Annotated in this window: 56 protein-coding genes, 3 tRNA genes and 1 pseudogene (1 of these 60 cut by a window edge); 25 read left to right on the top strand and 35 right to left on the bottom strand. The window is 67.9% G+C overall.

The window, feature by feature from the left end:
* The 4 genes in view from eccB to ACXMYJ_RS17370 are tightly spaced (at most 17 nt apart) and all read right to left on the bottom strand, a layout consistent with a single transcriptional unit that may run on beyond the window.
* On the bottom strand, positions 1 to 606 hold the 5' end (the start) of the coding sequence (gene eccB / locus ACXMYJ_RS17385) for a type VII secretion protein EccB (RefSeq protein ID WP_460357954.1). Its footprint begins 867 nt before the window's first position; the window shows 606 of its 1,473 coding nt (coding positions 1-606); the start codon lies at positions 604 to 606; the stop codon falls past the left edge of the window.
* 3 nt (positions 607 to 609) lie between these two features.
* The gene (gene eccA / locus ACXMYJ_RS17380) at positions 610 to 2,334 is read right to left on the bottom strand and encodes a type VII secretion AAA-ATPase EccA (protein WP_460357951.1); all 1,725 of its coding nucleotides are present in this window, start codon (positions 2,332 to 2,334) and stop codon (positions 610 to 612) included.
* Entirely contained in the window at positions 2,331 to 2,852 is a 522-nt protein-coding gene (locus tag ACXMYJ_RS17375) for a hypothetical protein (protein WP_460357948.1), read from the bottom strand. The genes eccA and ACXMYJ_RS17375 overlap by 4 nt, the downstream gene beginning before the upstream one ends.
* A gap of 17 nt (positions 2,853 to 2,869) precedes the next feature.
* Positions 2,870 to 3,721 carry an ESX secretion-associated protein EspG gene (locus ACXMYJ_RS17370; protein WP_460357945.1) on the bottom strand — a complete coding sequence of 284 codons (852 nt, stop codon included), beginning with the start codon at positions 3,719 to 3,721 and terminating at the stop codon, positions 2,870 to 2,872.
* 425 nt (positions 3,722 to 4,146) lie between these two features.
* Between ACXMYJ_RS17370 and ACXMYJ_RS17365 the strand changes: the two genes are divergently transcribed.
* Complete coding sequence (locus ACXMYJ_RS17365; RefSeq protein ID WP_460357943.1) at positions 4,147 to 5,337, top strand: MinD/ParA family ATP-binding protein; 1,191 nt, start codon at positions 4,147 to 4,149, stop codon at positions 5,335 to 5,337.
* Here the strand turns inward: ACXMYJ_RS17365 and ACXMYJ_RS17360 are convergent.
* Entirely contained in the window at positions 5,321 to 6,067 is a 747-nt protein-coding gene (locus tag ACXMYJ_RS17360) for a transcriptional regulator (RefSeq protein WP_460357940.1), read from the bottom strand. The two genes, ACXMYJ_RS17365 and ACXMYJ_RS17360, sit on opposite strands and share 17 nt — an antisense overlap.
* Positions 6,068 to 6,396: 329 nt before the next feature.
* Between ACXMYJ_RS17360 and ACXMYJ_RS17355 the strand changes: the two genes are divergently transcribed.
* Entirely contained in the window at positions 6,397 to 6,690 is a 294-nt protein-coding gene (locus ACXMYJ_RS17355; RefSeq protein ID WP_260756203.1) for a WhiB family transcriptional regulator, read from the top strand.
* A 188-nt stretch (positions 6,691 to 6,878) separates the two neighbouring features.
* On the opposite strand, the gene ACXMYJ_RS17350 is transcribed toward ACXMYJ_RS17355, so the two are convergent.
* Both ACXMYJ_RS17350 and ACXMYJ_RS17345 read right to left on the bottom strand, forming a co-directional pair.
* Positions 6,879 to 8,453: an acyl-CoA carboxylase subunit beta gene (locus tag ACXMYJ_RS17350; protein ID WP_460357937.1), complete on the bottom strand. Its 1,575-nt coding sequence runs from the start codon at positions 8,451 to 8,453 to the stop codon at positions 6,879 to 6,881.
* The gene (locus ACXMYJ_RS17345) at positions 8,446 to 8,733 is read right to left on the bottom strand and encodes a DivIVA domain-containing protein (protein WP_460357934.1); all 288 of its coding nucleotides are present in this window, start codon (positions 8,731 to 8,733) and stop codon (positions 8,446 to 8,448) included. The genes ACXMYJ_RS17350 and ACXMYJ_RS17345 overlap by 8 nt, the downstream gene beginning before the upstream one ends.
* Before the next feature lie 83 nt (positions 8,734 to 8,816).
* Here ACXMYJ_RS17345 and ACXMYJ_RS17340 point away from each other — a divergent pair, with 83 nt between their 5' ends.
* From ACXMYJ_RS17340 to ACXMYJ_RS17325, 4 genes are all read left to right on the top strand, one after another.
* Positions 8,817 to 9,260 carry an EVE domain-containing protein gene (locus ACXMYJ_RS17340; protein WP_460357931.1) on the top strand — a complete coding sequence of 148 codons (444 nt, stop codon included), beginning with the start codon at positions 8,817 to 8,819 and terminating at the stop codon, positions 9,258 to 9,260.
* Positions 9,257 to 10,222 carry a pirin family protein gene (locus tag ACXMYJ_RS17335; RefSeq protein ID WP_460357928.1) on the top strand — a complete coding sequence of 322 codons (966 nt, stop codon included), beginning with the start codon at positions 9,257 to 9,259 and terminating at the stop codon, positions 10,220 to 10,222. Before ACXMYJ_RS17340 ends, ACXMYJ_RS17335 begins: the two co-directional genes overlap by 4 nt.
* 8 nt (positions 10,223 to 10,230) lie before the next feature.
* Entirely contained in the window at positions 10,231 to 10,563 is a 333-nt protein-coding gene (locus ACXMYJ_RS17330; RefSeq protein WP_460357924.1) for a GNAT family N-acetyltransferase, read from the top strand.
* Positions 10,564 to 10,624: 61 nt separating this feature from the next.
* Complete coding sequence (locus ACXMYJ_RS17325; RefSeq protein WP_460357921.1) at positions 10,625 to 11,434, top strand: acyl-CoA thioesterase domain-containing protein; 810 nt, start codon at positions 10,625 to 10,627, stop codon at positions 11,432 to 11,434.
* Between the two features lie 12 nt (positions 11,435 to 11,446).
* Here the strand turns inward: ACXMYJ_RS17325 and ACXMYJ_RS17320 are convergent, their stop codons facing one another.
* Complete coding sequence (locus ACXMYJ_RS17320; protein WP_443187999.1) at positions 11,447 to 11,947, bottom strand: pyridoxamine 5'-phosphate oxidase family protein; 501 nt, start codon at positions 11,945 to 11,947, stop codon at positions 11,447 to 11,449.
* A 97-nt stretch (positions 11,948 to 12,044) separates the two neighbouring features.
* On the opposite strand from ACXMYJ_RS17320, the gene ACXMYJ_RS17315 reads away from it, so the two are divergent.
* A complete protein-coding gene (locus ACXMYJ_RS17315) occupies positions 12,045 to 12,263 on the top strand; it encodes a DUF3072 domain-containing protein (protein WP_460357918.1) in 219 nt (72 codons plus the stop codon).
* Between the two features lie 35 nt (positions 12,264 to 12,298).
* Here the strand turns inward: ACXMYJ_RS17315 and ACXMYJ_RS17310 are convergent, their stop codons facing one another.
* Positions 12,299 to 13,153 (bottom strand): SDR family NAD(P)-dependent oxidoreductase, encoded by an 855-nt coding sequence (locus ACXMYJ_RS17310; RefSeq protein WP_460357915.1) that lies wholly within the window; start codon positions 13,151 to 13,153, stop codon positions 12,299 to 12,301.
* Positions 13,154 to 13,361: 208 nt separating this feature from the next.
* Between ACXMYJ_RS17310 and ACXMYJ_RS17305 the strand changes: the two genes are divergently transcribed.
* Positions 13,362 to 13,973 (top strand): TetR/AcrR family transcriptional regulator, encoded by a 612-nt coding sequence (locus ACXMYJ_RS17305; protein WP_460357912.1) that lies wholly within the window; start codon positions 13,362 to 13,364, stop codon positions 13,971 to 13,973.
* 65 nt (positions 13,974 to 14,038) lie between these two features.
* Here ACXMYJ_RS17305 and ACXMYJ_RS17300 read toward each other — a convergent pair whose 3' ends face one another.
* Complete coding sequence (locus ACXMYJ_RS17300) at positions 14,039 to 15,142, bottom strand: hypothetical protein (RefSeq protein ID WP_460357910.1); 1,104 nt, start codon at positions 15,140 to 15,142, stop codon at positions 14,039 to 14,041.
* A 447-nt stretch (positions 15,143 to 15,589) separates the two neighbouring features.
* Here ACXMYJ_RS17300 and ACXMYJ_RS17295 point away from each other — a divergent pair, with 447 nt between their 5' ends.
* Entirely contained in the window at positions 15,590 to 16,009 is a 420-nt protein-coding gene (locus ACXMYJ_RS17295) for a ChaB family protein (RefSeq protein ID WP_443188004.1), read from the top strand.
* Here ACXMYJ_RS17295 and ACXMYJ_RS17290 read toward each other — a convergent pair.
* A complete protein-coding gene (locus ACXMYJ_RS17290; protein WP_098002373.1) occupies positions 16,006 to 16,275 on the bottom strand; it encodes a YdeI/OmpD-associated family protein in 270 nt (89 codons plus the stop codon). The genes ACXMYJ_RS17295 and ACXMYJ_RS17290 overlap by 4 nt on opposite strands.
* 70 nt (positions 16,276 to 16,345) lie before the next feature.
* On the opposite strand from ACXMYJ_RS17290, the gene ACXMYJ_RS17285 reads away from it, so the two are divergent.
* Together ACXMYJ_RS17285 and ACXMYJ_RS17280 are read left to right on the top strand one after the other, a co-directional pair.
* Positions 16,346 to 18,229, top strand: coding sequence for an alpha/beta hydrolase (locus ACXMYJ_RS17285; RefSeq protein ID WP_460357906.1), 1,884 nt, complete (start codon positions 16,346 to 16,348; stop codon positions 18,227 to 18,229).
* Positions 18,230 to 18,296: 67 nt separating this feature from the next.
* Positions 18,297 to 18,761, top strand: a complete 465-nt coding sequence (locus tag ACXMYJ_RS17280) for a hypothetical protein (protein ID WP_443188006.1) — start codon at positions 18,297 to 18,299, stop codon at positions 18,759 to 18,761.
* Positions 18,762 to 18,773: 12 nt separating this feature from the next.
* Here ACXMYJ_RS17280 and ACXMYJ_RS17275 read toward each other — a convergent pair whose 3' ends face one another.
* From ACXMYJ_RS17275 to ACXMYJ_RS17260, 4 genes are read right to left on the bottom strand one after another with little or no spacing between them, the layout of a single operon-like run.
* A complete protein-coding gene (locus tag ACXMYJ_RS17275) occupies positions 18,774 to 19,052 on the bottom strand; it encodes a cytochrome C oxidase subunit IV family protein (protein WP_443188021.1) in 279 nt (92 codons plus the stop codon).
* 5 nt (positions 19,053 to 19,057) lie between these two features.
* Positions 19,058 to 19,666, bottom strand: coding sequence for a cytochrome c oxidase subunit 3 (locus ACXMYJ_RS17270; RefSeq protein ID WP_443188007.1), 609 nt, complete (start codon positions 19,664 to 19,666; stop codon positions 19,058 to 19,060).
* Entirely contained in the window at positions 19,663 to 20,415 is a 753-nt protein-coding gene (locus ACXMYJ_RS17265; protein WP_260756184.1) for a hypothetical protein, read from the bottom strand. The genes ACXMYJ_RS17270 and ACXMYJ_RS17265 overlap by 4 nt, the downstream gene beginning before the upstream one ends.
* On the bottom strand, positions 20,412 to 21,149 hold the full coding sequence (locus ACXMYJ_RS17260) for a hypothetical protein (protein ID WP_443188008.1): 738 nt from the start codon (positions 21,147 to 21,149) through the stop codon (positions 20,412 to 20,414). Before ACXMYJ_RS17260 ends, ACXMYJ_RS17265 begins: the two co-directional genes overlap by 4 nt.
* 240 nt (positions 21,150 to 21,389) lie before the next feature.
* Between ACXMYJ_RS17260 and ACXMYJ_RS17255 the strand changes: the two genes are divergently transcribed.
* On the top strand, positions 21,390 to 22,013 hold the full coding sequence (locus ACXMYJ_RS17255) for a TetR/AcrR family transcriptional regulator (protein WP_460357901.1): 624 nt from the start codon (positions 21,390 to 21,392) through the stop codon (positions 22,011 to 22,013).
* Here ACXMYJ_RS17255 and ACXMYJ_RS17250 read toward each other — a convergent pair.
* From ACXMYJ_RS17250 to ACXMYJ_RS17230, 5 genes are read right to left on the bottom strand one after another with little or no spacing between them, the layout of a single operon-like run.
* The gene (locus tag ACXMYJ_RS17250) at positions 21,988 to 22,851 is read right to left on the bottom strand and encodes a polysaccharide deacetylase family protein (protein WP_460357898.1); all 864 of its coding nucleotides are present in this window, start codon (positions 22,849 to 22,851) and stop codon (positions 21,988 to 21,990) included. The genes ACXMYJ_RS17255 and ACXMYJ_RS17250 overlap by 26 nt on opposite strands.
* The gene (speB, locus tag ACXMYJ_RS17245; RefSeq protein ID WP_460357895.1) at positions 22,851 to 23,816 is read right to left on the bottom strand and encodes an agmatinase; all 966 of its coding nucleotides are present in this window, start codon (positions 23,814 to 23,816) and stop codon (positions 22,851 to 22,853) included. The genes ACXMYJ_RS17250 and speB overlap by 1 nt, the downstream gene beginning before the upstream one ends.
* Positions 23,817 to 23,834: 18 nt before the next feature.
* Positions 23,835 to 24,599: an SDR family NAD(P)-dependent oxidoreductase gene (locus ACXMYJ_RS17240; protein ID WP_460357892.1), complete on the bottom strand. Its 765-nt coding sequence runs from the start codon at positions 24,597 to 24,599 to the stop codon at positions 23,835 to 23,837.
* Complete coding sequence (locus ACXMYJ_RS17235; protein WP_460357889.1) at positions 24,596 to 25,288, bottom strand: SDR family NAD(P)-dependent oxidoreductase; 693 nt, start codon at positions 25,286 to 25,288, stop codon at positions 24,596 to 24,598. The genes ACXMYJ_RS17240 and ACXMYJ_RS17235 overlap by 4 nt, the downstream gene beginning before the upstream one ends.
* Entirely contained in the window at positions 25,281 to 26,735 is a 1,455-nt protein-coding gene (locus ACXMYJ_RS17230) for an APC family permease (RefSeq protein WP_443188014.1), read from the bottom strand. The genes ACXMYJ_RS17235 and ACXMYJ_RS17230 overlap by 8 nt, the downstream gene beginning before the upstream one ends.
* Before the next feature lie 141 nt (positions 26,736 to 26,876).
* Here ACXMYJ_RS17230 and ACXMYJ_RS17225 point away from each other — a divergent pair, with 141 nt between their 5' ends.
* Positions 26,877 to 28,268 (top strand): PucR family transcriptional regulator, encoded by a 1,392-nt coding sequence (locus tag ACXMYJ_RS17225; protein WP_460357886.1) that lies wholly within the window; start codon positions 26,877 to 26,879, stop codon positions 28,266 to 28,268.
* A gap of 3 nt (positions 28,269 to 28,271) precedes the next feature.
* Here ACXMYJ_RS17225 and ACXMYJ_RS17220 read toward each other — a convergent pair whose 3' ends face one another.
* Genes ACXMYJ_RS17220 through ACXMYJ_RS17210 form a run of 3 tightly spaced genes read right to left on the bottom strand, consistent with a single transcriptional unit; the run spans position 28,272 to position 30,834 of the window.
* The gene (locus tag ACXMYJ_RS17220) at positions 28,272 to 29,585 is read right to left on the bottom strand and encodes an HNH endonuclease signature motif containing protein (protein WP_460357882.1); all 1,314 of its coding nucleotides are present in this window, start codon (positions 29,583 to 29,585) and stop codon (positions 28,272 to 28,274) included.
* Positions 29,586 to 29,644: 59 nt separating this feature from the next.
* Entirely contained in the window at positions 29,645 to 30,484 is an 840-nt protein-coding gene (locus ACXMYJ_RS17215) for an SDR family NAD(P)-dependent oxidoreductase (protein WP_460357879.1), read from the bottom strand.
* The gene (locus ACXMYJ_RS17210; protein ID WP_460357877.1) at positions 30,481 to 30,834 is read right to left on the bottom strand and encodes a nuclear transport factor 2 family protein; all 354 of its coding nucleotides are present in this window, start codon (positions 30,832 to 30,834) and stop codon (positions 30,481 to 30,483) included. Before ACXMYJ_RS17210 ends, ACXMYJ_RS17215 begins: the two co-directional genes overlap by 4 nt.
* Positions 30,835 to 30,972: 138 nt before the next feature.
* Here ACXMYJ_RS17210 and ACXMYJ_RS17205 point away from each other — a divergent pair, with 138 nt between their 5' ends.
* A complete protein-coding gene (locus tag ACXMYJ_RS17205; protein ID WP_460357978.1) occupies positions 30,973 to 31,803 on the top strand; it encodes a MerR family transcriptional regulator in 831 nt (276 codons plus the stop codon).
* Between the two features lie 71 nt (positions 31,804 to 31,874).
* Here ACXMYJ_RS17205 and ACXMYJ_RS17200 read toward each other — a convergent pair whose 3' ends face one another.
* The gene (locus ACXMYJ_RS17200) at positions 31,875 to 32,441 is read right to left on the bottom strand and encodes a dihydrofolate reductase family protein (protein ID WP_460357874.1); all 567 of its coding nucleotides are present in this window, start codon (positions 32,439 to 32,441) and stop codon (positions 31,875 to 31,877) included.
* A 464-nt stretch (positions 32,442 to 32,905) separates the two neighbouring features.
* Positions 32,906 to 32,991, bottom strand: a tRNA-Leu gene (locus ACXMYJ_RS17195).
* A gap of 248 nt (positions 32,992 to 33,239) precedes the next feature.
* On the opposite strand from ACXMYJ_RS17195, the gene ACXMYJ_RS17190 reads away from it, so the two are divergent.
* From ACXMYJ_RS17190 to pknB, 7 genes are all read left to right on the top strand, one after another.
* Entirely contained in the window at positions 33,240 to 34,658 is a 1,419-nt protein-coding gene (locus ACXMYJ_RS17190; protein ID WP_460357871.1) for a DUF3662 and FHA domain-containing protein, read from the top strand.
* A 99-nt stretch (positions 34,659 to 34,757) separates the two neighbouring features.
* Positions 34,758 to 35,225, top strand: coding sequence for an FHA domain-containing protein FhaB/FipA (locus tag ACXMYJ_RS17185; protein WP_260756145.1), 468 nt, complete (start codon positions 34,758 to 34,760; stop codon positions 35,223 to 35,225).
* Positions 35,222 to 36,784 carry a PP2C family protein-serine/threonine phosphatase gene (locus ACXMYJ_RS17180; RefSeq protein ID WP_460357868.1) on the top strand — a complete coding sequence of 521 codons (1,563 nt, stop codon included), beginning with the start codon at positions 35,222 to 35,224 and terminating at the stop codon, positions 36,782 to 36,784. Before ACXMYJ_RS17185 ends, ACXMYJ_RS17180 begins: the two co-directional genes overlap by 4 nt.
* Positions 36,781 to 38,193, top strand: coding sequence for an FtsW/RodA/SpoVE family cell cycle protein (locus ACXMYJ_RS17175; protein ID WP_260756143.1), 1,413 nt, complete (start codon positions 36,781 to 36,783; stop codon positions 38,191 to 38,193). The genes ACXMYJ_RS17180 and ACXMYJ_RS17175 overlap by 4 nt, the downstream gene beginning before the upstream one ends.
* Entirely contained in the window at positions 38,190 to 39,665 is a 1,476-nt protein-coding gene (gene pbpA / locus ACXMYJ_RS17170; RefSeq protein WP_260756142.1) for a D,D-transpeptidase PbpA, read from the top strand. The genes ACXMYJ_RS17175 and pbpA overlap by 4 nt, the downstream gene beginning before the upstream one ends.
* Before the next feature lie 103 nt (positions 39,666 to 39,768).
* Positions 39,769 to 41,064 carry a protein kinase domain-containing protein gene (locus ACXMYJ_RS17165; RefSeq protein WP_260756141.1) on the top strand — a complete coding sequence of 432 codons (1,296 nt, stop codon included), beginning with the start codon at positions 39,769 to 39,771 and terminating at the stop codon, positions 41,062 to 41,064.
* Positions 41,061 to 42,938: a Stk1 family PASTA domain-containing Ser/Thr kinase gene (gene pknB, locus ACXMYJ_RS17160; RefSeq protein ID WP_460357864.1), complete on the top strand. Its 1,878-nt coding sequence runs from the start codon at positions 41,061 to 41,063 to the stop codon at positions 42,936 to 42,938. The genes ACXMYJ_RS17165 and pknB overlap by 4 nt, the downstream gene beginning before the upstream one ends.
* On the opposite strand, the gene ACXMYJ_RS17155 is transcribed toward pknB, so the two are convergent.
* The 3 genes from ACXMYJ_RS17155 to ACXMYJ_RS17145 form a co-directional block, all read right to left on the bottom strand.
* Positions 42,916 to 43,620 (bottom strand): aminodeoxychorismate/anthranilate synthase component II, encoded by a 705-nt coding sequence (locus ACXMYJ_RS17155; RefSeq protein ID WP_460357862.1) that lies wholly within the window; start codon positions 43,618 to 43,620, stop codon positions 42,916 to 42,918. The two genes, pknB and ACXMYJ_RS17155, sit on opposite strands and share 23 nt — an antisense overlap.
* A gap of 34 nt (positions 43,621 to 43,654) precedes the next feature.
* Complete coding sequence (locus ACXMYJ_RS17150) at positions 43,655 to 44,812, bottom strand: PE-PPE domain-containing protein (protein WP_460357860.1); 1,158 nt, start codon at positions 44,810 to 44,812, stop codon at positions 43,655 to 43,657.
* 241 nt (positions 44,813 to 45,053) lie between these two features.
* A complete protein-coding gene (locus ACXMYJ_RS17145) occupies positions 45,054 to 45,815 on the bottom strand; it encodes a DUF881 domain-containing protein (RefSeq protein WP_443189277.1) in 762 nt (253 codons plus the stop codon).
* 122 nt (positions 45,816 to 45,937) lie between these two features.
* Here ACXMYJ_RS17145 and crgA point away from each other — a divergent pair, with 122 nt between their 5' ends.
* On the top strand, positions 45,938 to 46,219 hold the full coding sequence (gene crgA / locus ACXMYJ_RS17140) for a cell division protein CrgA (RefSeq protein ID WP_260756136.1): 282 nt from the start codon (positions 45,938 to 45,940) through the stop codon (positions 46,217 to 46,219).
* 156 nt (positions 46,220 to 46,375) lie between these two features.
* Positions 46,376 to 46,810: a PH domain-containing protein gene (locus ACXMYJ_RS17135; protein ID WP_443189278.1), complete on the top strand. Its 435-nt coding sequence runs from the start codon at positions 46,376 to 46,378 to the stop codon at positions 46,808 to 46,810.
* Here ACXMYJ_RS17135 and ACXMYJ_RS17130 read toward each other — a convergent pair.
* On the bottom strand, positions 46,807 to 47,334 hold the full coding sequence (locus tag ACXMYJ_RS17130; RefSeq protein WP_260756134.1) for a peptidylprolyl isomerase: 528 nt from the start codon (positions 47,332 to 47,334) through the stop codon (positions 46,807 to 46,809). The genes ACXMYJ_RS17135 and ACXMYJ_RS17130 overlap by 4 nt on opposite strands.
* 106 nt (positions 47,335 to 47,440) lie before the next feature.
* Between ACXMYJ_RS17130 and cwsA the strand changes: the two genes are divergently transcribed.
* Together cwsA and ACXMYJ_RS17120 are read left to right on the top strand one after the other, a co-directional pair.
* The gene (gene cwsA / locus ACXMYJ_RS17125) at positions 47,441 to 47,875 is read left to right on the top strand and encodes a cell wall synthesis protein CwsA (protein ID WP_443189279.1); all 435 of its coding nucleotides are present in this window, start codon (positions 47,441 to 47,443) and stop codon (positions 47,873 to 47,875) included.
* A 9-nt stretch (positions 47,876 to 47,884) separates the two neighbouring features.
* Positions 47,885 to 49,249, top strand: coding sequence for an L-serine ammonia-lyase (locus tag ACXMYJ_RS17120; protein ID WP_460357854.1), 1,365 nt, complete (start codon positions 47,885 to 47,887; stop codon positions 49,247 to 49,249).
* 27 nt (positions 49,250 to 49,276) lie between these two features.
* Here ACXMYJ_RS17120 and ACXMYJ_RS17115 read toward each other — a convergent pair.
* From ACXMYJ_RS17115 to ACXMYJ_RS17090, 6 genes and pseudogenes are all read right to left on the bottom strand, one after another.
* Positions 49,277 to 49,349: transfer RNA gene (locus tag ACXMYJ_RS17115), tRNA-Ala, on the bottom strand.
* Positions 49,350 to 49,356: 7 nt separating this feature from the next.
* Positions 49,357 to 49,479: a hypothetical protein gene (locus tag ACXMYJ_RS17110; RefSeq protein WP_443189232.1), complete on the bottom strand. Its 123-nt coding sequence runs from the start codon at positions 49,477 to 49,479 to the stop codon at positions 49,357 to 49,359.
* 17 nt (positions 49,480 to 49,496) lie between these two features.
* A tRNA-Ile gene (locus ACXMYJ_RS17105) sits at positions 49,497 to 49,570 on the bottom strand.
* Between the two features lie 72 nt (positions 49,571 to 49,642).
* Positions 49,643 to 50,596, bottom strand: a complete 954-nt coding sequence (locus ACXMYJ_RS17100) for a DUF3566 domain-containing protein (RefSeq protein WP_460357852.1) — start codon at positions 50,594 to 50,596, stop codon at positions 49,643 to 49,645.
* Positions 50,597 to 54,385: an intein-containing DNA gyrase subunit A gene (gene gyrA, locus ACXMYJ_RS17095; RefSeq protein ID WP_460357849.1), complete on the bottom strand. Its 3,789-nt coding sequence runs from the start codon at positions 54,383 to 54,385 to the stop codon at positions 50,597 to 50,599.
* A gap of 46 nt (positions 54,386 to 54,431) precedes the next feature.
* Positions 54,432 to 54,694 (bottom strand): annotated as a pseudogene (locus tag ACXMYJ_RS17090) (DNA topoisomerase IV subunit B); the annotation flags it as partial.

The raw sequence follows: 54,694 nt of genomic DNA, 5'->3' as shown, positions 1-54,694 counted from the left end.
GGTGACCAGCCAGTCCTGATCTTTGAAGGAGACCAGCATGCCCTGCTCCGGACGCATCGCGGCGACGGACGCGTCCAGCGCCAGCGGGGTGATCAGCACCGAGGACTGCACCGCAGGCGCCACGCTGTCCGGTTTGATGACGGTGTCGCACAACGTCCACTGCGAATCCGGTGACGACGTGACCGGGGTGGCGTACGGCGCACCCGGGATGCCGACGGATTGTCCCTTGGGCATCTTGTCGAGTTCTTCGGACTTGACCGCGACCGGAGTCCGACCCTCGCCGAGGATGAGACGCGCCGAGGTCAGGTTGTAAACGGGGCGGAGCTGGCTGCTGTCGGGCAGCACGATGAAGAGCTGGTTGGTGGTGCGGTCTACGAGAAGCGTGTCACCGCCGCGCTTTCCGAGCGGTTTGAAGTATGCGAGCAGCACCGCGCCGACGCAGATCAGCACCGCGAGGACGATTCCGGCCGTCACCGCGCGGCTGTAGAACTGCAACGGATCGTCGAACATGCGCGTATCACGTCGCACGATCGCGTGCTCGACGCGGCGAAGCAGGAACCGCCAGCCGCTGACCTGCACCTTGGTGGTGAGCCGGAATCCCGCCATGACCTACTCGCTGATGTTCATTCGTCCGTGCACCGATGCGATCGCCGCCACCATGTCCTCGCCGTTGATCTCGCTGAGCTGTTCGACATCGAGGGCGTCGAAGTCCAGCGACCGGGCCAGCCGCATGTCCCGGGTCTGTTCGCCGGCCTCCACCAACTGGCGGGCGTACCGCCCATTGCCCGCCACGTCCAGTGCCGGCTTGCCGCTGGACGTGCTGCGGCTCAGCAGCGTCGCGGCTTCCAGCACGTGCTTGGCCGCCTCGTCGCTCAGGCTCGAATCATTGCCGGCGGCGATCACTCTGGCGATGTCGACGATCTCGTCGGGAGAGTACGAATCGAACTCGATCCGGGTGGAAAAGCGGGACCGCAGGCCCTCGTTGACCTCCAACAGCCGGTCGATGTCGTTGCCGTAGCCGGCGATGATCACCACCAGCCGGTCACGGTCGTTCTCCATCCGGGCCAACAGTGTGTCGAGCGCCTCCGTGCCGAACGGGTCGGTACGGCCGTCGCGTTCCTGCACCAGTGTGTAGGCCTCGTCGATGAAGAGCACCCCGCCCATCGCGCGGTCGATGGTGCGGGCGGTCTTCACCGCGGACTGGCCTTCGTACTCGGCGACGAAATCCTTCCGGGAGGTCTCTACCAGCTTGGGTTCGGCGATCACGCCGAGGCCGGCCAGGATGTTGGCCACCACGCGGGCGATCGTCGTCTTGCCGGTTCCGGGTGGTCCGGTGAAGATCATGTGCTTGGACGCCTGGGCCACCTTCATTCCGCGGGCGGCACGCACTTTCGCCATCTGCGTGGCCGCCCGGTATCGCTCGATCTGCTCCTTGACCCGGGTCAGGCCGATCTGGCGGTCGAGTTCGGCCTGCGCGTCGGCCAGCAGCTTCTCCCGCCCGGAGTTGTCGGCCACCACGCTGGACGGGTCCCACGGGTCCCGCCGCGAGGCGATCTGCTCGGCCGTGGTGGTGGGCAGCCGGTATGCCGGATCCCGCAGCGCCGCAGCCACTTCAGCGGACGGATGGGAGGCCTGCAGCCACTCGAGCAGGCGCACGGCGGCTTCCTCGTTGCCGAGCGCTCGATAGGCCATCGCGGAGTACCACGCGATCGCCTTGTTGCACGCCTGCCCGGCCGGGGCCGAATTGGCCTCCACCAGACGGCGTTCGGCTTCGGTGAACAGGCCGAGGTTGGCCGCGGCCACACCGTGGGCCACCAGCGCGGCTCCGGCGAGGAACTTGTCAGGCCATGCGGTGCCCGCGCTGCGCACCTCGTCGATCACGTCGGTCCAACGCTGCGCAGCACCATAGATGACCGCCTTGACCCACGCGATCAGATGCTCGCCGCCGGCGGCGGGCGCATCGTCGAGGGCTTCCATCGCATCGGCGTAGTTGCCCAGCGCCGCCTCACTGACCGCGAAGCCCAGCGTGATCGCCAACGGGGAATTGACCGGATAGGTGATGTCGCCGTACATGCCGCCGATCGGAACGCGGGCACCGAGACTGTTCATCGACAGCTCGGCGGTGCCCGCGAGTTGACCGAAGTTGTTGCGGGAGTACCACGCCCGGAACATCGTCACGCGGTCGGTGTCACCGCATCGGATCCGGCCTACCCACGCGTCGCATGCCGCCTCATCAGCGGTGGTGATCTCGGTGAACAACTCCAGTGACCGCGCCTGGGAGGTGGGCAGCAATCCCACCGCGGTCCCGAAGATGCCGGCCAGGTGTTCGGTCATTCGTCACCTGCGTAACGGGTCGTGAACAGTTCGGCGCGGGCCGCCTGTGCCTGTTCGGGAGTGGGCAGATCGAGGTCGCGGGTGAGGAAGTCGCGGGTGGCCACATTGTCGTGGCCCTGCTGCCTCATCCCGTCCAACATGAACGTGTACTGGGCGGACCTGGCGTCCTGGGTGGCCAGGCCGGCGATGACGACGATCTCGTCGGCGAGTACCGCTTCGGGGAGCTCCGCGGCCTTCGGCGACAGATCGACCTGGTGCACGCGACCGTCCATGTACGTCGTCACTGTCACGGTGCCCGGCGGATTGGTGACGGTGAAGGTCGGCATCGGGTCGGCGTCAACGGAGGGGTCGAGACCGAACGCGGACAGAGCATCGCCGGGCTCGTCATCGTCTGCCGCGTAGTCACCGAGAATCACACTGAGGTCGGTCTCGCCCTGCGACCGGGCGAGGCTGAAGTCCAGCGCCGCCAGATCGTCGTGCTCCCCGTCGTCGGGGTTCGCGGGCGGAGGGTTGGCCACCGTGTCTGTCGCCTTTCTCAATCCGAGTACGCGTTGTCGAGCGCGTCCATGTGGTCGAACCACGCCTGGGACGGAAGGAACTGCATCAGGCCGTCGAGGGCTCGCTGCAGGTTCTCCTGGGAGCCGGGGAGGAAGCTTCCGTACAGCTCGCGGCCGACCTGCCGGGGGATGGAGACGATCCGGCCGTGGCCGGAGTCCAGCACGCCGGCGCCCACCCCGGCCTCGGAGTAGGTCCCGCCGGGGTGACGTTCGGTGGCGGTGATCTCCACCCAGCTGTCGGGGTCGGCCGTCGCCTCGGCGTAGATCTTCGCCGACAGCGGCGGTTGCCCGTACCTGCCGATCTGCTCGGCGGTACGGGCTTCCACGAGCTTGGCCGCGATGCCCGTCAGTGGTTCGACGTTGGCAGGCTCGGCCTCACCGATCACGACGGTCACCATCGCGGCCAGACCGATCTGCGGCGCCACCCGCTGCAGCACGAGCATCTCGTCGTCGCGGGCGGCCACCACGTGGCGCTCGCCTTTCCGGCAGACCACGAAACGGACCATCTTGCCGCCGAGATCCCGGCGCCACCACCGGCAGTCCAGCGTGCGATCGGGACGGCTCAATGCGTCGACCATCGCGGCGACCTCCGGATGTGGATCGCCGTAGGCGGTCAGGATGCCCTGAGCGGTCAGGTCTCGGGTCACCTGATCCCACACGATCTTGCGCTGATCCTCGTAAGGGATGTTGGGCCGGATTCCCAGCGACAGCGGGAAGTCGACCAAGTGCAGCAGGTCGGCGATGACGAGCATCCCGTCGATCGTCACCTCGACACCCACCACATCGTCGTAGTGGGTGGGTTCGCCGTCTCCGAAGAACGGACTCGCCATCACCGGGGCAGACCGCGCCGGCGGACGGCGGATGCGTGGCCGACGGCGGTGCCGAATTTGCCCGCCGCGTGTTGACCGCCGAACTTAGCCATGGTCTGGTCCCCTTCCCATCGGCAGCGTACCAGCGGTGCAGGGCCCCCACGGACACTTTTTTGCTCGCCGCGGATGGACCCAGAGTTCACCCTGAACGGCCGTACAGCAATGGCTACCGATAGCGGGAACTGCACCATTGCCACTCCCGCTAACGTTCTCGGCCAGGGACACGAGGCCGTTCGGATGCACTTGCCGGAGGTCGGCACCGCCCCACGTACAGCCGCACCAGCCGGCGTCAGCCCCTCCCCATCGCAACGTCTATGAGTTTGCTGAAAATTGCGCACGGTTAGTCTGGTGCGGCGATGCCATAAACACCGAAGAGGAGGCGTGTGGTGACCGACCGCGATGATGTTCGGCGGGACCACCCGACCGATCCCGGCGACCCCACCGAACAGACCCGGATGATGCCGCCCCCGGTCCCGGCCCGGGCGGCGGATGCCCACCGCCAGCCCACCCCGCCTCGGCCCGCACCGCAGCGTCGAGCCGACGGTCGTCCGCCGCAGCGCCCGCAGGGCTGGGTACCGCAGCCGCCTCCTCCGCCTTATCCCCCACCCGCCGAGGAGCCCTGGACCGCGCCCCAGCCGACGACGTTCGCCGACTGGATCCGCCCCGACGAGCTGGTCCCCGCCCGTAAGACCGCCCCGGGGGGCGGGTGGCGCCGGGCTGTCTACAAGGCCAGTTTCGGACTGATCAACCTCGGCCCGTCACAGGAGGACAAACGCATCGCCGCACTCGAGGCCGTCATCCGGGGCCCGCTGCGCGGCAACTTCAAGATCGGCGTGATGGGCAAGGGCGGCGTCGGCAAGACCACCGTGTCCGCGGCCATCGGATCGGTCCTGGCCGAGCTGCGCCAGGACGTCCGCGTCGTCGCCATCGACGCGGACACCGCGTTCGGAAAGCTGGGCAGTCGGGTCGACCCGAAGGCGCAGGGGTCGTTCTGGGAGCTCGCCGGCGACCAGCACCTCGACACCTTCGCCGATGTCCGGAACCGGCTGGGCTGCAATGCCGCCGGGCTTTTCGTGCTCGCCGGTGAGGGCACCCCGGCACGCCGTCGGGTGCTCGATCCGGCGATCTACCGTGAAGCGGTCGCCCGCCTCGACCGTCACTTCACCATCTCGGTCATCGACTGCAGTTCCACGATGGATTCGCCGGTGACCCAGGAGGTGCTGCGCGACCTCGACGCGCTGGTCGTGGTGTCCTCGCCGTGGGTCGACGGCGCGGCCGCGGCCGGTCAGACCCTCGACTGGCTGGCCGCGCGCGGCATGACCACCCTGCTGCAGCGCACCGTGGTGCTGCTCAACGATTCCGACGGCCACGCCGACAAGCGCACCAGAAAGCTTCTGACGCAACAGTTCTCTTCACATGGCCAGCACGTCATCGAGGTGCCGTTCGACGGTCAGCTGCGGCCCGGCGGGGTGATCGACGGGACGAGTGAGATGTCGGCTCCGACCCGGAAGAAATTCGTCGAGGTGGCCGCCGCGCTGGCGGGGTTCTTTCCCGCGCAGGTCACGCGATCTGGCTGACCAGCGCCTCGATCGCGGCGATGTCGGTGGCCGAGAGGGCTTCGTCGGCCTCGGCCTGCTGGATCGTCTGCTCGGAAACGCCTGCCGCCTGCGCGGTTTCGGCGACCGTGAGGTTGGCCCCGCGCCGAGCCGCGTAGAGCCGCTGTCCGAGCGTGGCCAGCGGTGCACGGGCGGCCCGCAGCATCAGGTCGTCGTACAGGCCGCGGACCGTGCTGAGCGCCTTGATCAACGCCGGTGTCACGCGGCCGATGCGCGCGGCCCGGGCGGCCACCGCTTCGAGCTGCCGGAGATCGGCCAGGATCGCGCTGACCCGGGGCACGAACGTGCTGTCGTCCTCGGGCGGCAGTGACGCCACCGTCGCCCCGAACGCGTTGACGGCGGTGATCACCGCCTGGGCGATCAGCGACACCTCGTCACTGCCGGCCGGGGACCCCGGCCCCGCAGCACTCGGTGCGGCACCGGGCCGCACCGGCTCACCCCGCCGGATCGCGGCGATGGCGCCGGGTGGCCACTGCAGGATCTCCTCGAGCCGCGCCCGCGTCCGCTCCCGCGGCCAGCTGCGTCCCTTCTCGAACGCGATCAGCGCGCCGGCGTTGATGACGCCGTCGGCGGCGAGACTGCGCTGGCTGATGTTCAGTTCGCGCCGGCGGGCCGCGGCCGCCGCGCCGGCCCGGACCATGCCGGGGTCCAACGCACCGGTCGACTCCTCGACCGGCTCGGCGTTCGTCATCACCCGGGTCCCTCAGCTGTGTGGTCGGCGCACTCTCGTGGTGCGCGTCGTAGTGAGCAATGTAGTGGCGTACCGGGGCGCCGAACGCGCCGGGGCATGTCCAAACTACATCACTTCTTCGGTCTATACCGCATCAATGCAACAGATTTTCGCCCGTTCTCAAGACGCTCGCTGAGCGGCATTCCCGCTGGAAAACGAGGCTAAGTCGGCCGAAGGCACCGTGCTCCCGACAGGTAACTGCCGCACTAACTGTTGCACTGCTACGGTTTGGTCGGTTACGTTGTCCTCCATCGCGGCGACCCCGCCGCAGCGCACAGAGGAGCACAACGATGAACGCAAAGTCGTGGGACGACACGCCGGTCGGCGAGTGCACCAGGGACCCCGAGCGCTGGACCACCACCGCGGACGACGAGGCGAAGGCGATTTGCCGTTCCTGCCCGCGGCGCTGGCTGTGCGCCCGGGAGGCCTGCGAGTCGCCGCGCGCTGAAGGCCTGTGGGCGGGCATATACGTCCCGGAGGGCGGCCGTGGCCGGACCTTCGCGTTGCGCCAGCTCAAGTCGCTGGCCGAGCAGAACGGCTACCCCGTCGGAGAGCGCCGGGTCTATTACGCCGAAAGTGCGTGACGAGCGGCTCGTCCGCCGCCGGGCTCGGGGGGTCGGCGGCGGACGCGGCCCGGAATACATCCGGACGCCCGCCCGTTACACCATCCGACGGTGCCGGGCATGCCCCGGGCCCCATACACAATCGTCGCTTCGAGCGACCACTCGCCGAGAGGCGCAGGCGGCACCGTCACCGCCCACCTGGTTTCTCTTCACCAGGTGTCGATGAACCGGCTCCCCACAGGAGCCGGTTTTTTCGTGCCCATCTCCGCTGCGGCGAAGGTGGCGGCGATCACCGCGCGGGTCTCGGCCGGGTCGATCACATCGTCGATCTCGAACAGCATCGCGGCATTCAGCGCCTTGGCGTTCTCCTGCGCCGCCGCGGTGGCCACCCGGACGCGTTCCTCGCGCTCCCGCTCATCGTCGATCGCGTCGAGCTCCTTGCGCATCCCCAGCCGGACCGCGCCCTCCAGCCCCATCGGACCCAGGTGCGCGCCCGGCCACGCCACCGTCAGCACCGGCTCGTGCAGGCTGCCCCCGGCCATCGCCTGCGCGCCCAGCCCGTACCCGCGGCGCAGGATCACCGCGACCATCGGCACGCGAAGTGCGGCGCCCGCCACCAGCATCCGCGACGCGCGGCGCACCAGCGACTCCGCCTCGGCGGCCGGGCCCACCATGTAGCCCGGGCAGTCGATCAGCGACACCACCGGCAGCCCGAACCCGTCGCACAGCTGCAGGAACCGGGCGGCCTTGTCCGACGCGGCCGCGGTGATGGCGCCGGCGGTGAAGCGGGTGTCGTTGGCGATCACCCCGACCGGCCTGCCCTCGATGCGCGCCAGCGCGGTCACCATCTCGCGGGCGAACTTCGGCCGCAGGAACGTCACGGAGTCCTCGTCGGCGAGGGTCTCGATGACGGGTGCGACGTCGTAGGCGCGGCGGGCACGTTCGGGCACCGTGGTGCGCAACACGGTCTGGTCCGGCGCGGTCCACGCGTCGACCGGGCCCGAGAAGTAGCCGAGCAGCTTCTTGGTCTCCGCGACGGCGGCGGCTTCGTCGTCGACGACCACGTCGACGTTGCCGTTGGGTTCCTGCGTCGTCATCGGCCCGACCTCGTCGGGTGGCACGTCACCGAGGCCGCCACCGGCGATCATCGCCGGCCCACCCATGCCGAGCGAGGCGTCGCGGGTGGCGACGATCAGATCGGAAGCGCCTGCGATGACGGCGTTTCCGGCGAAACAGCGGCCGTTGACGATCGCGATGCGCGGCACGACGCCGGAGAGTTTGGCCCACAGCGCGAACGCGCGGGTGTCGAGTGCGGAGACCACGGGGTAGTCGGTGTCGCCGGGGCGGCCGCCGCCACCTTCGGCGAAGAACACCGTCGGCAGCTGCATGCGCTCGATCAGCTCGAACAGCCGGTCCTTCTTGCGGTGGCCGAGCGCGCCCTGGGTGCCGGCGAGCACGGTGTAGTCGTAGGACAGCACTGCGCAGGGACGCCCGTCGACGCGGGCGGTGCCGGCCACCAGTCCGTCGGCGGGGGTGCGGGCGACCAGCTCTTCGACGTCGCGGCGCATCCGCTGCGGCGCGATGGCAAACCGGCCGTACTCGACGAACGTGCCGGGGTCGACGAGATCGTCGACGTTCTCGCGGGCGGTGCGGCCACCGCGGGCGTGCCTGCGTTCCACGGCGTCCGGACGCGCCGCGTCCTCGGTGAGCGCGCGGCGGCGCCGCAGCTCGGCCAGGTCGCCACGGATCGCTTCCCGGTCAGACGTCGGGTCCGGGTCAGGCATCGAGTTCGGGTTGCGTATCGAGTTCGGCGATGGCAGTGGCGATCTCGGCGAGCAGGGCGTCCACCTGCTCCTCGTTGAAACCCCGCTTGCCGAACGGCGGCTTGTTGAAGCGCACGTTGCGCACATCCTCGGCGCTCAGATGCCCGCGCCCGTCCAGGCGGCGCGCGCACAACGCCAAAAAATCGGTGACCGCCTTCTCGTTGTAGCCGCGCTTGCCCCACGGCGGCTTCTCGAAGGTGATGCTGCGCAGATAGTCGGCCGTGACGGCGCCGTCGCTCATGGCGTCAGAGTAGTGCCCGAGTTATCCACAGGGCGGGCGGTCGGCCCCTGGGGAATGTCGGGCCGCGGGCATAGCGTGCGACTATGACGAACTGGATCAACACGGTCAGCCGCGACCACGTCGAGCGCGGTGTTCGCGGCCGTTTCACTCAGGCCAACCACGGCAAGCCGCACATGCTGCGCAAGATGTGCCGGGGAGACTGGATCGCCTTCTACTCCCCAAAGACGGCCCACCCCGACGGGGAACCGCTGCAGGCGTTCACCGCGATCGGACGGGTCGCCGACGACGAGCCCTATCAGGCAGAGATAACGCCGGACTTTCAACCGTGGCGTCGCAATGTGGACTTCCTCGACTGTGTCGAGACGCCGATCCGGCCGCTGCTCGACGATCTCGACTTCATCGAGGACAAGTCCCGCTGGGGGTACAAGTTCCGCTTCGGCGTCTTCCGGATCGATGACCACGACCTCGAGGTGATCCGCGCTGCGATGGTCCGCTCGAGAGCAGAGGAGACTACTGTGAACACATGAGCAACACCGATCTGGCGCCTCCCGAAATCAATTGTGCTGCTGCGGGATTCGCCGATGTGCTGCATCCGCGGGAGGTCCCGCTGGGCGGTCCGCGGGCCATCCGGGTCCGGCGCACGCTTCCGCAACGGGAACGCTCGCTGATCGGCGCGTGGTGCTTCGCCGATCACTACGGCCCGCACAACGTGCGCGCAGGCACGGGTATGGACGTGCCCCCGCACCCTCACACCGGGCTGCAGACGGTGAGCTGGCTGTTCAGCGGCGAGGTCGAACACCGTGACAGCGCCGGCGTGCACGCGATGGTGCGGCCGGGTGAGCTCAACCTGATGACCGCGGGTGCGGGCATCTGCCACTCCGAGGTCTCCACGGCGTCGACGACCGTGCTGCACGGCGCGCAGCTGTGGGTCGCGCTGCCCGAGTCCGACCGCGACACCGGCCGCGACTTCGCGCACTACGCGCCCGCTCCTGGGCACACCGGCGGCGTGACCACCAGGGTGTTCCTCGGCGAACTCGACGGCCACCGCTCACCCGTGCACACCTTCACCCCGCTGCTCGGGGCGCAGTTGGACCTAGGGCCGGGCGTCGACATAACCCTCGACATCGACCGGGATTTCGAACACGGCGTGCTCGTCGACCAGGGCGACGTCCAGGCCTGCGGCTCCCGCCTCGCCGTCGCCGACCTCGCGTTCCAGGGCGCCGGCCACCACCGGCTGCACCTGCACAACCGCGGGGACACCCGGGCCCGGGTGTTGCTGCTCGGCGGCACCCCGTTCACCGAAGAACTGATCATGTGGTGGAACTTCGTCGGTCGCAGCCACGACGACATCGCCAGATACCGCGAACAGTGGCAGAACCACGACGACCGCTTCGGCGCCGTCGAGGGTTACCGGGGCACCACGACCAGACTGCCCGCGCCACCACTGCCGAACGCCACCCTGCGTCCCCGCCCCCATCCTGGGGTATAGAGGAGGCCATGACCACCGACAAGAACGGCGCCCCCACCGAGGTCACCGACGACTCGGATCGCTTCACCATCTCCGTCGACGGCACGAAAGCCGGCTTAACCGAGTACATCGACCACGACGGACAGCGCATCTTCCCGCACACCGAGATCGACGACGCGTTCAGCGGGCGCGGCCTGGCGACGATTCTGGTGCAGCAGGCGCTGGAGGCCACCCGTGCCGCAGGGCTGCGGATCGTGCCGGTGTGTTCGATGGTCGCCGGCTTCATCGACAAGCACCCCGAGTTCAATGACCTCGTCGATCCCGTCACCGCCGACGTCAAGCGGATCCTGTCCCGGCGCTGACCGCGACACCACCGGTGGGCTGCACTGAGCCGACCCGGGCGCGGCCGCTATCGTCGCCGCGGTGAGCAGCCGGGCTTTCTTCGTCGCCGACGGTGGCGCGTTCCGTCCCACCGACTGGGCCCGCGGCCCCTGGGGCCAGACCATCAGCGGCAACTACGTCGGTGGGCTGCTCGGCCACGTCATCGAGCGGGACGCCGGAGATCCCGAGCTGCAACCGGCCCGCCTCACCGTCGACCTGTTCCGGCCGGCCGCGCTCGCCGAACCCGTGCGTGTGCAGACCACCGTGGTCCGGGAGGGCCGGCGCCTCAAACTGGTCGACGCCGTCATGACGCAGTCGGGCGCCGTCGTCGCCCGGGCGAACGCCCTGTTCCTGCGCCGCGGCGAGCAGCCGCCGGGCGAGCGGTTCAGCACCCGAGTGACGATGCCGCCCATCCCGTCCCACGCCGACTCCGTTCCCGACGACATCGTCACGGTGGTGTGGACTTACGGCAAGGACGGTGACACCCCCAGCCTGGGGCTCGGCGCGTGGGCGCACGAGGGCCCGAAGTACATCTGGACCCGGGAACTGGGCCCGATCGTCGGCGACACCGAGCTGACACCGTTCACGCGGGCGGCGCTCGCCGGTGACATGGCGAGCTCACTGACCCACTTCGGCGCCGACGGGCTGCCGTTCATCAACGCCGACTACACGCTGACGCTGAGCCGGCTGCCGGAAGGGCCCTACCTCGGACTGGCTGCGCTGACCCACGACAGCCACGCCGGTGTCGCGACCGGCACCGCGGTGGTGGTCGACGAGGTCGGACCGATCGGCACGGCGACGGCCACCGCGCTGGCCAACCCCGGGTTCAACCCGCCGCGCGCGTTCAGCTGAGGTGGCGCCCGCTCAACTGAGGTACTGTGCGGTGCTGCCCGACACCGGCATGCCCTGCATGCCGAGCTTGCGGTGATCCCAGCTGCGCATCCGGGACGGCACGACGCGTACGCAGATCCGGTTGTTCATCATCTGGTCGACGAACGGGCGCATCTCGTCGGTGTAGGGGCCGGTGTAGCGCTCCCAGACGCTGATGCCCACGCGCAGTGAGGTTTCCGGGTCGTCGTAGATCTCGGCCTGACCGTCGATCGACACGCCGCGCAGCGTGTCGTAGGACAGGCCGTCCTCGATCATCACCGTGATCGTCGGATCCCGGCGCAGGTTCACGGCCTTCTGCGACTTGGCCTTGGTCTCGAACCAGATCTCTCCGTCGAGGACGGCGTACCACATGGCGACCAGGTGCGGCCTGCCGTTCGGCAGCACGGTAGCCATGGTCGCCGTGCGGCTGCGTTCGATGAACTCGGTGATCTCGTCGTCGGTCATCACGATCTTTGCGCGTTCGTTCTTGCCCACGCGTCGATACTGGCAGGTCGGCTTTCGGGGCGTCCGTCCGCATGATCTATTCGCCCGGAGTGTTTCGAACACACGTGCGATGGGCATCCCGCAGCGCATGAGCGAGAACACGACACACGCACCTCGGGAGAACGCCGAAAAGGACACCTCGCAGTGGGTCACCGGAGATGAGCCGATGACAGGTGCGCAGCGCAGCTACCTGCACACGCTGGCCCAGGAGGCCGGCGTCGAGGTTCCCGAGGACGCGACGAAGGCGCAGGCCTCCGAGCTGATCGACGACCTCCAACAGCGCACCGGCCGCGGCGAACAGGGTTGAGCCCCCCGAGTTATTAGAGACGGCGGACGGAGCGGTCAGCGCACCAGGGTGGCGCCACCGTCGAGACGGATCTGCTGGCCGGTCATGAAGCGTGACTCGTCGGCCAGCAGGAAGAGCGCCGCGTACGCGGTCTCCCACACACTGCCCCGACCCATCTTCAGCTTCACGACCTCGAGGTAAGTCGCCTCAACCTCCTCGGCTTCCAGGCCGAACAGCGTCTGCGAATCATGGTTGCCGAGAATGGAATCGATGGGCCCGAGCATCAGGGTGTTGGCGCGCACACCCGCAGCGGCGAACTGCACCGCCGTCAGCTCGGTGATGTAGTTCAGGCCGCACTTGCCCAGTGCGTACGGCATGATGCCGATGTTGAGGCCCACCTCGTTCTTCAAGCTGGCGATCGACGAGAAGTTCACGATGCTGCCCGTGGTGTCGCCGTCGTTCTTCTCCATGCACTGCGCGGCGTACAGGTTGCAGTAGTAGCAGCCCAGCACGTTGACGTTGATGCCGTGGTTGAAGTCCTCGGTCGTCATCGAGTTCGCTTCGCGCTCGAACGGCGGGTTGATCGCCACGCTGTACACCATGCCGTCCACGCGGCCGCTGGTCTGCATCGTCACGTCGAAGATCTTCTGGCAGTCCTCTTTGAGGGAGACATCGGCCTGCACGGCGTAGGCGCGTCCACCCTCGGCGACGATCATGTCCACCGTCTCCTGCGCGGCGGCCCGATTACGATCGGCGGCCACCACCTCGGCGCCGTGCCGGGCCGCCAGAATGGCTGTGGCGCGGCCGTTGCCCGTTCCGGGTCCGGGCATCTGACCCCCGCCCACGATGACCACCACCTTGCCGGTGAGATCAAGAGGTTTGTGCTCTCTGCGATCGAAATCGATTGCCATGCAGTTGTTCCTCCGATGTGGGCGGGTTCTCGGTGGGCGGTGATCGCGCGTTTGGGACAGCCCTCAACGGCCTCCATGACGGCCGCCTGCAGGTCCGCCGGCGGTCGGCGTCCTGGACGATCACAAGGTTGCTTGCTGACCAATCGTACAGGAACAGCTGACCAAACGTATGGGTCAGACCAGCCGGCTGGTCAGCTACGATCGCGCTGTGAGCGGCGTGACAGCCAGGGGCGGGGTGCCCGGTTCTGCCTCCGAGACCAGTAAGCAGACCCGCGTGCGGTTGATCGAGGTCGCCATCGAACTGTTCAAGCAGCACAGCGTCGCAGGTACATCGCTGCAGATGATCTCCGAGGAACTGGGCTTGACGAAATCGGCGATCTATCACCACTTCCGGACCCGAGACGAGTTGTTGAACGCGATCCTCGAACCGGTGCTGACCGACGTGTCGGCGCTCGTCGAGGCGGCGGAGGCGCAACGCACCCCCCGTGCGCGTGCCGACCGGATGCTCGTCGGATACGCCACCTTGACCGCCGCGAAGCGCGACCTGGTGTCGGTGCTCAGTGGTGACGCGCTGGTCTACGAATTGCTGCGCTCGCGAGCGGACTGGAGGTCGATCGTGACCCGGCAGATGCGGCTACTCGCCGACGTCGAACCCGGCGTCAGCGGTCAGATCAACGCGACGATCGTGATGTCGGGATTCGCCGGGGCCGCCCGCAATGACTTCGACGACCTCGACGAGGACGCGTTCCGCGAGCAACTGATCGCCGCCGGCCGCCGGACTCTGGGTCTGCGCGCACCGCGGGGATCGGCGCCTCGGTGACCCTCTTCGGACCGACCGGGGTCAGGTGTTCCAGGCCGCCGGCAGCACGGCGCTGCTGCCGGCCGTCACGCTGCCGAGGTTGATGCTGTTTCGGGTCCGGGGTCGGGCCGCGCTGCGCTGACCGCCGGCGCCGGACCGGCGTCCTGCGCCAGCTCCGATTCCAGCTCCGGTTCGGAGTCTGCTTCTGCCTCGGGCTCTGAGTGTGACCTCGAGTCGAGCTGGTCCGGCTCTGTTTCCGTCGGCTCCGGCACGGAATTCGCCAGCTCCGGCACATTCGTCGCGGTGTCCTCGGCCACGGCCGGTCCGCCGGTCTCCGAGGTATTCGCCTTGGCGAGGAGGTCGTCCGACGGCTCGGACTTCTCACCTCCGGTCTCCAAGTGCGGTCCGGCCCCGCTGTCATCCGAAGGTTCTACGGCAACAGCGTGTTCAGCCCCAACCTGCGCCGTGACCGCCTCCGACTGCTCGATATGGTCGGCCGCGTCCTGGCCGATCCGGATCGCGAGCGCGATCGGCCCGGGCGCGAAGTACCCCTCGACCGTCAGCGGTGTGACGAGCCCCGGCAGATTGTCGAAGTTGCCGAACGGAGAGCCGTACCCGCCGTTGAGCACACCGTCGAGGATCCGGGCCGGAATGTTCAGCACCGCGTTGAGCAGACCGACCGGATCCAGGGCCACCGCGGCGTCGACAACCTCGTCGATCGCCACGCCGAGGGCCGCGAATCCGCCGAGGACGGGACTGAACACGATCTGGAACAACGCCCCCGGTGCGTTGGGATTGTCCATCAGGCCGTCGAAGTACTCCCAGGCACCGGCGGCGGTCACGACCGGCTGGAAGACCATTCTGCCGACGGCGGACAATGCCGCCGCCCCGTCGCCGGCGCCGATCGCGTCCCACGCCTCGACGAGCGCGTGCGCCTGCTTCTCGATGGTCAGCCGCGTCAGCGGCAGCGGGTCGGCGAAGTAAGCCTCGACAAGCGCGGCGGTGTTCTCGGCCGCACGCAGCAGCACCTGCGGATAGAACTGCAGTGGGCTGGGTATCGCCGCGAGCCGCACGGCCGGGTTGATCGGCGGCGTCGCCGCGGAAGCGGGTTCGACGGGGGTGACGGCGATGACGCCTGCTCCCACCAGCGCGACCGCCGCGGTGAGAGGCGTTTTCCTGCCTGTGAACACGGGCGTCCCGCCTCTCCGAAGTCGATTGCGGCGTCATTCTAGCGGTAGGTCGTCGGCATTGTCGCGAACTTCATGATCACACCGCTCACCTTCCGCACGCCGCGAATTCACGTTTCTGCACACAATTTATCTGCCATGCAGGGCAGCGGTTCGGCTCGGCCCAGCTTTCCCAGCAAAGGAGCGCCTTGCCGTGAAGTGCTCGATTCTGCCGCACCCGCCCGCCTGTACCCCCGCCCGCTCAATAGGGCGGCTCCTGATGTGTCGCACACCGTCGGCCGGGTACCCGTGCAGACGAAGGAACCGACCGTCCTGGACCCCCGCGATGACGACGTCGTCAACCGGCCGGCTCGGTCCGCTGGTCGACGAGACGAACACGATGGAGGTGCTGCACCGTTGTGCACAGCAAATCCACTGAGCGACAACCACTTCCACAAAATAAGGTGAACGATGCCGAAAACCACGAAATCCGGCAAGGCCAAGCAAAGGGAACTGCCGAGCACTCTGCAACGCTCCGAGGAGAAGGCCCAGCGCACGTTCGCCAAGGCGCACGACGCTGCCGCCGAGGAATACGGCGAGGGTGAACGGGCGCACCGCGTCGCCTACAGCGCCCTCAAGCACAGCTACGAGAAGGTCGGCGACCACTGGGAGAAGAAGGATCAGCGCGGGCCGTCGGACGAGCGGGCCGAGAGCGGCGGGCCGCAGGCCAAGGGAGAGACCGCTGAGGGCGTCAACGCGAACGCGACCAAGAAGCACCTCGTCGACCTGGCACGTCGCCTCGACATCCCCGGCCGGTCGACGATGACCAAGGACGAACTCGTCGACGAGATCAAGAAGGCCAACCGGCGGGAGAGCCGGCGCAGCCGCTAGGCCTTGCCGTTGCGCTCGCGGTGCTTGCAGCCCGGCCAGCAGCACGGCCGGCGCATGCCCTCCTCCAGTTCCTCCTGAGTGCGGCGGATCCGCCGCTCGCGGGTCTTCTGCTGTTTGGCGTCCTCGACCCAGCAGATGAACTCGTTGCGCGCCAGCGGGGTGATGTCCTGCCACGCCGCCAGCGCCGTCGCGTTCCCGGTCAGCGCGGTGCGCAGATCATCGGGAAGTTCGTGCACCACGCCGCCCGGAATCACCTGAGTGCCCATCCGCCCACATTAACTCCGCAGGCGCCGGCCCTCGATGTGGAACGATCGTTGCGACCGGAACAGGAGGGCCATGTCGGTTTCAGTGTCGACGGTGCGGGACTCGGATCCCGACCGGCTGGTCGACGCCGCCGACGCCCTGGGTCGCCGGCGCAGCGAACTCGAGACGATCCTCACCGGCGAACGGGAGATGCTGGTCCATCTGCAGGAGCACTGGACCGGGCAGGCCGCCACCGGCGCGGCTGCGCAGGGGGTCAGGGACCTCGCCAAGCAGGACCGGATCGCCCGGCGGCTGCTCAACCTCGAGTCCGCGCTGCGCAACGGCGGCGTGCAGATGACCGCGTTGCGGGATGCTCTGCTGGACCTGGTGTCGACGCTGGACCGGTTCGGGTTCGCCGTCTCCGACGACGGGACGGTCACCCCGCAGCAGTGGCTTGTCGGGCGCTTTCTGGACAGCCTGGCCGACAAGTTCACAGCGTTTCTGAAGAAGATGCTGCAGCTGTTCACCGACCTGGACGAGAACACCGCGTCGGCGATTGATCAGGCCGCCGGAGTCGACATCCCGACTCCGTCCGTGGCCGTGGGCGGGCAGAACATCGCGATCCCGTCGGCGGACACCGATCCTGCCGGCGTGACGGCGTGGTGGAACGCGCTGACCGACGATCAACGCCGTGGGCTGATCGACCAGCATCCACCGATCCTGGGCAATCTCAACGGGATTCCTGCCGAAGTGCGCGACCAGGTCAACGTCGCGGTGATGGACGACCACCTCGACCGGGTGGAGAACGTGGCGTCCCGCAACCACGTCCCGGCCGATGAGGTGGTGGGCAATCCGGGCCGCTATGGGCTGACCGACGGCGACGTCACGCGTTACCAGAATGCGAAGCGGACCCAGGAAGGACTGCTGCATCAGCTCGGCGCGCCCGACGGAGAGTCCCGCCGCTACAGCGAGATCGGCGCACAGGAGCGGCACGACAGGAACTGGCGGCCGACCATGCTGTGGGCTTACGACCCACAGGCCTTCGACGGCAAGGGTCGCGCGGCGGTCTCGATCGGCAATCCGGACAAGGCGTCGAACACCGCGGTCATCGTGCCCGGCACCAGCGCCAGCGTCCGCGACGGCTGGCTGTCCGACGGGCACAACGACGCGATCAATCTCTACGGCCAATCACTCAAGGCCGATCCCGGTGACCCCACCGCGGTGATCTCCTGGATGGGCTACGACACCCCGGAGAGCTTCACCGACCCCAACATCGCCAACGCGGGCCTCGCACGCGCCGGGGGCGACGCACTGGCGTGGGATGTCAACGGGCTCAGCGTGACCCACGAGGTGGGCGTTCCCGAGCATGTGACGGTGATCGGGCACTCCTACGGTTCCACGACCGTCGCCGACGCGTTCGCCAACAGCGGGATGCGCGCCGACGACGCGATCCTGCTCGGCAGTCCCGGCACCGACGTGGCGCGCAGTGCCGCGGACTTCAACCTCGACGGCGGTCGGGTCTACATCGGGGACGCGTCCACCGACCCGGTCGGCTGGCTGGGCCAGATGGGCAACACGCTGCCGGGCGAACTCAACGATTCGTTGGGCAACATGGTCGGCCCGACGGCCGGTCTGGGCGCCGACCCGGCCTTCGAGGACTTCGGTGCGACGCGGTTCCGGGCCGAGGTTCCCGGTGCCGACATGATCGACCCGTCCGACCATTCGTACTACTACGCCGTCGGTAGCGAGTCGCTGCGCAGCATGACCGAGATCGTCACCGGCAATCCGGACCGTCTCGGCGAACTCGGCCTGCTGGCGCAGCCGCGCACCGAGCTGACGGTGTCGACACCGCAGCAGCTCGACGTCCCGATCCTCGGTGTGGTTCCGTTGCCGCACATGAACGTCGAGACGCCGGTGATCTATGACCCCGAGTGGAACCGGGCGGGAGGATCGGTGACCAATGACCACGGGTACTAGTCGTCGTATCGCGGGGCTGGCCGTCATACTCGCCGCCGCGACGTCAGCTGTAGGAGGATGCTCACCGATGTCCCCGTCCGAGCCGAACACACCGCAGGCCGGGGGGCCCACCGCCCCACCGCCGTCCGACGCCGAATCCCGCGCCCAGGTCGTCGATGCGGCCAAAGATGTTGTGCGGGCGGCGAACCTGCGTGTCACCTACGCGAGCTTCCAGTGGGAGTGGTGTAACGATCAGGGCGACCCGCCGTTCCACGGCCGCGTCGATGTGGCGTTCGAGACGCCGCCCGGCCAGAGTGTCAGCCGGCAGATCGCCGACACCCTGGCCGGCCAACCCGGCTGGGCGCCGGGGCCGCCGCCGGGCTTCCAGCCCGCCGGCGACGCGGTCCACAAAGGCGGCGTGATGGTCCTCGTCGGCCCCGGGAACTACCCCGACCGCGGCACGGTCGAGATCTACGGGGAATGCCGGAACTTCAACGACCACCGCGACGACAACCAGCTCGCCGACATCACCGATGAGGTGCGCGGTGGCTGAGTTCGCACAACCCTAGACAGCGCTGAAGTACAGACCCAGCAGCACACCGAAAAGGACGACCAGCCATCCGTTCGTCGTCACCTTCAGCCACCGCGGTGCCCGCCGTACTTCCATGAAATGCCAGATCACCAGCTGGGTTTTGACCGCCGCGATCAGCAGCACCACGACGGTCACCGACGCGTTGAGGTGTTCTCCCCCACCGCCGTCGCGGGCGGTCAGCCACGACGCCACGGTCACCGCCGTCAGCAGCGCCCACACCAGGGTCAGCGGATGGCGCAGATATGCGATCAGCAGGATCACCTCATCAGGTAGAGCAGCGCGAACAGGACGAGCCACAGCAGGTCGACCATGTGCCAGTACGTTGCGCCGGTCTCCACCAGCGACATTCGGGGCGCCGGGCCGCGCAGATCACGGATCACGAAGCCCAGGATCACCAGGCCGAGCAGCACATGGCACAGGTGCATCCCCGTCATCACGTAGTAGAACATGAAGAACAGGTTGGTTCCCGGGGTCAGACCGGCGGTGATCTCGGGGATGTACTCGAACGCCTTGAGCACCGGGAAGAGCGCACCGCCGGCCAGCGCCAGCCAGAACAACCGGTAGGCGTCGGTGGTCTTCCCGGCCCGGGCCGCAGCGGTGCCCAGCGCGACGAACAGCGAGCTGGTCAGCAGCACGACGGTGTTGACGGCGCCGATGGTGAGGTTCAGCTTCGCCTGGCTGTGCAGGAACAGATCCTGGTCCTGGCCGCGGTAGTACATGTAGACGACGAAATAGACGCCGAAGATCAGCAGGTCGCCGATGACGAAGAACCACATGCTGGATTCGCCGGGAACGTGACCGCGCCGCTGGGTCTTTCGCGAGCCGACGCCGGCCACCGCGGTGGGCTCGGTGGATACCCCGGTCATGCGCTGGCCTTGGCCGGAGGTTGCGCGGCGGCCGATTCCGTGGTCAGCCAGGCGTTCTCCAGCTCCTCGTCGGGCTGATTCTTGATCGCCCGGAAGATGCACACGTACACGATCATCTGCCACGACACATAGAGCGCCATCGCGAACCAGAACGTCATCACCCCGTTCCACGCGAACGGACCCGACTTGGCGATCCAGACCGGTGCGGCGATCAACTCGGTGACGTACTGCCACACGGTGTAGTAACCCAGCCACTTCGGCAGGATGTTGTTCTGGTCGAGGATGATCGCCAGTCCGAAGGCCATCCACATCACGCAGAAACAGCCCAGCGAACCGATGAACGCCAGGTACCCGAAGTCGAACAGCATCGCCAGGATCGCCGGGTCGTAGCCGGGGCGGAACGCGCCGAGCCCGAAGCAGAACATCGGGAACAGCATGCCGACGATGGTTCCGGTGATCGCGCCCATCATCAGCGTGAAGCGCAGCACCGGGCTGACCGACATCCGCTTGATCTGGATCAGGTAGCACGCATTGGACACCGGCCCCAGCCCGAACGTCAGTGTCAGGATCACGCACGCGACAAGCAGGTTGGGCGACTGCATGAACTCGCCGATCTCGGTTTGCGAACTGCTCGGCGATCGCGGCGGCATCATCCAACTCATCGGCACGAAGACCAACCCGAACAGGCTGAAGAAGATCGGGACCGACCAGAACGCGATCCACTGGTCTAGCTTCCTGGTCTGGGTCATACCAGAGCCTCCCGCTCGTCGCCCTGGCGGTTGACCACGCCCACGAGGACGATGAACATCACCACGATGTAGCACGCAAAGACGCTGAGCCGCAGCGTGAATGACACCGCGCCGTTCCACGCGAGCGGACCCGTGGTGTGCAGGACGGAGAACGCGCTGGGAATCAACAGGGCGGCTGTCGCGATGTTGAAGTGCGCCACCCACCGGGGGAAGATCGGTTCCGGACGCGCGTCGAGGTAAATGCTGGCGGCCAGACAGAGGTTCTGCACGACGATCGTGCCGACCGGGGCGATGAAGAAGAACCACGCCATGTCGTTGAGCAGGCTGATCAGCTGGGGGTCGCGCTCGGGCCGGAACGCCGCCATGCCCCAGCAGTAGTCGGCGAGGATGAACGCCGTGAGTCCGACGCCGACGCACAGGATGTAGGCGTAGGTGAAGACGCTGCTCGAGGTGGCGGTCCGGGATATCTGCACCGCGATCACCGCGAAAAGGGGAACCAGCGAGCACGCGATGAGATTGCACAGAATCGCGACGCCCAGAATGCCGGTGGTGTTCTCGGCGAAGAAGGCCGCCACCTGCTCGGGGGTCATCGTCGGCGACAGCGGCGGGGAGAACACCGGGAAAAGGAAGAACGCGAGGACGAACAGCGCCGCCGCCGGCGGCACCGTCCACAGGAGAATGCGCTGGCCTCTGGTGTTCATCGCCCTCGTCGTGTTCGCCGTCGCTGTCGTCATCGCTCGCTCCACCTGATTCGATCTGCTGGCGCTCCGGTCGTCACAGGTCTAGCACAATTCACTGACAAATGACAATGAACCTGAACCGGCCCGGGTGGCCCGCCGCACGGTGATCCGGTCGAATCTGGCGTCCTAAGTCGGCTTATCGTGTGATAGTGAGCCGCCTGCACGGCCCGATCAGGCCGACTGACGATCTCAGGATTTCGGTGACACTGGTCAGCAACAGCGCCGTGCTGCACAATGGGGCGCGTGCCAGAGAGTGCGACGCGACGCGAAGCCCAGCGGCGAAACACCCGTGCGCGGCTGCTCGACGCCGCGATTGTGGAGTTCCAGCGTTCCGGCTCCAGCGCCGCCGACATCAACGCCATCGTGAAGGCGGCGGGGGTCGCGCGCAGCACCTTCTACTTCCACTTCCCCACCAAGGAACACGTACTGCTCGAACTCATCCGACGAGACGAGATGCGCCTGGCCAACGAGCTGAGCCGGTTCCTCGACACCCGCCGCGACCTGCCCGCGGTGTTGACACGGATCGTCGAGCTGGTGCTGGAACTCGAGACCCGTTGGGGATCAGCGCTGTTTCACGACGTCATCAGTCTGTACTTCTCGCCCACCCGGCCCGAACGGGAACAGTGGACCAACCATCCGATCTTCGTGCTGCTCGCCGCCGAGATCGAGCGGCTGCGCGTCCGCGGCGAACTCTATGACGACGTCGACTCCTACCACAGCGCGGCGTTCTTCCTCCTCGGCGTCTACGCGCTGCTCACCACCGTCGGCGAGGCCCGGTCCGAACGCGACGTGGCGCTGCGCAAGTTCGTCACCAGCACCCTGCGCAGCCTGCTCAGCGCGCAATGTCGGGAGGCGTGATCGACCGCGGTGAAAGCCTCAGCGTCCGAACGTGTTCGGCGACCTCCTGCAGCGAGGCCACCCAGACGTCGTCGTGGTCGAGCACATACCGCATCAGCTCACCGAGTTCGGCGGCCCGCGACGCCCGGCCGGTCAGGAACGGATGGTTGGTGAGCACCCAGCAGCCACCCGCCTTGCGCAGCGCGTCGAACTCCAGCTGCCACAGCTCCCGCGCCTTGCGTGGGCTCTCGATCAGCCCGCTGCCGGAGATGTCGGGCAGGAAGCAGTACTGCTCCCAGTCGTCGAGCGCCCACTGGATCGGGATCTCGACCAGCGACTCCTGCGTGTCCGGAGTGATCGCCAACTCGTAGGGATGGTCGGCGTCCATCAGGCTCGAGTCGTACAGGAAGTCACGCTCGGCCAGCAGCGCCGGGGTGCGCCAGGACAGATCCCACATCGGGGCCCGGTACCCCACCGGCCGTACGCCGGCGACATCGGCCAGCGCGGCGAGTCCGCGGTCCAGCGCGTCGATCTCCTCCTCGAGGGTCAGGGCGGTGGGCTGCTCGTGCAGATATCCGTGATGGGCGATCTCGTGCCCCGCCGCGACGATGCTGCGGACCGCCTCGGGGTAGCGGTCGGCGGTGTGGCCGGGCACGAAGAACGTCGACCGGATCTGGTGTTGCGCAAGTAGATCCAAAATGCGCGGGATCCCGACCAGCGGGCCGTACGCCTGGTGGCTCATCACACTCATCCGGGCCCCGACGCTCTCATTGCCCCACAGGATCGCCGATTCGGCATCCACGTCGAACGTGAACGCGGCCGCGGCGGTCTTGCCTTCGGGCCAGCTGAAGCGCTCCATCAGCCGACCATCAGGGTGATCAGCTCATAGGCAAGGTTCGCGGCGGCCACGGCCGTCACCTCGGCGTGGTCAAAGGGCGGCGCCACCTCGACCACGTCGGCGCCGACGATGTTCACCGCGCGCATCGCCCGCAGCACCGCAACCAGCTCACGGCTGGTCATGCCGCCGATCTCGGGGGTTCCGGTGCCCGGCGCGAACGCCGGATCCAGCACGTCGATGTCGATCGACACGTACACCGGGTGGTCACCCACGCGCTCGAGCACGCGCTCGATGACGCCGTCCACGCCGATGCGGTCGATGTCGCGGCAGTGCACCACCGTGAACCCGAGTTCGGCGTCGTCGAGCAGATCGGCGGCGTCGTAGAGCGAGCCGCGGATGCCGACGTGCGCGGAGTGGCCCTTGACGATCAGGCCCTGCTCGGACGCGCGCCGGAACGGGGTGCCGTGGGTGCAGGGAGCCCCGAAGTAGGTGTCCCACGTGTCGAGGTGAGCGTCGAAGTGCACCAACGCGACCGGCCCGTGCAACTCGTTGACGGCCTGCAGCGCGGGCAGCGCGATGGTGTGGTCGCCGCCGAGCAGCACGAACCGCTGCTCCGGCCGGGTGACCAGGCCGAGGATGCCGTCCTTGACCTGCTCGACCGCGGCGGTGATGTCGAAGGGGTTCGCGGCGATGTCGCCGGCGTCGACGACTTGAGCCGCCGCGAACGGAGACACGTCCAGCGCCGGGTGGTACGGCTTGAGCAGCCGGGAGGCCTGCCGGATCGCGGCCGGGCCGAAGCGCGCTCCGGGCCGGTAGGTGACGCCGCTGTCGAACGGCACACCGATCACCGCGACGTCATGGTCGACGACCTCGTGCCGCTGCGGAAGCCGGGCGAACGTGCCGAACCCGGCATAGCGCGGCACCTGCTGGGCGTCGATCTGGCCCAGCACTCCGGACTCCGTCCGCGTCCGCGGATCTTGTTGCACTGTGCTCTCCTCTTGCCTTTACGCTCTGGTGCGGGTGGAGCCGCCGTTACACGAGATCACCTGTCCCACCACGGCTTCTATGCTGAAATCGGCCAGCAGCTCGACGGCCGCGGCGATCTCGTCGGGCTCGCCGATGCGGCCCAACGGAATCGCGTCGGCATAGGTGTGCCGGATTTCGGCGACGGGCACTCCGGCGGCATCGGCGTCGACCTGCAGCTGCGGGGTGTCGATGACTCCGGGCGCCACCGCGTTGACGATGATCCGCTCGCGGGCCAGCTCGCGGCCCAGCGTCTTGACCAGCGAGATCAACCCCGCTTTGGATGCGGCATAGGCGGTCGCCTCGGGCCAGCCCGTCACTCCCCACTCACTGGTGATCACGATGATGCGGCCCGCCCCGGCGTCCCGCATGTAGGGCAGCACGCTCTGCACCAGGAAGAAGGTGCCACCGAGGTTGGTGTCCACTACCTTCCACCAGTCGTCGGCGTCGTGCTCGAGCAGCGGCGCCATGGTCATGTACGCGTGGTTGGCCACCAGCACGTCGAGCCGGCCCGCGGTGGCGGCCACGTGCGCGGCGATGGTCTGGCACTGCTGGGGATCCGAGACGTCGCCGGCGGCGGTCAGCCCGCCGATCTCGGCGGCCAACGCGGTCAGCGCGTCGCTGTCTTCGCGGTCGTTGACGGCCACGACCGCACCGGCTTTCGCGAGTCGCCGCGCGTGTGCGGCGCCCATGCCCTGGGCCGCCCCGGTCACCAGCGCGACCCGACCGTGCAGATCGGTACTCATATCACTGCTCCCGAGTTCACGTTGACGACGTCCCCGGTGCTGAACGTCGCGTCGCAGACCAGGTATTCGACACAGCGGGCCACCTCGGCCGGTGTGGTGAGCCGCCGCAGCGGTAGCGTCTGCAGGTATTCCGTTGCGCGCCAGGGTGAGTCGGCGGCCAGCAGCGGGGTGTCGGTGGGGCCTGGTGCGACCGCGTTGATCCGCACCCCGGTGTCGGCGACTTCGGCGGCCAGGCTGCGCACCAGGCCGAGGATTGCGCCCTTGGCGGCCGCGTAGTGGACGTCCTCGTCACCGCCACCCACGGCGAGCTCACTGGCCACCGCGACCAGCGACCCGCGCGCCGCGCGCAGGTCCGGCAGCGTGGCCCGGGCGACGTTGACCAGCCCGCCCAGGTGCACGCGCAGCATCCGTCGCCACGCGTCCACGCTGATCTCCGACACCGGCGCCATCTCGTAGTAGCCCGCCGAGGTCACCACCGCGCTCACCGGACCCAGCCGCTCGCGGAGCTGTCCCACCGCACGCGTCACCGCGTCGGCGTCGGAAACGTCGGTCGCGACGGCATTTTCGGCTGCCCCCGGGTTGAGATCCAGGCACCCGACGGTGTAGCCGCGCGCGGTCAGCGCCTCGACCACCGCGGCGCCGATCCCGCTGGCGCCGCCGGTGACCAGCGCGACCGGTTGCTCACTCATTCGCCAGTACCGGTTCGTCCTCGTCCTCGTCACGCGGCGCAGTGATCCTCGACTTCACCGTGGCGTACAGCACCGCACCGATGATCCCGAGCACCACGATGCCGATCCACACCGACCAGTCCAGGTAGCGCTGCTCGAACGCGACACGGGGCCAGGCGATGTTGACGAACTGCAGCACCGCCCACACCACGGCCACCACCGCCACGGGCAGCGTCCATGCGCGCAGTGAGAACGCCCCGGCCGTCCAGCCCTTGCGCAGCAGCACCACCAGGAAGCCGATCAGCGGGAACAGGAACGCGAGGTAGAAGCCGCCGGCGGTGAAGTTCACCATCAGCGAGTAGATGTCGCCGGCGACGATGCTCAGCAGGAACAGACCGGCGCCGATCGCAGTCGTCACCAGGATCGCCACCACCGGGATGCGGGCCTTGCCCCGCAGCTGCACCAGCGTGCCGGCTGCCGGCAGCGCACCGTCGCGGGCGTAGGCCCAGATGACCCGCGACGCCGAGGTCTGCAGCGCCAGGAAGCTGGCCAGGAACCCGATCACGAACATCACCTGGACCGGCTTGGCGATGCCGGCGCCCAGCGCGTCGGTCAGCGTCTCGTACACCGGGTCACTGACCGCGCCCTCGGCCACCGCATCCAGGTCGGGGATGGCCAGAATGATCGCCAGGCTCGAGTAGCCCACCACCAGCGCGATGAAGGCCAGCGAGAACAGCACGGCCTTGGGCAGGTCCCGCTTCGGGTTGTGCACCTCTTCGGCGATGGAACCGGCGCTCTCGAAGCCGACGAACGACCAGCCGATGAACGCGACCGCGAGCAGGAACGGCCCACCGAGGTAGGACCACAGATCCACATCGGTGCCGCCGCCTTCGAACAGCACCGACAGCGAGTTGTGCCGGTGGAACAGCAGCAGCCAGGTGCCCAGCACCACCGAGCCGATGACCTCGGCGATGATGCTGCCGATCATGAAGATCTTCAGCGCCTGGCGCCCGATCAGGTTGACCGCGGTGCCCGCGAGCAGGATCAGCAGCGCGATCCAGGCCAGCGTTCCGCCCGAGGGTTCCTCGATGCCGACGATATGGGCGGTGAATCCGGCCGCGCCCAGCGCGACGGTGGCCATCGCGATGACCAGTGTCCACATGTAGACCCAGCCGGCGAACCAGCCGTACGTGCTGCCCAGCAGGCGGCGCGACCACTGGTAGATGGAGCCTTCCAGCGGCCAACGCGACACCAGGGTCGCGAACACCAGGGCCACCAGGAACTGACCGGCGAACACCAGCGCGAAGCCCCACCAGAAGCTCGGGCCGGCCGCCGACAGCGCAAGGCCGAAGATCCCGTACAGGGCGACGATCGGAGAGATGAAGGCGAACGCGAACGCGAACGCCGATCCGAGGGAGAACTCGCGGCGCAACTGTGGCTGCTGCTCAGCCGGGCTGACCAATGACATGGCAGAACTATCACGCCCGACGTGCGACGACGCCAGCCATCGGGCCGAAGACGCAGAGATCGCACCGTGGCGGTGCCGTGGCGTTGAACGATCGCACAACGGCGGCGCTCGTTCGTGTGACGGCCGCGTTACGCTCGCGGGGTGTCGGAGGTGCATGCAGAGTCGGCGGCCCCGACGCTGCGGGACCTGCTGGAGAGCGGCGGGTTCGGCGTGTCGGTGCCCGCGGGTGCGCCCCAGAATCTGGACCGTCCCATCAGCTGGGTGCACACCACCGAGATGCGCGACCCGTCCCGCTACCTGCGCGGCGGTGAACTGGTGTGCACGGTCGGGATCAGTCTGCAGACCGAACACGACTGCACGGTGTTCGTCGACGCGCTGAGCCGGGCCGGGGCAGCAGGCGTGTGCTTCGGGGTGGGCGACGGTCATGACGTCGTGCCGGCCGCCCTGCTCGCGCAGTGCCGGCGACGCGGGTTGCCGGTGCTGGTCGCCCCGCCGAGTGTGCCGTTCAGTCAGGTCAGCCGCTTCGTGGCGGAGTTCTGGCTGGGTTCGGAGATCGCCGTTGCCCGCGCGACCAACGCGCTGGCGCCCGAACTGCTGTCCTCGCTGCGACGGCACGACTCGCCGCGTCAGCTGCTCGACAGCGCGGGTCAGGTGCTCGGGTGCTACTTCCTGTTGGAGCCCGACGAACCTGGCGTGGAGGCCGGCGGACGCGGCGGGGCGGACGACGACGACGCGGTGACGGTTCCGGTGCCCGGGCTGGGCACGCTGACGTGGGTTGGGCGTGGTGACCGGCCGGAACCGGCGCTGCTCGATCTGATCGCGCGGTTCGTGCGCGCCGCCCAGGGCGAGCGCGACATCGAGGCCGCGCTGGCCCGGGAGCGGGTCGGGCAGCTGCTGTCTCTGGTCGAGCGGCGGATGCTTCTGCCGGACGCGCTGAGCCAGCTGCTGGAGTGGCCGGGTTTCTCGGCCGGTGAGATCGCGTGCTCGGCGTGGCCGGCAGGTGCCGGAGCACTGGTGTCGATGGCCTTCCCGGACGCGTTGATCGGTGACGCGCCTGATCTGTGCCTGATGTTGTCGGTCGGGCCGGTGCGGATGACCGACGACCTCGCGTTACCGACGGGGCATTCGGCTCCGGTGCCGCTGACCGACATCGGGTCGGCGATCGCGCAGGCCCGCATCGCGTTGACGTTGGCAGAGCAGCGCGGCGGACGGGTCGGACCGGATCAGCTGAGCACGCTGGAGAGCCTGCTGGAGCAGTTGCCGCTGGCGCAGCTGGCACCGTTCAAGCAGTTGCTGATCGACCCGCTCGCGGAGCTGGACAATCAGCGGGGCACTCAGCACGTGCGCACGCTGCGAGTATTTCTGTCCTGCAACGGATCTCTGAGTGACACCGCCAAGGAGCTTTTTCTGCACACCAACACGGTGCGGCACCGGCTGTCTCGGATCCAGGAGATCACGGGTCGAGACCCGTTGCAGCACAATGACTTGACCGCATTCGTGATCGGCCTGTGGGCTTCCGAGCGCGGCGAGTGAAAGCTAGTTCCGCATCGGCGGTGGTGGTTCGTACGGGTGGTACCACTTCCACTGGGCGCGTTCTCCGGACGACCCGGGGTAGGACGCGACATTTGGTGGCGGTGTAGTCGGGGGGCGCGCCAGTGATCCGGGTCTGAGTTCTCGCCCGGCGTGGTCGGAGACGACGAGTTGTTGGGCGGGTCCGGTGATGATGATGATGCCGCGGTGATGGGCCCGGTGATGATAGGGACAGACCAGCACGAGGTTGTCGAGTTCGGTCTCGCCGCCGTCTTCCCAGTGCACGATGTGATGAGCATGCAGCCCTTGGGTGGCGCCGCAGCCCGGGACCACGCAGGTGCGGTCGCGATACTCGAGCGCGCGACGCAGGCGCCGGTTGACGGTGCGGGTGGAACGTCCGGCACCGATGGGCCGGCCCTGGCGTTCGAACCAGACTTCACACGTGGCATCGCAGCTCAGGTAGCGTCGTTCCTCGTCGGTCAGTAATGGGCCCAGATGCAGTGCGGCGACTTTCGTCTCAGCGTTGACGTGGACGATGACGGTGGTGTGCTGGCCGTGCGGTCGGCGGAAGGTTTCGGCGTCCCAGCCGGCGTCGACCCACGCCATGAATGCATCCCCTCGGCTGGGCAGCGGCGGCCGCGTCAACCCGTTGCCGGTGTCGCCGCCGGTACCGGGGCCACGGTCGATGCCGTGGTCACGTTTCCACTGAGCGATCAGCCCGTCCTTGTGCGATTGCAGGGCCGCCTCGAATTTCGCGGACTGGTGGTGGGTCAGTTTGATGCGCCAGTAGGTGTAGTCGGCGTCGCTGGTGGTGGTGATCTCTGGCCGCGGTGCAGGCGGCGGCGGTGCCGGTTCGTCATCGTCGTCGAAAGGATCGGTGACCGGTTCGGGCTCAGGTCGTGGTTCCTGTTTGAGCGCCGTGCGCAGTTGGCGGACCGAAGCGCTCTTCGCCAGCAGGGCGTAGTGCGCATCGGAACCCTCGCCGGCACGCTCGGCGATCGCCCCGACCTGATCGAGCGAGAGCCGCCCCTCGCGAAGGTCAGTGACACAACGCGGGAACTCTTCGAGCCGGTCGGCGATCGCGATGATGGTGTCCGCGTTGCGCGGCGAACACCCTGTCTTCCAAGCCATCAATGCCGCCACCGATTGAGCCCCGGTGATCCCGAGGAGCCCGTCGCGGTTGATCTGGGCGGCGATCTCCACGATCCGCCCGTCGATCGCATTGCGCTGGCCGGCCAACTGGGACAGTTCGTCGAAGAGCACCTCCAACCGATCCGACTGTGTCAGCACAGTGGGAGTGTCAGCTACGGCCGAGGGCATGCCCCTATTCAAGCAGCAGGGTCTGACAACTCACGCCCGCCAAAGCGCCTTGAGGCCCGTCAGGTAGGGAAATCGGCGCTACGAGAGAGTGTTTCGTTCGCCCGGATGTCGGCCAGTTTTTCCTCCAGCGTATCGATCACGGCGTCGTATCCGCTGTTGCCCAGGACGAGCCGACGGGGCGGTGAGTCCTGGGCCATCGCTGCGATTACTGCACGGGCACCACGGCGCGGATCGCCGGGTTGCACACCGTCCATCCCGACGAAGACGGCGCGGACCTCTTCGAGCATGTTGTGGTAGTCCGGGATCGGCTCGTCGACGGGTTCGTCGGCGAATCCCGTGTAGGCGTTGGTGCGAAACGCTCCCGGTTCGACGGTCAATACGGAGATGCCGAATGGAGCGACCTCGTCGTGCAGCGCGTCGGTGATCGCTTCGATGGCGAACTTGGTCGCGCTGTAGTAGCCGAACCCGGTGGCGGGGACCAGCCCGGCCACCGAGGAGACATTGACGATCAACCCGTTGCCGCGGGCACGCATCCCCGGCAGCACTGCGCGGGTCACGGACAGCACGGCGAAGAAGTTCAGCTCGAACATCGACCGCACCGCGGATTCGTCCATCCCCTCGATCGATCCGAACCAACCGCGTCCGGCGTTGTTCACCAGCACATCGATGCCGCCGAAGCGATCCTCGGCGGCACGCATCGCACGCTGGATCTGCGTTGCATCGGTGAGTTCCAGTGGGACGACGAGAACGCGGTCGCCGTACTGTTCGGCCCACGTCGCCAGCTCCTGCGGACGCCGGGAGGTAAGTACCACGCGGTCGCCGGTCTCGAGTGCTGCCTCGGCGAACGCCATTCCGAAGTTACCGGGGGTGCCGCCGGTGATGAACCAACGTCGCGTCATGGCTCGATCACCACCCGGCTGATGACAATGCCGTCGAGGGTGAAGCGGTAGTGCAGGTCGGCGACCCCGCCCGGGAAGTTGCCCGTGAGGTGCTGCCCGACCTCGGCAGTCGTACCGGTCTGCCGTTCAAGCACTGTCGCGCTGGTGATCTCGGTGGTGTAGGTGTACTCGGCGGCCGCGGTGGCCACCCAGGTCCCGATCTCGTCATGCCCCCTGTAGTCGTGGCCTTCGTCGGTCACCACGGCATCGGTGGTGAGTGTGGCCAGCACTTGATCCACCTCACGGGTATCGAGCGCAGTCATGAACGTTTTGACAGTATCCGGGAGTGCTTCCCATTCTGTTGTGGTCATAGCCCCACGATGGAGCTTCCCGCAAGGGGAAGGTCAACCCGATGTTGCGAGCTTGGCCGCGACGTTGACCTTGACCCAGGGGGAGGCTTCAGGATGGCCTCGTTCGACGTAGGCGAGGGCGACGCGGAGGAGGACGCCATGGGCGCACAGGTCTCGATCGGTGACTTCGCGGTGATGACCAGTCTGAGCAGAAAGGCGTTAGGTCACTACCACGACATCGGCATTCTCGAACCCGCACACATCGACCCCTACACCGGCTACCGGTTCTACGACACCAGCCAGGTCGATCACGCGCACATCATCCGCCGGTTCCGGTCATTGGGCATGTCCATCCCCGACATCAAGGCGCTGCTGAGCACCGACGACGCCGGGGCCCGCACCGACATCATCACCACCCATCTCGAGCACATGGAGGCACAACTGCAGCAGACCCGTGACGCCGTTGGCGCGCTTCGCGAGTTGCTCTCCCCAGTGCGCACGCCCACCGACGTCACGTTGCGTCGCGAACCGGGGCTTGCCGTGTGGTCGGTCGGCGCGATCATCGACACCTCAGAGATCGACGACTGGTTCGGCGCGTCGCTGACCACACTGCACCAGGCCGTCTCCATGGCCACAGGCACACAAACCGCTGTAGTACCCGGCGGCCTCTACGACCGGGCGCTGTTCCTCGAACAGCGCGGTAGCGCAACCATGTTCGTCGAAGCACCCCCGTCTGCCAATCCCCCGGAGGGCGTCCGCGCCGAGGTCCTACCCAGAGCCGAATTCGCGGTGCTCACCCACCCGGGCGGTCACGACGGCATCGACCGTAGCTACGCAGCCCTAGGCATCTACGTCAACGAGCATCTGATCAGCAGCCCGGGACCCATCCGCGAGCACTACCTCGGCGGCACGCACGAAGATCCGGCGAGGTTCACCGCCACCGAGATCTGCTGGCCGGTCTTCAGCACCACCGCGGGGGCGGCGCAATAACCGACACTCACCGGCGGTTCACGCCGGGAAGTGGGGCGCCACCCGCGGCTCGTCTGACGGCCGGTACCCGATCAGTCGCGATTCGCCTCGTAGCGCAGCAGGACCGTGCCGCCCGGAAAAGTGCGGTTCTCCAAGAGGCGCAACGAGATCCACGACGGCAAGGTCGGGAAGAACGGGGTACCCCCGCCCACCGCAGTGGGTGCGACCACGAGCCGGTACTCGTCGACCAGTCCGGCCTGCACGATCGGTGCGGCCAGCGTCGCGCCGGCCACCTCCAGGTTGCCGTCGGTTTCGGCCTTCAGCCTCGTCACCACCTCGACTGGGTCGCCGCGTTCCAGGCGGGAGTTCCAGTCGACGGATTCCAGGGTGCGCGAGAAGACGACTTTGGGCATGTCACGCCAGACGCGGGCGTAGTCAACGATCAATGGGGTGGCATCCGGGGCTTCGTCGGCGGTCGGCCAGTACGCGGACATCAGTTCGTAGAGCCGCCGGCCGTAGAACGACAGGGCGGTCTCCCGCTCGAAATCGTTCCAATACTGGTGCAGTTCTTCGCTCGGATCGCTCCAGTCGATGTTGCCCTGTGCGTCGGCGATGTACCCGTCCACCGACACGTTGAAGCCATAGATGAGTTTGCCCATGCAGCTCAGACTGCACCGCAGGGACGAACTCATCGCAACGCCACACGAGACCCCGTTGAAACCCGAATACGTCGCCCTTCGAGTGCTGGCACTGACCCGGACCGGTGCGAACCGGTGCGACGCAGTCACGCGGCGACGCCCTCAGCGGCTTCGATCAGCGTGAGCGCCATTGCGGACCCGGCCGCCCCCGAGCTTGGGCCACTTGGTGACCTTGCTCCTCAAAGACGCTGTGCCGAAGATGATTCAATCGGGTCTCGTGTGCGCCGATGTGGGCGAGCTGCTTCACAGCGGTGGCCTCCGCCGGCGCCCTCCGTGGTCGGCGTCCTGGGGGTGCCGGACCTCGACGCGCTGGACGACTCCGTTTTGGAAGGCGTCATTTGGACCCCGGCGAGCACATGCCACCTAGGAGCTGCAGTCAAACGAAAGAGGTCACGCACTCCGTGGAGTCCGTGACCTCTGTCGCGTGGTGGGCGAAGGGGGACTTGAACCCCCACGTCCCGAAGGACACTGGCACCTGAAGCCAGCGCGTCTGCCATTCCGCCACTCGCCCGAATGACCGAGGGAGCCTATCACGCAGGCGTCCCGGCCTACCAACCGTACTGGGCCACCCCCGTGAACTCCAAAACGGGCCGTAGCGAAACTGTGACCTGCGCCGATGCGATTCTCACAGTTCTGTTGGTCACGCATCGCCCCAGATGGCGCTTACCATGCATGCAGGCATCGCCACCAGCCGACACGCTGGCGGCGTCACTGCGCGGGTAATACCAGCGCATCACGGCAAGGGAGGCGAGCGGGGAGATGGGGTTGGTCGGCCGCTTCGAGCGCAAGCTCGAGGACAAGGTCGGTGATGCCTTTGCCCGGGTCTTCGGCGGATCGATCGTTCCGCAGGAAGTGGAGTCGCTGCTGCGCCGGGAGGCCGACGCCGGCGCCCGCGAACTGCATGGTGGACGTATTTTGGCCCCGAACGATTACGTCATTACCCTCAGTGTGCCTGACTACCGAGAGGTGAGTGCCGATCCGGACATCACCGCGACCACGTTCGCCAAGCACTTGGAGGGATACATCCATGAGCAGGGATGGCAAACGTATGGTGATGTGGTCGTCAGATTCGAGCAGTCACCCAACCTGCACACCGGACAGTTTCGCGCGCGTGCCGCGGTCAATCCAGACGCGACCACAGTCGAACCCGCTCCACCCCCACGAGACGTCACGTCCCAGGCAGAACCAGGAGTACCACCGATGACCGACAACCCGACTTACCGCGGCGGCCAAGGACCGGGTCGGCCCGCGGACGACTACTACAACCGTCCCGAGAACCGTCCCGAAGACGACCGCTACAACCGTCCGGACGAGCAGCGCGGCGGCCACGCCCAGGGCGACCAGGCCCCCGGCTACCCGGAGCAGGGCGGCTACCCGGCCCAGGATCAGGGCTACCCGCCCCGCGGTGGCTACCCCGAGCACGGTGGGTACCCGGATCAAGGTGGCTACGCGGAGCAGGGCGGCTACCCTCCGCAGTCCTATGAGCAGCGTCCGCCGTCCGGTTACGGCCCGCCCCCGGGCTACCCGGATCAGGGCTACCGGCAGGCACCTCCCGGATACGGCCCGCCCCCCGGTGGCCAGCCCGGCTACGGACCGCCGCCGTCGGGTGACTACAACTACGGCCGTCGCCCCGATGACGGCGGGTACGGCCCGCAGAGCCGGCCGTCCTACCCCGATCAGGGTGGCTACCCCGATCAGGGCGGTTACGGCGGCGGTCAGCAGTCCTATGGCGGCCAGGATTACGGGCAGCCCGATTACGGTCGCTACGGCGAGGCCCCGGCCGGTTACGCCGACCAGGGCTACGGTGAGCCCGCCGGCTACGGCGACCAGGGTTACGGGCAGGCCGGCGGCTACGGCGGATACGGCGCCCAGGGCGACTACCCGGCCGCCGGTGCGACCGTCACGCTGCAGCTCGACGACGGCAGCGGGCGCACCTACCAGCTGCGTGAAGGCGCCAATGTGATCGGTCGTGGCCAGGACGCCCAGTTCCGGCTGCCCGACACGGGCGTGTCGCGCCGTCACCTGGAGATCCGCTGGGACGGTCAGGTCGCGCTATTGTCGGACCTCAACTCCACCAACGGCACCACGGTGAACAACGCACCGGTCCAGGAGTGGCAGCTGGCCGACGGCGACGTCATCCGGCTCGGCCACTCCGAGATCATCGTCCGCGTCCACTGAGGTCAAGCCGCTCGGGGGACGCGGTCGCGTGGTGCTCACGCCGATCGACGCCCACGTATGGTGGCGGTGCCGATAGGGCGGAGACGGAGAGGACGTCAGATGCAGGGCCTGGTACTGCAGCTGACCCGTGTCGGCTTCCTTCTACTGCTGTGGCTGTTCATCTGGTCGGTGCTGCGCATCCTGCGCACCGACATCTACGCCCCGACCGGTGCGGTGATGGTGCGGCGCGGGCTTCCGCTGCGGGGTTCGCTGCTTCCCAACCGCACCCGTAGGCATGTGCCCCGGCAGCTGGTGGTGACCGAGGGAGCGCTGGCCGGCACCCGCATTCCGCTGGGCACGCAGCCGGTGCTGATCGGTCGTGCCGATGACTCGACGCTTGTGCTCACCGACGATTACGCCTCGACCCGCCACGCCAGGCTCTCGCCACGCGGTCCGGAATGGTATGTAGAGGACCTAGGATCAACAAACGGTACATACCTCGACAGGGCGAAGGTGACGACAGCGGTACGAGTTCCGATGGGCACACCGGTGCGAATCGGCAAGACGGTGATCGAGCTGCGCCCGTGACGCTCGTCCTTCGATACGCGGCCCGCAGCGACCGGGGGTTGGTGCGCGCCAACAACGAAGACTCGGTCTACGCCGGTGCGCGCCTGCTCGCGCTGGCCGACGGCATGGGCGGCCACGCCGCCGGCGAGGTGGCCTCCCAACTGGTGATCGCCGCGCTCGCTCACCTTGACGACGACGAACCCGGCGGCGATCTGCTCAGCAAGCTCGATGCCGCGGTGCGCGAAGGCAACTCGGCGATCGCCGCGCACGTCGAGGCCGATCCCGAACTCGAGGGCATGGGCACCACGCTCACCGCAATCCTGTTCGCGGGCAACCGGCTTGGTCTTGTGCACATCGGCGACTCGCGGGGATACCTGCTGCGCGACGGTGAGCTGACCCAGATCACCAAGGACGACACCTTCGTCCAGACCCTGGTGGACGAGGGCCGGATCACCGCCGAGGAGGCGCACAGCCACCCGCAGCGGTCCCTGATCATGCGGGCGCTGACGGGCCACGAGGTCGAGCCGACGCTGATCATGCGCGAGGCGCGCGCCGGCGACCGGTACCTGCTGTGCTCGGACGGCCTGTCGGATCCGGTCAGCCACGACACCATCGCCGAGGCTCTGCAGATCGAGGACGTCGCCGAAAGTGCGGATCGCCTCATCGAATTGGCGCTGCGCGGCGGCGGACCCGACAACGTGACCGTGGTGGTCGCCGACGTCGTCGACTATGACTACGGCCAGACCCAGCCCATCCTGGCGGGCGCGGTGTCCGGCGACGACGACCAGAGCGCGCCTCCGAACACCGCCGCGGGCCGCGCGTCGGCGTTCAATCCAAAACGCAATGAAGCCAAACGCGTTGTGCCGCAGCCGGAAGAACCGCCGCCGCGTCCCCGCTCCAGGCGCCGCATGTTCATCGCCGCGGCGGTGCTGATTCTCGTGGTCCTGGCCGGCCTCGCCGTCGCACGCGAGATCGTGCGCAACAACTACTACGTCAGCGAGAACGCGGGCACCGTCTCCATCATGCGGGGTGTTCAGGGCTCCTTTCTCGGCTACTCCCTCCAGGAGCCCTACCTCCTGGGATGCCTGAACGCCCGCAACGAACTTTCCCTCATCAGCGCCGACCAATCCCGCGACAACCTGGACTGCCGACTGCTCGGCGTCGACGACATGCGGCCCTCCGAACGCGCGCAGGTGATCGCCGGACTGCCGTCGGGATCGCTCGACGAAGCCATCCGCCAGATCGAGGAGCTGTCCCGCAGTTCCGTGTTGCCGGTGTGCGCTCCCCCGGCGCCGACCACCCGGCCGCCGGCCCCGTCGCCGCGAGCCGCCCCGACCTCGGGACCGTCGCCGACCTCCGGCGCGCCGCAGACCACCAGCCCCGCACCCCGCACCAGCCCAGCACCCGAAACACCGCGCACGGTCACCGGTTCCGCTCCGGCGCCGGCGACGCCGTCTCCCGCGCCGCCGTCGCCGTCTCCCGCGCCGCCGTCGCCGTCACCCTCGGCCCCGTTGCCGACGGTGACCGCACTGCCGCCGCCACCGCCTGAACCGGGAACGAACTGCCGGGAAATCTCATGACGACCCAGCCGCAGCCCGCCGTCGCGGTGACGCCTGCGCTGCCGAACCGCCGCAACGCCGAGCTGTTCCTGCTCGCGTTCGCCGCGCTGATCACCACGATCGCGCTGCTGCTCGTCGAGGCGAACCAGGAGCAGGGGCTGCGCTGGGACCTGGCCCAGTACACGGTGGCCTATCTGGCGCTGTTCACCGGCGCTCACCTGGCCGTGCGCCGCTTCGCCCCGTACGCCGACCCGCTGCTGCTTCCGGTGGTCGCACTGCTGAACGGCTTGGGGCTGGTCATGATTCACCGGCTCGACCTCGCCGAGGGCGAAACCACCGCCCAGGGGCTGGGCGGCACCGCCAACCAGCAGATGCTGTGGACGCTGGCCGGGGTGCTCGGCTTCTCCGCTGTCGTGATCTTCCTGCGCGATCACCGCATGCTGTCCCGGTACGGCTACGTGTGCGGGCTGACCGGCCTTGTGCTGCTGGCCATTCCGGCGGTGCTCCCCCGCTCGATGTCCGAACAGAATGGCGCCAAGATCTGGATTCAGTTCGAGGGCTTCTCGATTCAGCCCGCCGAGTTCTCCAAGATCCTGCTGCTGATCTTCTTCGCCTCAGTGCTGGTGTCCAAGCGCGACCTGTTCACCAGTGCCGGAAAGCATGTCCTGGGCATGGATCTGCCTCGGCCCCGCGACCTGGCCCCGCTGCTGGCGGCGTGGATCGCCTCGATCGGCGTGATGATCTTCGAGAAGGACCTCGGGACCTCGCTGCTGCTGTACGCGTCGTTCCTGGTGATGGTCTACATCGCGACCGAGCGGTTCAGCTGGGTGGTGCTCGGGTTGGCGCTGTTCGCCGCCGGAAGTGTGGTCGCCTACTACGCTTTCGACCACGTCCGGGTACGGGTGCAGACCTGGCGCGACCCGTTCGCCGACCCCGACGGCGCCGGCTACCAGATGGTGCAGTCGCTGTTCAGCTTCGCCACCGGCGGCATCTTCGGCACCGGGCTGGGTAACGGCCAGCCGGGGACGGTACCGGCCGCGTCCACCGACTTCATCATCGCCGCGATCGGCGAAGAGCTTGGGCTGGTCGGCCTTTCAGCTGTGCTGATGCTCTACACCATCGTGATCGTCCGCGGGCTGCGCACCGCCATCGCGGTGCGTGACAGCTTCGGCAAGCTGCTCGCCGCCGGCCTGGCCGCCACCCTGGCGATCCAGCTGTTCATCGTCGTCGGCGGCGTCACCAAGCTGATCCCGCTGACCGGCCTGACCACACCGTGGATGTCCTACGGCGGCTCGTCGCTGGTGGCCAACTATCTGCTGCTGGCCATCCTGGTCTGCATCTCGCACACCGCCCGGCGCCCGATCGGCGCCAGGCCGCTGCCGCCGGGCAACATCGCGGCAGCCAGCACCGAGGTGATCCAGAAAGTATGAACACCTCGCTGCGCCGCATCTCCGTCATGATCATGGGTCTGGTCGTGCTGCTGCTCGCCAACGCCACCCTGACCCAGGTGTTCACCGCCGACGGTCTGCGCGCCGATCCGCGCAACCAGCGGGTGTTGCTCGACGAGTACTCCCGCCAGCGCGGCCAGATCACCGCGGGCGGGCAGCTGCTCGCCTACTCGGTGTCGACCGAAGGCCGGTTCCGGTTCCTGCGCGTCTACCCCAACCCGATGACCTACGCCCCTGTCACCGGTTTCTACTCGCTGAGCTACTCCAGCACCGGGCTGGAACGTGCCGAGGACAGCGTGCTCAACGGTTCCGACGAGCGGCTGTTCGGGCGGCGTCTGGCCGACTTCTTCACCGGCCGCGACCCCCGCGGCGGCAATGTGTCCACCACCATCAATCCGCAGGTGCAGCAGGCCGCCTGGGACGCGATGGAGAAGGGCTGCGACGGACCGTGCACCGGCTCGGTGGTGGCGTTGGAGCCGTCGACCGGCAAGATCCTGGCACTGGTCTCGGCGCCGTCGTATGACCCGAACCTGCTGGCCACCCACGACGTCGCCGAACAGGCCGAGACGTGGCAGCAGCTGCGTGACGACCCGCAGTCACCGCTGCTCAACCGTGCGATCGCCGAGACCTACCCGCCTGGGTCGACGTTCAAGGTGATCACCACCGCCGCAGCACTGCAGGCCGGCGCCACCCCGGACACGCAGCTGACCGCGGCCCCGCAGATCCCGCTGCCGGACAGCACGGCGACGCTGGAGAATTTCGGCGGCACGCCCTGCGGCGCGGGCCCGACCACCTCACTGCGGAACGCGTTCGCCAACTCCTGCAACACCGCGTTCGTCCAGCTCGGCATCGACACCGGCGCCGACCAGTTGCGCAGCACCGCCGGCGCGTTCGGCGTCGGCGAGGATGCGCCGGCGATCCCGCTGCAGGTGGCCGAATCCACCGTCGGCCCCATCGACGACGACGCGGCGCTCGGGATGTCCAGCATCGGGCAGCGCGACGTCGCACTGACGCCGTTGCAGAACGCGATGATCGCCGCGACCGTCGCGAACAAAGGGGTGACGATGCGTCCCTACCTGGTGGAAAGCCTGCGGGGTCCGGACCTGGCGAACATCGCCACCACCGCCCCCACCCAAGAGCGGCGGGCGGTCACCGAGCAGGTCGCGGATACACTTACGGACTTGATGGTCGCCGCCGAGCAGGTGACTCAGCAGAAGGGAGCCATCGCCGGCGTGCAGATCGCATCCAAGACCGGCACCGCGGAGCACGGCACGGATCCGCGCAATACGCCGCCGCATGCCTGGTACATCGCTTTCGCGCCCGCTCAGGCACCCAAAGTCGCGGTCGCGGTGCTTGTCGAGAACGGCGGCAACCGCCTGTCCGCGACGGGCGGCGCACTCGCCGCCCCGATCGGCCGGGCGACGATCGCCGCGGCGCTGAGGGAGGCCTCATGAGCCACCTCGCCGGAGGCGGGCCAATGAGCCACCTCGCCGGAGGCGGGCCAATGAGTCACCTCGCCGGAGGCGAGCCAATGAGCCACCTCGCCGGAGGCGAGAAATGAGCCCAAGAGTCGGCGTCACGCTGTCCGGCCGGTACCGGCTGCAGCGGCTCATCGCCACCGGCGGCATGGGTCAGGTCTGGGAGGGCGTGGACTCACGTCTGGGCCGCCGTGTCGCGATCAAGGTTCTCAAGGCGGAGTACTCGACGGACGCCGAGTTCGTCGAACGGTTCCGCGCCGAGGCGCGCACGGTCGCGATGCTCAACCATCCCGGCATCGCCGGGGTGTACGACTACGGCGAAACCGATATCGACGGCGAGGGCCGCACCGCCTACCTGGTCATGGAACTGGTCAACGGGGAGCCGTTGAACTCGGTGATCAAGCGCACCGGCCGGCTGTCACTGCGTCACGCACTGGACATGCTGGAGCAGACCGGGCGAGCGCTGCAGGTCGCCCACTCCGCCGGTCTGGTGCACCGCGACGTCAAGCCGGGCAACATCCTGATCACGCCTACCGGGCAGGTCAAGCTCACCGACTTCGGCATCGCGAAGGCCGTCGACGCGGCGCCGGTCACCCAGACCGGCATGGTCATGGGCACCGCCCAGTACATCGCGCCCGAGCAGGCCCTCGGCCACGACGCCACCGCGGCCAGTGACGTGTACTCGCTGGGAGTCGTTGGCTACGAAGCGGTTTCGGGTAAGCGGCCGTTCACCGGTGACGGTGCGCTGACCGTCGCGATGAAGCACATCAAGGAGACCCCTCCCCCGCTGCCGGCCGATCTGCCGCCCAATGTGCGCGAGCTCATCGAGATCACACTGGTCAAGAACCCCGGCATGCGCTACAAGTCGGGCGGTCCGTTCGCCGACGCCGTCGCGGCCGTGCGCGCGGGTCGACGGCCTCCCCGGCCCAACGCCGCACCGTCGATCGGGCGCGCCGCGCCCACCGCGGTGCCACCGGCGATCGCGCCGCGCCCCGTCGCCGACACCACCGGCCGTGCCCCGGCCCCGACGTCGCGCGCCCGCACCACCGGCAGCCACCACCGCTCGGCTCCGCCGGCCCGCAGCACCTTCTCGTCCGGGCAGCGGGCGCTGCTGTGGGCGGCGGGTGTGCTCGGCACGCTGGCGATCGTCATCGCGATCCTGATCGTCCTCAACGCCCAGGACCGCAAGGACCGGCCACCGCCGACGACCATCACCGAGACCCCGTCCAGCCAGACCGAGACGCCGCCAGAGACGCCGGGCGCCGCGCCTGCCACGCTGGGCGATCATGAACCGGATCGATTGTGGGTATCCCGGGCTGTTGACAGCCCGCCCCATCAGGTGACCCTGCACGTTCCAGAACAGAAGTTGCGATGACGACCCCCAAGCACCTGTCCGACCGCTATGAAGTCGGCGAGATCCTGGGCTTCGGCGGTATGTCCGAGGTCCACCTCGCCCGTGACCTGCGCCTACACCGTGACGTCGCCATCAAGGTGTTGCGCGCCGACCTGGCCCGCGATCCCAGCTTCTATCTGCGGTTCCGGCGCGAGGCGCAGAACGCCGCCGCGCTGAACCACCCCGCCATCGTCGCGGTCTATGACACCGGTGAGGCCGAAACCCCGACCGGTCCGCTGCCCTACATCGTCATGGAGTACGTCGACGGGGTGACGCTGCGCGACATCGTGCACAGCGACGGACCGATGCCGCCTCAGCGAGCCATCGAGGTGATCGCCGACGCCTGCCAGGCGCTGAACTTCAGCCACCAGCACGGCATCATCCACCGCGATGTCAAACCCGCGAACATCATGATCAGCAAGACCGGCGCGGTGAAGGTGATGGACTTCGGCATCGCCCGGGCGTTGGCCGACGCCGGTAACCCGGTCACCCAGACCGCGGCGGTGATCGGCACCGCGCAGTACCTGTCGCCCGAACAGGCCCGCGGCGTCAAGGTCGACGCCCGCTCGGATGTGTACTCACTGGGCTGCGTGTTGTACGAAGTCCTCACCGGCGAACCGCCGTTCGTCGGGGATTCGCCGGTCGCGGTGGCCTATCAGCACGTCCGGGAGGACCCGGTGCCGCCGTCGCAGCGGCACAGCGGCATCTCCCCCGAACTGGACGCGGTGGTGCTCAAGGCGCTGGCCAAGAATCCCGACAACCGGTATCAGACGGCCGCGGAGATGCGCTCCGATCTGGTGCGGGTGCACAGCGGCGAGACACCGGACGCACCGAAGGTGTTCACCGACGCCGAGCGGACGTCATTGCTGGCCGCGGGCCCCGCCCGTCACCGCGCCGAACCGGCCGATCCCGGGCCCGACCTTCCGGCGCAGTACGACGACGGCGCACGCCGCGGATCCCTGGGCCGCTGGCTGATCGCGGTGGCGGTACTCGCGGTGCTGACGGTCCTGGTGACCATCGGCATCAACACCTTCGGCGGTGAGACCCGGGCCGTCCAGGTCCCGGACGTAAGCGGTCAGGCCTCTGCCGATGCCATCGCGACGCTGCAGAACCGCGGCTTCTCGATCCGGACCCAGCAGAAGCCTGATTCGGAGGTACCGCCGGACCATGTGATCAACACCGAGCCCGACGCGAACACCGAGGTGGACGCCGGCGAGGAGATCACGCTGAACGTGTCGACCGGTCCGGAACAGCGCGAGGTGCCCGACGTGTCCGGCCTCAGCTACAGCGAGGCGGTGCGCCGGCTCACCGATGCCGGGTTCGAACGGTTCCGGCAGACGACGTCGACGTCGCTGCCCGAGCAGAAGGACCGGGTGCTGTCCACGGTGCCGCCGGCCAATCAGACCTCGGCGATCACCAATGAGATCACCATCGTGGTGGGCAAGGGCCCGGCCACGGCGCTGATCCCCGAGTGCGTCGGCCAGACTGTCCAGACCTGTCAGCAGGTGCTGTCGGCCTCCGGGTTCACCAAAGCGGTCCCGGTCGAGGTGGACAGCACGGTATCGGCGGGTCAGGTGGTCGGGCTCGAGCCGGGCGCCGGTCAGACCGTCCCGCAGGATTCGGTGATCCAGATCCAGGTCTCGCGCGGCAACCAGTTCGTGATGCCGGACCTCACCGGCCAGTTCTGGACCGAGGCCGAACCGCGGCTGCGCGCACTGGGATGGACCGGGGTGCTCGACAAGGGCGCCGACGTGCCCAACAGCGGTCAGCGCACCAACGCGGTGGTGTCCCAGAGCCCGCCCCCGGGCACCGGGGTGAACTTCGGCGGCCGGATTACGCTGAACTTCGCGTCGTAGCGGCCGCCACGGCGTCGGCGACCTCGTCCTCGAGGGCGCGCACGAGCGACTCCGCCGGGGCTTGCCCGCAGTAGCCCAGCCAGTTGGCCAGCATGCGGTGACCGCCCTGGGTCAGGATCGACTCCGGGTGGAACTGCACCCCGTGGATGGGCAGCTCCCGGTGTCGGACGCCCATGATGACGCCGCCGTCATCGCCCCCGTCGCTCCGCTGCACCCCGACGGTCCTGGCGGTGACCTCCAGCTCGGCCGGCATGGTCTCGGGCAGAATCGTCAGCGAGTGGTAGCGCGTCGCGGTGAACGGGTCCGGCAGCCCCCGCAGCACACCCTCATCCGTGTGGTGCACCGTGCTGGTCTTACCGTGCAGCAGTTCGGGCGCCCGGTCGACGGTGCCGCCGAATGCCACCCCGATCGCCTGATGCCCAAGGCACACGCCCAGCAGCGGAGTGCCGGTGGCAGCGCACGCATGCACCAGCGCGATCGAGGCACCGGCGCGCTCCGGCGTACCCGGTCCGGGGCTGAGCAGCACCCCGTCGAATTCGCCGGCCGCCCGACGGATGTCGGCGTCGGAGCTGAGGCGGTCGTCGTCGTTACGCCACACCTGCGCGTGCACCCCGAGTTGGCCCAAGTACTGGACCAGGTTGAACACGAAGCTGTCGTAGTTGTCGACCACCAAGACCTGCATTGGCACAGGCTACCGACAGTGCCGTCGCCGACGCTCAGGCAGCGCCGGCGGCACTCTCACGGCCGCCGTCGCCCGTGTCACCGTCGTCGTCCTCGGACGTGTCGGTAGGAGGCTCGGGCTCGGGCTCGGCTTTGAGGCCGGGTTCGGGGTCAGCGGACTCAAGCTCGGCCTCGATGTCGCCGGCCGGGCCGCCGGCGGACTCGACGTCGTCGTCGACGAGCACGGTGACGGGGTCGATGTCGGCCTCGACCAGCACCTCGTCGACGTTGAGTTCCTCCGGCACGGGGTCCGCCGAGTCCTCCGGAGCCACGGAGTCTCCGTCGGAATTCTTGGAGCCGCCGCGGGCTGATTCGGGCTCCTCAGCACCGTCGGGTCTGCTGCGGACACCGGGACCGCCCAGGCTGGGCGGCGGGGTTCCGGTACCCCAGTCCGCGCCCTCGCCCTGTTCGATGAACGCCGGGCGCTCGTAATCGCGCTCGATCAGCGGGCGCAGGAAACCGTCGAGCTGGTCTATCGTGTCGTCGTCGACGAACCAGTCCAGCCACCTCAACATCGGCAGCACGTCCGCCTTGATCAGCATGTACGTGGTGTTGCCGTCGCGGTAGACGAGGTTGTCGGGATCGTTGATGTCCACATCGTCGAAGTAGGACAGGTGCCGGGCGAAGGTCGCGTTGACCGATGACAACCAGCCCCACCGCGTAGGCCGGTCGGCAACGCTGTCGTATTGCATCGCCACCTCGAGGTGCGCGTAGGGCTGCACGTTGGGAAGGCCGGTCCAGAACAGGTTCCGGTCGTCGCCACCGAACCTGTTCTCCGGATTACCGAACGTGACGATCGTGACGCGAGCCGGGTCGGGCGCCGTGAACGGGTTCTCGGCCCACTCGCGCAGCCGGTGGTAGGTCGACGCCGCGCCGAGCGAGTACGCCATCACGATGATGTCGCCCTGCGTGGCGGCAACCGCGTTCTGAAGTTGGATGGAGCCCAGCGCGACGTCGAACGGGGTGCGGTTGTTGTTGATCGACGTGCAGGTGTTCCGCTCGCAGAACGCGCCGTTGAACGCGGTCTGGGTGGTGCCCTTCGGCTGTCCGGTGCCTTCGACCCCGAGCACTGTGGCCGCGGATCCGGTCGGAGTCCAGGACAGGCACACCGCTGCCGGCGCCGCCAACGCTGCGATCAGTGTGCCTCGTGCCATGCGATTTCTCGGCGCGCTGTGCTTCCCCATGATCCCCCGATCCGGCGCGTGCAATTAGCTACTGCCCCCAGCGCCGGTGACGGATGTGGTGTCTTCAGGCAGGCGCAGCTGCGGCTTCCGTGGTTGCTGCGCCTGAGAATAAGCTTTCTTATCCCAGATCACAGCTTGTCGTTGATCAGGAAAGATATAGCACGGATTTGCCGAGTGCGCCTAAATTTACGTATCTGGAATTTATAGCTGGTCAGTATCCGAGCGGGCCGAGTGGTAGCGCATATCGCAGGCGAACCGACTCCTGGTGGCCGACCAGCTCAACCTCGCGGACTTCCTCGGTGTATCCGAGCCCGAACCGGACCGCATAGCGCTTGTAGAGGGTGACCAGCGGCGACTCCGCAAGCGCGGTCTGCATCGCCGTGGCGTCCCCGATCGCCGAGATGACGTACGGCGGACTGTAGGTGCGCCCGTTGAGCAGCAGGGTGTTGCCCACGCACCGTGGGGCCGAGGTCCCGATGATGCGCTGATCCTGAACCTGGATGCCTTCGGCTCCGGCGCTCCACAGTGCGTTGAGCACGCCGAGAATGTCCTGCTGGTGCACCACCAGGTCGTCCGGCGACGCATCCCGCGGGAAACGCCCCTGAGCGTCGCGCTGCGCGTCGTTGAGCGTGACCACCAGTCCCGGACCACGCAGCGGCGTCAGCGCCGACTGGGGGGCCAGCGCATCGGCACGCTCGACCATCGCCGCCAGCGCCGCATCGGCGCTCGGCGAGCCGCCGTGGTGGTTGTCGATCTGTGAGGCGAGCGCATCCCGGTCGGCGGTGCGCCGGTCCACCGACTGCTGGGCTTCCCGAACCAGATCCACGAGGCGGGGGGCGTCGCTGCGGCGGATCTCGTCGCCGCCGGAGACCCCGTGGGTCACGCCGAGCAGCAGTCCGGCGGCCGCACAGACGGCGGGGACGCCGTAGCGCCACACTGATCGCTTCCTCCCGGAAGCGTGGCGGTGGTCCATCGGTGTCGTCTCTTTCCGAGGTGGCCTGCGAGCCTGCGTTAGGCTTTCCCTACACATCGTCGCACTGACCGGTCGTTCGTGGCACCGGTGACAGCCGCGGCGCCGATCGTCCGAAGGTACGCATGCCCAAGTCCAAGGTCCGTAAGAAGAACGACTTCACCATCAACCCGGTGAGCCGGACTCCGGTCAAGGTCAAGGCGGGGCCGTCCAGCACCTGGTTCGTGGTGCTGTTCGTGAGCCTGATGCTGATAGGGCTGGTGTGGTTGATCGTGTTCCAGCTGGCGGGCTCGGGTCCGGATGTGCCGAGCTTTCTGCAATGGATGTCCGACCTGAACGTCTGGAACTACGCCATTGCGTTTGCCTTCATGATCACCGGGCTTTTGCTCACGATGCGCTGGCGGTGACCGTTCGGCGCGTCTGGATTGAATCCATTGTGGAAGCCCGCCGTTCTCCCGCACGCCATCCGCGCGTCACCGGATCACACGGATGTTATTCATCCCCATTGGGGATAGCACTTGTGGATAACCGCGTTCGGCGCGGTAGGAGGGTGTGAGAAGCGCATGCAGCAAACACAGTGGGGTCCTTCGCCGGGAGGCATCGCGGCGGCCGGTCTGTTGGGGATTCTCATGGCGATCGCCGCTGTGACCCTGGTCACAGACCCTCCGGGCCGACTCCTGATCGGCGTTGCCGCCGCCGGGTTGGTGGTGTTTGCAATCATGTCGTGGCGCGCACGCCCGAAACTGGCAATCACCGATCGGGCTCTGATCTACCGCGGCTGGTTCGGCTCTCGAGAACTGACGCAGGAAGATCTCACCCGCGTCCGCATCACCGAGTTCCGGCGTATCGGCCGCAAGATGCGGCTGCTCGAGCTGGACACCACCGACGGACGGCTGCTCGTGCTGAGTCGGTGGGATCTCGGCACCGACCCGCTGCACGTACTCGACGCGCTGACCGCCGCCGGGTATGCGCCCGGCGCCGGTTCAGGCGACGTCTAGGAGATCGTCACCGACTCGATCACGACCGGGTCGGTGGGGCGGTCGCTGCGGTCGGTCGCCGTGGTGGCGATCGCGTCGACGACCTTGCGCGACTCCGGATCGACGACCTCGCCGAAGATGGTGTGGCGCCGGTTCAGGTGCGGGGTCTCCGTCACCGTGATGAAGAACTGCGAACCGTTGGTGCCCGGCCCGGCGTTGGCCATCGCCAGCAGATAGGGCTTGTCGAACTGCAGTTCCGGGTGGAACTCGTCGGCGAACTGGTATCCCGGCCCGCCGCGGCCCGTCCCGGTCGGGTCGCCGCCCTGGATCATGAAACCGTCGATGACGCGGTGGAACACCGCGCCGTCGTAGAACGGTCCCGACGAGCCGCCGGACGCGTTCTCCGTGCTGTACTCCTTGGTGCCCTGGGAGAGTCCGACGAAATTGGACACGGTCTTCGGAGCGTGGTTTCCGAACAGGGCGATCTTGATATCGCCGCGGTTGGTGTGCAGGGTCGCGGTCGCGGTCTGAATGGGACTCGTCACGAGAACTCAGTGTGCCACGTCCGGTCCGACGGCCAACCGGCCACCGTCCCGTAGGCGGGGATGGCAGTCTGGAAGGCGACATCCGACAGCCTGAAAGAGGTAGGCCATGAGCTCTGCGACCCGCGTGCGTCTGACCCCGAGCCAGCGGCTCAGCCGTGGTCTGAAGTACTCGACCGTCGGCCCGGTCGACGTCACCAGGGGAGCCGTGGGCCTCGGAGTCGACACGGTGCGGAACTCGGCCGCCTGGGCCGGCGCCCGGTACCGCCGCAGCAAGGTGGCACACCAGGTGAAGGCCGAATTGGCCGCCGCGCAGGAGACTTTGGCGGCCGAGGTGGCCGCGGCCCAGGAAGTCGTCGCCGGGTTGCCGCAGGCGCTGCAGAAGGCCCGCAAGTCCCGTCGCCGCAAGCGCCCGCTGCTGTTGGCCGGTGTCGCGGTCGTGGTGCTGGCCGGGGGAGCGGTGGCGTTCTCGATCGTGCGGCGCTCCACCCAACCCGAACCCTCGGCGCTGCCGCCCAGCGTCGAGGTCACCCCCAAGCCGTAGCCGCCGCTCATGGCCGCGGTGTCGGTGTTCGATTTGTTCTCTGTCGGCATCGGGCCGTCGAGTTCACACACCGTGGGCCCGATGCGGGCGGCCCGGCGCTTCGCCGACGGGCTGGCCGCATCCGGGCTCCTAAACACCGTCGCAAGGGTGCGCGTTGAGCTGTACGGCTCCCTGGGAGCCACCGGCGCGGGGCACGGAACCCCGGGAGCGGTGGTGCTCGGCCTGGAGGGCGCCGACCCCGAGACGGTGGACCCCGGCCAGGCGCGCGAGCGGGTCCGGCAGATCACCGATGCGCAACGACTGCGCATCGCAGGCACCCGCGAGATCGCGTTCGACATCACCGCCGACATCGTCATGTCGTTGCAGCCCATGCAGTTTCACAGCAACGGCATGATCTTCACCGCCCATGACCGCGGCGGCTCGGTGCTTGCGCGGCGGGTGTACTACTCCGTCGGTGGGGGATTCGTGGTCGACGAGGAGCAGGCCGCCCGGGCGTCCTCCGACGACGACGTCGCGCTGCCGTACCCGTTCCACACCGGCGCCGAGCTCGTCGCGCTGGCCGACGAAAACCGCTGCAGTATCGCCGATCTGGTGGCTGCCAACGAACAGGCGCTCGGAAACGGGACCCGCTTGCGAGCGGGCCTGCTGCGCATCTGGGCGACGATGCGCGAGTGCGTCGGCAACGGGTTGGCCGCGGACGGGACGCTGCCGGGAAGGCTGCACGTGCGCCGCCGCGCGAAGGCGCTGGCGCAGGCGCTGGAGAACAATCCCGCCGATCCTCTGTACGCGATGGACTGGGTCACGGTGTATGCGCTGGCGGTCAACGAGGAGAACGCCGCGGGAGGTCGTGTCGTGACGGCGCCGACCAACGGGGCGGCCGGCATCATTCCGGCTGTCCTGCACTATTACTGGCGATTCGTCGCGGGAGCCGACGAGGACGGGGTGGTCGAGTTCCTGCTCACCGCGGCGGCGATCGGGCAACTCTTCAAGGCCAACGCCTCGATCTCGGGTGCCGAGGTGGGCTGTCAGGGTGAAGTCGGCTCGGCCTGCTCGATGGCGGCAGGCGGTCTGGCCGCGGTGCTGGGCGGCACGCCGGCGCAGGTCGAGAACGCCGCCGAGATCGGCATCGAGCATAACCTGGGACTGACGTGCGACCCGGTCGGCGGACTGGTGCAGATTCCGTGCATCGAGCGCAACGCGGTCGCATCGGTCAAGGCGATCACCGCGGCCCGGATGGCAATGTTCGGCGACGGCAGCCACCATGTCAGCCTCGACACCGCGATCAAGACCATGCGCGACACCGGGGCGGACATGGCCGACAAGTACAAGGAGACCTCACGCGGGGGACTGGCTCTCAACGTCGTGGAGTGTTGAGCCGGTCGTGAGATGTTGATTTGTCTGTGGAGCCTAGGAGATTCGAACTCCTGACATCTGCCTTGCAAAGGCAGCGCTCTACCAACTGAGCTAAGGCCCCTCGTCGATCAAGGTACGTCGGCCTGCGCGGCAGGCAGGGTGTGCCATACCTCGGCACTGTGCTGGGTCCGCCACACAAGCACCGCGGCCACCGCCGCGATGGCCGCGCCGAGCAGAAGCACCAGCCTCATCGACATGTACCTTTCCGTGGGGCTAGGAGGACTCGAACCTCCGACCTCTTCGTTATCAGCGAAGCGCTCTAACCGCCTGAGCTATAGCCCCGTTCAACCGCACGGGCCGAGCGACGAGATTACCGCACCGACAACCCGACTCCCAAACCGCGGTGTGGTGACCTCAGTCGCGGTCGGCGAGCGTGACCTCCACGCCGCCCACCAGATCTGTCGTCAGGTTGTAGATGAACGCCCCGATGGTCGCCGCGGCGGTCATCAGCACGATGTTGACCAGCCCGATCAGCGCGGCCCCGCCGAAGATGGTGCCGCTGGACACCAGCTCCCCTCCGGAACTGCCGCTGGCGCTGGTGAGCAGGTCACCGACATTGCTGTTGAGCTTGCTCCAGACGCCCATGCCGCCGAGCACCAGGTACAGGAACGCCACGGCGATCATCCAGACGAAGAACAGCACCACCGACAGCAGCAGCGACACCTTCAGCGTGCTCCACGGATCGACACGCCGGATCTGCATGCTCGCCCGCACCGGACCCCGGTGTTGCTGCCGGGTGCCCGCCTGTACCGCGCGGTTGCCGGGTGCCGGCGTGCTCTTCACCGGCGGCTTGGGCTGCTGCTCGGTCGGACGCTCCGCCGGCCTGCGCTGCTGGCGGGGGAGTCCACCCGACAGGTCCGGGATCTCGCTGGCATACGCGGCACCCTGATCGGGCCGCACACCCGGCTCCGGCCGATTCGGCTCGGGACGCGGGACCTCGGGCCGGGCGGCTTGGTCCGAGCGGCTCACGTCGGGACGAGGGGCCTGCTCGGGACGAATCACTTCGGTGCGGTCATTGCGCGCCTGAGCCTCGGTGTCCTGGCCACCCGTCGGGGCCGCTCCGCCGGCGATGAAGCGGTTGAGCCGGGCATCCAGGCCGGCCTGCGTGCCGGCCCGGGGCGCGTCGGGATGCGCCCCCTCAGGAGCCTGTTGCCGGGCCCGGCCCGCCGGGCCCCGCTGCCACGGAGGTGGATCGCCGGCGTCGGCCGTCTGCGGCGCCCGGGAGCCGCCGTCCTGACCGGGACCCGCGGCCGACCCGTTGGCCGCGTCACCCGGACGCGGGTAGCCCGGCTCCTTCGGTGAGCTCACCTACGACTCCTCACTTGTCGGCGCCTCCGGGTCGGCGTTGACCTCGTCGGTGCTGTCGCCGGCTTCGGCGTTGCGTGCGATCGCGATCAGTGTGTCGCCCTCACCCAGGTTCATCAAGCGAACGCCCTTGGTCTGGCGCCCGGCCTTACGAACCTGACGCGCGGCGGTCCGGATCACGCCACCTCCGGAGGTGATGGCGTACAGCTCGGTGTCCTCGTCGACGATCAGCGCACCGACCAGCGTGCCACGCCGCTTGTCGAACTGGATGGTCAGCACGCCCTTGCCGCCACGGCCCTGGACCGGATACTCGTCGATCGCGGTGCGCTTGGCATAACCGCCGGAAGTGGCCACTAACAGGTAGGTGTCCGGACGCACCACGTTCAGCGAGAGCAGCGCGTCATCGCCGTTGAACCGCATGCCCTGTACGCCCGAGGTCGCGCGGCCCATGGGTCGCAACGCCTCGTCCGTGGCCGAGAAGCGGATCGACTGCCCGTTCGCCGAGACCAGCAGCAGGTCGTCCTCCGCGGAGCACAGCACCGCGCCGACCAGTTCGTCACCGTCGCGCAGGTTCACCGCGACGATGCCGCCGGAGCGGTTGGAGTCGAAGTCCACCAGCCGCGACTTCTTGACCAGACCGTTGCGGGTGGCCAGCACCAGGTACGGCGCGTCCTCGTAGCTCTTGAGCTGGATCACCTGCGCGATCCGCTCGTTGGGCTGGAAGGCCAGCAGGTTGGCGACGTGCTGACCGCGTGCGGTCCGCGAGGCCTCGGGCAGTTCGTAGGCCTTGGCCCGGTACACCCGGCCCTGCGTGGTGAAGAACAGGATCCAGTCATGCGTCGAGCAGACGAAGAAGTGGTTGACGATGTCGTCCTGCTTGAGCCCCGCACCCTGCACGCCCTTACCGCCGCGCTTCTGGCTGCGGTACAGGTCGGTCTTCGTGCGCTTGGCGTAACCGGTCTCAGTGATCGTGACGACCACGTCTTCCCGCGCGATCAGATCCTCGTCGGCGACATCGCCGTCGGCCGGGACGATCCGGGTGCGGCGGTCGTCGCCGTGCTTGTCGACGATCTCCTTGAGCTCGTCGTGCACGATCGCGCGCTGCCGCTCCGGCTTGGCCAGGATGTCCTCGAGGTCGGCGATCTCGGCCTCGATCTTGGCCAGATCGTCGACGATGCGCTGACGTTCCAGGGCGGCCAGGCGCCGCAGCTGCATGTCCAGGATGGCCTGGGCCTGGATCTCGTCGATGTCGAGCAACTCGATCAGGCCGTTGCGGGCGATCTCGACGGTCTCGGAGGCGCGGATCAACGCGATCACCTCGTCGAGTGCGTCGAGCGCCTTGACCAGACCGCGCAGGATGTGGGCCCGTTCGTTGGCCTTACGCAGCCGGTAGCGGGTGCGCCGGACGATGACATCCAACTGGTGGTTGACGTAGTGGCGGATCAGCTGGTCGAGGCGCAGCGTGCGCGGCACCCCGTCGACGATCGCCAGCATGTTGGCGCCGAAGCTGGTTTGCAGCTGGGTGTGCTTGTAGAGGTTGTTCAGCACCACCTTGGCCACGGCATCGCGCTTGATCTCCACGACGATGCGCAGACCCACGCGATCACTGGACTGGTCCTCGATATTGGAGATACCGGCCAGCTTCCCGTCGCGCACCTGCTCGGCGATCGAAGTGATGAAGTTGTCGTGGTTGACCTGGTACGGCAACTCGGTGATCACCAACGACGTGCGGCCGCGCGAATCCTCTTCGATCTCGACGACGCCGCGCATCCGGATCGACCCGCGACCCGTCTTGTAGGTGTCCTCGATGCCCTGGGATCCGACGATCAAGCCGTAGGTGGGGAAGTCGGGCCCCTTGACCCGCGCCATCACCGCCTCGCAGGTGGCTTCCTCGTCGGCCTCGTGGTTCTCCAGGCACCAGTAGACGGCCTCGGCGAGTTCCCGCAGGTTGTGCGGCGGCATGTTGGTGGCCATGCCGACGGCGATTCCGCCCGAGCCGTTGGCCAGCAGGTTCGGGAACCGGCTCGGCAGAACCGTCGGCTCTTGCACCCGACCGTCGTAGTTCGGGATGAAATCGACTGTCTCCTCGTCGATTTCGCGCAGCATGTCCATCGCCAGCGGAGTGAGCCGCGCTTCGGTGTTGTGACTGACAAAGCCATTCGTGATGAAGGAATGGTCGTCGGTGTCCACCCGCAGGCTGTACACCGGTTGTACGCCGGCGTCCGTTACCGACGCCACCTTCGCGTAGTAGAAGCGACCATCGGTGAGCTCCGCGGCGATCGCACGGACATCGCTGTCGGCGATATGACTGAGGATCTCTTCACCGTCTCGACGCCACCGCGAGAGGCGATCGATCTTGTGCTTGCGCAGCCACTCCTTGTCGGTCCAGCGACCCCCGGCGCTCGTACGGATGAACGCCGCCAGGCCTGGAACGTGATCGCCGTCCATACCCGCTGCACGACCAGGAAGGTCGGCAAGCAAGCGCTGTAACTTGCGCTGCTTGGCTCCGCCGAAGCCAATTCTTGAGCAGAAGTCCTCGGCATGAGCTCGGTTGGTGATGACGACCTTGTGCTCACCCGTTGCGTGGAGGTATCGGCGTGAGATGACACCGAACTCCAGCAACATCTGCTGAACGTCTTTGGCCAACTGCCCGCTACGCGTCGAGTACGAAATCTGGATCGTGTTGCGCGGCAACGCCGAGCAGGAACCATCGCCTTCGAAGAGGGCCTGTAGAAATGCCCTCTTCACTGCGGCCGCGGAATTCCACAACCAGGCGGGCACCTTCTTGGCCGCGCAACGTTGGGCCTTCAGTCCAGACAAGCGGCTGTTATCAAGTGCCGCCATGTCCTGTACGTCGAGTTCCAGGAGGTTCGATCCCGAAGCGATCTGCCGCTCATACACGTACCGCGGGCCCCCGACAACGGTGTCGTAAGCCGCGACGACCATGTTGAAGTAATCGCGATCGAGGTTGTTGAAACCCGCACGGGACTCGCTCACGAAGCCTTCGCTGATGAAAGCGCCCAACAGCATCGCCTCCATGACATCGTGCCATTCACCAGGGCCGAACTCGACCGGCGGGGTCCGTTGCAGCACCACGCAATCGTCCGGGCGGATCTCTTCGATCAACTTCCACAGCAGCGTGGGAACACCGCCCACATCGACCAGACACAGCAACGGGTGATTCGCCGTGCCCGTGACCTCGAACCCCTCTGCGGTTCGAACCGTGAATGTCTCGTGATCGCCAGAGTGGAACAGCGCGTTGGCCGTCACGGGGTTCCCGTGCCTGTCGAGAACCTTCAGATCGATCTCGTTGTCCGAGTTCGACCGAGCTCCCGCGACGACATCGCCGATGCGCACCGACTGCCCGAACGGTAGCCGGACCATCGCATCGCCCGTGACGCAGTAGCGCATCGCGGCTGGCGGGTCATTGCCCGGCGAGCCGAAGTTGCCCTGCCCGTCGACCAGCGGGTAGCGCAGCGACCAGGGTTGGGCCATCCGGACCAGGGTGTCGTAGATCGACGAGTCGCCGTGAGGGTGGTAATTGCCCATCGTCTCGGCCACGGAGCGCGCGGATTTCGCGTGCCCGCGGTCGGGCCGGAAACCGGAGTCGAACATCGCGTACAGCACGCGGCGGTGCACCGGCTTGAGGCCGTCCCGCACCTCGGGCAGCGCACGGCCGACGATCACGCTCATCGCGTAGTCGATGTAGCTGCGCTGCATCTCGTGCTGGATGTCGACCGGCTCGATGCGGTCGCCTGCTTCGCCGCCCGGAGGCAACGTGGTGTCTGTCATGAAATTGTCCTAGGTACCTGGGTGTGCGTCATCAAACATCAAGGCATCAAACATCAAGGAAACGAACGTCTTTGGCGTTCCGGGTGATAAAGCTGCGCCGTGCTTCGACGTCCTCGCCCATCAGGATCGAGAACAGTTCGTCGGCCGCGGCCGCATCGTCGAGCGTGACCTGCCGGAGCACACGCACCGACGGATCCATCGTGGTCTCCCACAGCTCCTTGGCGTCCATCTCGCCCAGACCCTTGTAGCGCTGGATGCCGTCCTCTGCGTTGATCTTCTTGCCCGCGGCGCGGCCGGCTTCGAGCAGAC

The sequence above is a fragment of the Mycobacterium sp. ZZG genome (assembly GCF_054786995.1).
This window is presented reverse-complemented; position numbering and strand designations above follow the sequence as displayed.

Excerpts from the sequence above, each read along its gene's own strand:
- ACXMYJ_RS17335 (WP_460357928.1), top strand. The coding sequence starts at position 9,257 with ATGAGCAACACCGATCTGGCGCCTCCCGAAATCAATTGTGCTGCTGCG.
- pbpA (WP_260756142.1), top strand. The coding sequence starts at position 38,190 with ATGAACACCTCGCTGCGCCGCATCTCCGTCATGATCATGGGTCTGGTC.
- ACXMYJ_RS17165 (WP_260756141.1), top strand. The coding sequence starts at position 39,769 with ATGAGCCCAAGAGTCGGCGTCACGCTGTCCGGCCGGTACCGGCTGCAG.
- ACXMYJ_RS17290 (WP_098002373.1), bottom strand. The coding sequence starts at position 16,275 with ATGGGCACTCAGGTGATTCCGGGCGGCGTGGTGCACGAACTTCCCGAT.
- ACXMYJ_RS17295 (WP_443188004.1), top strand. The coding sequence starts at position 15,590 with ATGCCGAAAACCACGAAATCCGGCAAGGCCAAGCAAAGGGAACTGCCG.
- ACXMYJ_RS17240 (WP_460357892.1), bottom strand. The coding sequence starts at position 24,599 with ATGAGTACCGATCTGCACGGTCGGGTCGCGCTGGTGACCGGGGCGGCC.
- ACXMYJ_RS17235 (WP_460357889.1), bottom strand. The coding sequence starts at position 25,288 with ATGAGTGAGCAACCGGTCGCGCTGGTCACCGGCGGCGCCAGCGGGATC.
- ACXMYJ_RS17265 (WP_260756184.1), bottom strand. The coding sequence starts at position 20,415 with ATGACCCAGACCAGGAAGCTAGACCAGTGGATCGCGTTCTGGTCGGTC.
- ACXMYJ_RS17185 (WP_260756145.1), top strand. The coding sequence starts at position 34,758 with ATGCAGGGCCTGGTACTGCAGCTGACCCGTGTCGGCTTCCTTCTACTG.
- ACXMYJ_RS17220 (WP_460357882.1), bottom strand. The coding sequence starts at position 29,585 with ATGCCCTCGGCCGTAGCTGACACTCCCACTGTGCTGACACAGTCGGAT.
- ACXMYJ_RS17260 (WP_443188008.1), bottom strand. The coding sequence starts at position 21,149 with ATGACGACAGCGACGGCGAACACGACGAGGGCGATGAACACCAGAGGC.
- ACXMYJ_RS17285 (WP_460357906.1), top strand. The coding sequence starts at position 16,346 with ATGTCGGTTTCAGTGTCGACGGTGCGGGACTCGGATCCCGACCGGCTG.
- ACXMYJ_RS17355 (WP_260756203.1), top strand. The coding sequence starts at position 6,397 with ATGAACGCAAAGTCGTGGGACGACACGCCGGTCGGCGAGTGCACCAGG.
- ACXMYJ_RS17360 (WP_460357940.1), bottom strand. The coding sequence starts at position 6,067 with ATGACGAACGCCGAGCCGGTCGAGGAGTCGACCGGTGCGTTGGACCCC.
- cwsA (WP_443189279.1), top strand. The coding sequence starts at position 47,441 with ATGAGCTCTGCGACCCGCGTGCGTCTGACCCCGAGCCAGCGGCTCAGC.
- ACXMYJ_RS17135 (WP_443189278.1), top strand. The coding sequence starts at position 46,376 with ATGCAGCAAACACAGTGGGGTCCTTCGCCGGGAGGCATCGCGGCGGCC.
- crgA (WP_260756136.1), top strand. The coding sequence starts at position 45,938 with ATGCCCAAGTCCAAGGTCCGTAAGAAGAACGACTTCACCATCAACCCG.
- ACXMYJ_RS17190 (WP_460357871.1), top strand. The coding sequence starts at position 33,240 with ATGGGGTTGGTCGGCCGCTTCGAGCGCAAGCTCGAGGACAAGGTCGGT.
- ACXMYJ_RS17340 (WP_460357931.1), top strand. The coding sequence starts at position 8,817 with ATGACGAACTGGATCAACACGGTCAGCCGCGACCACGTCGAGCGCGGT.
- ACXMYJ_RS17120 (WP_460357854.1), top strand. The coding sequence starts at position 47,885 with ATGGCCGCGGTGTCGGTGTTCGATTTGTTCTCTGTCGGCATCGGGCCG.
- ACXMYJ_RS17200 (WP_460357874.1), bottom strand. The coding sequence starts at position 32,441 with ATGGGCAAACTCATCTATGGCTTCAACGTGTCGGTGGACGGGTACATC.
- ACXMYJ_RS17330 (WP_460357924.1), top strand. The coding sequence starts at position 10,231 with ATGACCACCGACAAGAACGGCGCCCCCACCGAGGTCACCGACGACTCG.
- ACXMYJ_RS17150 (WP_460357860.1), bottom strand. The coding sequence starts at position 44,812 with ATGGCACGAGGCACACTGATCGCAGCGTTGGCGGCGCCGGCAGCGGTG.
- ACXMYJ_RS17205 (WP_460357978.1), top strand. The coding sequence starts at position 30,973 with ATGGGCGCACAGGTCTCGATCGGTGACTTCGCGGTGATGACCAGTCTG.
- ACXMYJ_RS17350 (WP_460357937.1), bottom strand. The coding sequence starts at position 8,453 with ATGCCTGACCCGGACCCGACGTCTGACCGGGAAGCGATCCGTGGCGAC.
- ACXMYJ_RS17210 (WP_460357877.1), bottom strand. The coding sequence starts at position 30,834 with ATGACCACAACAGAATGGGAAGCACTCCCGGATACTGTCAAAACGTTC.
- ACXMYJ_RS17370 (WP_460357945.1), bottom strand. The coding sequence starts at position 3,721 with ATGGCGAGTCCGTTCTTCGGAGACGGCGAACCCACCCACTACGACGAT.
- ACXMYJ_RS17230 (WP_443188014.1), bottom strand. The coding sequence starts at position 26,735 with ATGTCATTGGTCAGCCCGGCTGAGCAGCAGCCACAGTTGCGCCGCGAG.
- ACXMYJ_RS17110 (WP_443189232.1), bottom strand. The coding sequence starts at position 49,479 with ATGAGGCTGGTGCTTCTGCTCGGCGCGGCCATCGCGGCGGTGGCCGCG.
- gyrA (WP_460357849.1), bottom strand. The coding sequence starts at position 54,385 with ATGACAGACACCACGTTGCCTCCGGGCGGCGAAGCAGGCGACCGCATC.
- ACXMYJ_RS17255 (WP_460357901.1), top strand. The coding sequence starts at position 21,390 with ATGGGGCGCGTGCCAGAGAGTGCGACGCGACGCGAAGCCCAGCGGCGA.
- ACXMYJ_RS17155 (WP_460357862.1), bottom strand. The coding sequence starts at position 43,620 with ATGCAGGTCTTGGTGGTCGACAACTACGACAGCTTCGTGTTCAACCTG.
- ACXMYJ_RS17215 (WP_460357879.1), bottom strand. The coding sequence starts at position 30,484 with ATGACGCGACGTTGGTTCATCACCGGCGGCACCCCCGGTAACTTCGGA.
- ACXMYJ_RS17345 (WP_460357934.1), bottom strand. The coding sequence starts at position 8,733 with ATGAGCGACGGCGCCGTCACGGCCGACTATCTGCGCAGCATCACCTTC.
- ACXMYJ_RS17250 (WP_460357898.1), bottom strand. The coding sequence starts at position 22,851 with ATGGAGCGCTTCAGCTGGCCCGAAGGCAAGACCGCCGCGGCCGCGTTC.
- ACXMYJ_RS17145 (WP_443189277.1), bottom strand. The coding sequence starts at position 45,815 with ATGGACCACCGCCACGCTTCCGGGAGGAAGCGATCAGTGTGGCGCTAC.
- ACXMYJ_RS17270 (WP_443188007.1), bottom strand. The coding sequence starts at position 19,666 with ATGACCGGGGTATCCACCGAGCCCACCGCGGTGGCCGGCGTCGGCTCG.
- pknB (WP_460357864.1), top strand. The coding sequence starts at position 41,061 with ATGACGACCCCCAAGCACCTGTCCGACCGCTATGAAGTCGGCGAGATC.
- ACXMYJ_RS17280 (WP_443188006.1), top strand. The coding sequence starts at position 18,297 with ATGTCCCCGTCCGAGCCGAACACACCGCAGGCCGGGGGGCCCACCGCC.
- ACXMYJ_RS17315 (WP_460357918.1), top strand. The coding sequence starts at position 12,045 with ATGAGCGAGAACACGACACACGCACCTCGGGAGAACGCCGAAAAGGAC.
- eccA (WP_460357951.1), bottom strand. The coding sequence starts at position 2,334 with ATGACCGAACACCTGGCCGGCATCTTCGGGACCGCGGTGGGATTGCTG.
- ACXMYJ_RS17310 (WP_460357915.1), bottom strand. The coding sequence starts at position 13,153 with ATGGCAATCGATTTCGATCGCAGAGAGCACAAACCTCTTGATCTCACC.
- ACXMYJ_RS17175 (WP_260756143.1), top strand. The coding sequence starts at position 36,781 with ATGACGACCCAGCCGCAGCCCGCCGTCGCGGTGACGCCTGCGCTGCCG.